This window comes from Streptomyces sp. NPDC059787, from assembly GCF_042732315.1.
Classification (GTDB): Bacteria; Actinomycetota; Actinomycetes; order Streptomycetales; family Streptomycetaceae; genus Streptomyces; species Streptomyces atrovirens.
On sequence record NZ_JBHWHX010000022.1, the window covers coordinates 57,672 to 113,010 of the forward strand.

Below are 55,339 nucleotides of genomic sequence, written 5' to 3' on the forward strand. Positions count from 1 at the left end.
TCCACGCCGCGCGCCTGCGCACCGGAACCCATCTGGGGGACGTCCGGGTGCACGGCCCGGAACGCATCGCGCTGACCGGGGGCAACGGGGCCGGCAAGACGACCCTCCTGCGGACGCTCGCCGGGGAGATACCGCCGCAGGACGGGCGTATCGAGGTGCACGTGCCGTCGCGCCACCTTCCGCAGCGGCTCGGCCTGCTCGATGAGGGCTCGTCGATCATCGAGAACGTGGCGCGATTCGCCCCGCACTCGTCGGACAACGAGATACGCGCCCGGCTGGCCCGGCTGCTCTTCAAGGGCCGTACCGCGGACCGTCTGGTGGCGGACCTGTCCGGCGGGGAACGCTTCCGGGCGACCCTGGCGGCGCTCCTGCTCGCCGAACCGGCGCCCCAGCTCCTGATGCTGGACGAACCCACCAACAACCTGGACCTGGCCAGCATCGACGAACTCGTCCGGGCGCTGGCCGGCTACCAGGGGGCGCTCGTCGTCGTGAGCCACGACCGTGCCTTTCTGCGCGGCATCGGCCTCACCCGTTGGTGGCAGCTCGAAGCCGACGGCTTTCGGACCGGTGACCCTGAGCTGCTGTGAACCGCGGGCAGGGGAGCGCCGACCTGAAGATCGTGGGTGAGTCCTTCGACACCTCGGTCGATCAGCCGAGGATCATGGAGGAACACCTGACCGTGGGGCGCGTGGCCGAGCCGGCCGACGTGAGCGTCCGCACGCTGCGTCACTACGACGGGACCGGCCTCGTGGAGCCGTCCGCCGACCGCGGCCGGGTACCGGGCCTGCTCGCCGGCGACGCGGGAGCGGCTGCGGGAGGTGCTCGGCTGCCGGTGCCTCGGCTTCGGACTGCGCGAGACCGCCGCTCCACGACCCTGAGAGCTTCGGCACCCCTCGGAAACAAGCCCCGGGCCGCCACCTTCTGCCGCGTGTCCATGGATCCCGTCCATGTGCGGGCGACCCCATGACCGTCGGTGTGATGCGCGTCACCGTCCGGGTGCTTCGGACCGGGCATGCGTGATCATGACCGGATGGACGCTCGCTTTCTTGGCATCTCCCAGCTGGCCGAAGCCCCGTCCGTGGCGGTCGTGGTCGACGTCATGCGTGCCTACACGGTGGCCGCCTGGGCCTTCGGCCAGGGGGCGGAGAAGATCGTTCTCGCCGGGTCACTGGACGAGGCCCTGGCGCTCAAGGCTCGCCACCCGGACTGGGTGGCGCTCAAGGACGGTGCGCCGGCGGACGGGTTCGACATGGTCAACTCGCCGGGCCTGCTGCGGTCCGTCGACCTCGGCGGACGGACCGTCGTACAGAAGACCACGGCGGGGACGGTCGGCGCCCTCGCGGTCAAGGACGCCTCGCTGGTGCTGTGTGCCGGCTTCGTGGTCGCGGAGGCGACGGCCCGGCTCCTGCGGGCACGTGAGTGCGACGGTGTCACGTTCGTGGTCACCGGCGAGGACGGGCGGGCCGATGAGGACCTGGCGTGCGCTCAGTACATCGCCCGGAGGGCCACCGAGGCCGGGAGGACGGACGCGGCCGAGTTCCTCCGCCGCGCCGGCGAGTCACGGGCCGCCACCGAACTGACGGAGGGCGTACGCCAAGGAGCCCACCCCGATGACGTCGCACTCTGCCTTGAACTCGACCGGTTCCCCTTCGCCATGGTGGCGACCCCGGAGGACTCGCTGACGGTCCTGCGTCCGTGCGCCGTGCCCCAGCCCGCCGGCGAGGCTTCGGCCTGACCCCTGGCGAGGTCCGGTTCCCGCCACGCGCGAGCCGGCCTCCGGTACGCGACGGACCACGTCACAGAAGCCGACGAGGCCGGCCGGCGCCCGAGATCCTCGGCGAGGGGCACGGGGAGATCCACGGGTCGGTGAGCGGGGTTCCGGAGGGAGGCGTGCGGAGTACTGGTGGCGGCCTCGGCAGCCTTTGTCCCCTGTTCGTCGCCGTGTGCGGAGACTATGATCACCGGCAGGGCGGGGTCGTAGCACAGAGGTAGTGCGCCGCGACAGCATCTCGGAGGACGTCGGTTCGAATCCGACCGCCCCGCCCCTTCCCGAACGCCGCCCGCCTGCCCGGATCCGTGGTCGGCGACAACCGTCGGCCTCCGGCTCCTTCCGCGTCCCGGCCTTGCGGAACACGGTCGGTGACACCACTCCTGTCGCGTGCGCCCCGTAGGAATCCGGCGGATCACAGAACACACGCCGGGATACGCTCACAGCCCTGACAAAGGTCAACCGCGTTGATACTGGGGGGAATTGTGGGGAATTCATCGTGTGGTTCCGTACCGCGCGGAGTGATGGGAGCGGCGTTCGCCGTCGTGCTGGTCGCCGGAGGAGCGGGGGCCTGCGGAGGTGAGGGCGGGAGTGGTTCCGGGAAGGGGGAGCCGTCCGGGGTGACGCCCGCGACGGCCGTGGCCGAGGCGGCGGCGAACTCCGCGGACATCGCGTCGCTCCACTACCGGATCACCGGGACCGTGCCGGAGACGGGCCGGCTGGAGGCCGACGCGTTCATGAGGACGGATCCACCGGCGATGAGCATGGAGATGAGCACGGCCGGTCAGGACGGGGACGGCCCGCTGCCGGTCCGGTTCGTCGACGAGGTGATGTACGTCGGCAAGGCGGTGGAGGGCAAGCGTTGGTTCAGGGCGGACCCGGCCGGGTGGGGAGGCCTCACCGTGGACAACGACTCCTACGGCGTGCTGCCCCGTCAGCTGGAGAGCAGCCCGGTCGTGCAGTCCACCCTCCTGACCGGGTCCAAGGACGTGCGGGTGGTCGGGACCGAGACGGTCGACGGCACCAGGACCACGCACTACAGGGGAACGGTCACCTCCGGAAGTCTGCGCGCCGCCCGTGACGCCGCCCCGGACGAGGCGACCCGGGAACGTCTGGTCGAAGGCCTCGACCAGTTCGTGGGGCTGCGCACCCCCGACACCCTCACCATGGACCTGTGGGTCGACGGCGACAACCGCGCCAAACGGTTCCGGTGGCAGACCCGGATCGACGGTGTGCGGACCGGCGCCGGCACCGGTACCGGCGGCGGGCCGCTCGACCTGACCGTCACCTTCCTCGACATCGACCGGCCCGTGACCATCGAGGCCCCGCCGGCCGAGGACACCGCCACGCTCCCGGACGACGCCCGGGAGGGCGGAGCCTGAGCCCGCGAGGGCCCGCCACCCCGTCAGGGCCGGGGCCCCGTGTACGCGGTGACCGGAGTCAGGGACGCCCAGGCACCCAGAGGGCCGGGCAGGGGCGGCAGGCCGGCGGCGGAGAAAAGCACCGCGACACCGGAGAGCACGGGCGGGCACGGGCCGGGTGTACTAGCGTTCGGGGAAGCGGAGGATCTTGCTGGGGGAGAATCGGTGAGCGCTCGGATTCTGGTGGCCGAGGACGACGAGAAACAGGCCCGGCTGGTCCGGATCTACCTGGAGCGGGAAGGCAACGCGGTACAGGTCGTGGGTGACGGCCGGGCGGCGTTGGAGAAGGCCCGCTCGTCGAAACCCGATCTCATCGTGCTCGATGTGATGCTGCCGCTGGTCGACGGGCTCGACGTGTGCCGCATCCTGCGGGCCGAATCCGATGTGCCCATTCTTCTCCTCACCGCCCGCACCACCGAGGAGGACATGCTCCTCGGCCTCGACCTGGGCGCCGACGACTACCTCACCAAGCCCTACAGCCCCCGTGAGCTGACCGCACGGGTACGGGCGCTGCTGCGCAGGTCGCGGAAGGCCGCCGGCGCGGCGGAGCCCGCGGTGCTGCGGGTCGGCGCGGTGGTGCTGGACACCGCGCGCTTCGAGGTCCGGGTGGCGGGTCAGCCCGTGGTGCTGACCGCCAAGGAGTTCGCCGTCCTGGAGGCGCTGGCGCGGGAGCCGGGCAGGGTCTTCACCCGGGCGCAGATCATCGAGCGGGTCTTCGGCTTCGACCACGACGTGCAGGAGCGGACCGTCGACGCGCATGTGATGAACCTGCGCCGGAAGCTGGAGGCGGACCCCGGGCGCCCCCGCCATCTGGAGACGGTGTACGGCCGGGGCTACCGCCTCAACGACGGCCCGGACCCGGCGTCCCCCTGACCGGCGTCCGCACGTCCGCCGCCCGGAGCCATGGGCAGGACCACGGTGAACGTCGTGCCCGCCCCGACGGTGCTGCGCACCTCGATCGTGCCCCGGTGGTCGGTGACGATCTGGCGGGCGATGGACAGGCCCAGGCCGCTTCCGCCGGTCGCCCGGCCCCGGGAGGCGTCCGCCCGCCAGAAGCGGTCGAAGAGGTGCGGCAGGTCCTCGGCCGCTATCCCCTTGCCGGTGTCGCGCACTTCCACGACGGCCAGTTCGCGCCGGGGTGTCACGGCCAGGGTCACGCTGCCGCCCGCCGCGGTCGCCCGTATCGCGTTGCCGACCAGGTTGCCGACGACCTGACGCAGCCGGTCGGGGTCGGCGGTCACGAACACCGGGCCGGGCGCCTCCAGTCCGAGCGTGACGCCCGCCGCGTCGGCCTGGGCGCGGTGGGCCGTGCGGCCGGTCTCCAGCAGCTCCCTCAGGTCGACCTCGGTGGGGTGGTAGGTGAGCGCGCCGGCCTCCGCCAGTGCGAGGTCCTGGAGGTCGTCCACGATCCGCTGCTGCAGCAGCGCCTCCTCGTGCAGGGAGGCGAGCAGTTCGGGGGTCGGTTCGACGACGTCGTCCCGCAGCGCCTCCAGATAGCCGCGCAGATTGGCCAGCGGGGTGCGCAGTTCGTGCGCGATGTCACCGATGAGGCGGCGCTGGCGCTCCTCGCCCGCCTGGAGGGAGTCGGCCATGCGGTTGAAGGCGCCGCCGAGTTGGGCGATCTCGTCCCGGCCGGAGACGGGGACCCTGCGTTCCAGGTCGCCCTCGCCGAGGCCCTTCGCGGCCAGTGTCATGGCCCGGACGGGGCGCAGTACGGCCCTGCTCAGGAGCAGGGCGCCGAGGACGGCGGCGAGGGCGACCCCCATCGCGACGGCCACGGTGGGGGCGGCGGCCAGGGTGGGCGGTGACTCGTCGCGTACGCCCAGGCGGATCTCCAGGCGGGGCGGGGCGACGGAGGCGGTCCGTTCGCCGAACGCCCGTTGCAGACAGGCGGTGGGCCGCCGCTCGGTCCCGCACGGCTGGACCGCCTCGACGTCCCGTGTGGTCGGCGGGTTCGCCCCCGGCTTCGGCTCGGGGCACTGCGCGGGCCGCCGGCCGGTGCTGATCCGGGGGACGCCGATGTCGTCCGCGGCGGCCGTCGGCTCCGCTCCGGCCCCGGTCAGACAGGTCGCGTACGCCACCGTCGCGCGGTAGTCGGCGATCGCCGTGGCGGTGAGTTTCACCGAGGTCCGCGGTGCCTGGCCCTCCGGGAACCGCAGGGCGGGGCGCGGGTCGACCAGGACCGCGGGCCGGCTGCTCGGCGGGCGGGGGTCGCGGCCGGCGAGGGCGTCGGAGTCGGCGAGCAGGACGCCCGTCTCCGTGACGACCCGGATGCGCTGGCCGGTGTCCCGGGCGAGCCCGGCCACCGTGGGCGACAGCCCCTCCCAGGTGCCGTGCGCGAACCCGTACGCCCGCAGTGCGCCGGTGATCCGGGAGACCTCCTGCTCCCCGGCCGTGACGGTCTCCTGGACCTGGCGGTTGGCCTGACGCAGCGTCAGCCATGCGGTCGCGGCGGTGGCGGCCAGCGCCACCAGCATGAGCATGCCGAGAACGCGAAGCCGAAAGCTCACCGTGTCTCCCTCGATCGTTTCCGGAATTCAAGAGGGCGTTGTCGGCCAACACCCATCAGGAATGGCTTATTCCTATCAATTTGACGCTTTTGGGCCCCGCATAAGCGAAAAGCGGCCACTCCATGACGGAATCATTTCTTCACCTTAATTCGGGTGTGATCGTACATACGGCCGCTCGCGTCCCTGCCGATGCGGAGGCCACCGCCTTCGCTCCGGCCTCGTCCGGCGGCGAACGCGGCAGTGACAACACGACACACAGGGGGTACATCATGAAACGACTCGCGGCATTCGTGCCCGTGCTCGCGGCCGTCGCCGTGGCGGTTCCGCTGTCCCTGGCGACGCCGGCCGCCGCGCACGCCTCGTGCGGCACGACCGTCTCCGACAAGGACGGCAGCTCGTGGGGCAAGACGGCCAACGGGGCCAACGAGCGCAGCGGTTCCAGCACCAGCTGCACCATCAAGGGCGTCGCCTACAACACGCAGTCGCTGGACTACCACTGCTACACCGTCGGCAACGACGGCTACACCTGGACGTACGTCAGGAACGACGCCACCGGTGTCACCGGCTGGATCCGTGACGACCTGCTGAGCGACGGCGGCAGCTTCGTCCACTGCGGCTTCTGACGGTCCCTTCGTCACACCGGGCACCACGCAGTGATGAACACCGCCGGGCGTCCCCGACCGGGGACGCCCGGCGGTGTTCATGTGCCGGACAGCGCCTCCGTCGGGGACAGCCTGCTCGCGCGGACCGCCGGGTACAGTCCGGCGATCATGCCGATGGCCAGGGTCGAGGCGATGCCCGCCAGGCTCGCCCACGCCGGGACCACCGTCGGCCAGTCGCGGCTGAGGGCGTATCCCGCCGTGATCAGTGTCCCCAGGACCGTTCCGCCGAGGCCCCCGATGAGGGACAGCAGCAGTGACTCCGTCACGAACTGCGTGCGGATCTGGCCCTTGGTCGCCCCGAGCGCGCGCCGCAGACCGATCTCGGGACGCCGTTCCAGTACCGAGATGACCATGGTGTTGCCCACGCCCACACCGCCGACGAGCAGGGCGACCCCGCCCAGACCGAGCAGCAGCCCGGTCAGTGCCGACTCGGTGGCCTCGCGGGCCGCGAGCGCGTCGGAGGGCCGTGAGATGCGCACCTCGCCCGGCTTCTGCGGGTACGCCGTGGCCGGGAGCACCGCCCGTACCGCCGCGACCCGGCTGTCCTCCGCGCGGACGTACACCGTCGACGGATGGCCGTCGAAGCGCAGATAGGTCCGGGCCGCCGACCATCCGACCAGGGCGGCGCCGTCGAGTTCCGGTGCCAGCGGTACCGGATCGAGGACGCCGATCAGCGAGAACCAGCGGTCGCCGAGCCAGACCCGGGTGCCAGGCGTGTACACGTCGAGCCGTTGGGCGGCGGTGGCACCGAGCACCACAGCCGGGTACTCGTCGGTCGCGGAGTCCAGCCAGCGTCCCCTGCGGACCTGCCCGCCGACGGCCGGCAGGAGATCGGTGCCGGCCGCGAGCACGGTCAGGGAGCCGGTCCGGCCGATGGCGATGTGGTCGTTGCGGTAGACGTGCGCGTCGGTCGCGCCGGTGGCGGCCACCTGCCGCACCGGCGGGATACGACGGACCATCGAGACGGCCTCGTAGGGCAGTTCGGCCTTCTCGCCCGTCAGGGACTCGCCCGGGGCCACCCGCAGCAGATTCGTGCCGAGGGCGTCGAGCCGCCGGTCCACCTCCGCCTGTCCGGAGCCGGAGATGCCGACCACCGCGATCATCGCGGCGACGCCGATGGCGATGCCGAGCGCCGAGAGGAAGACCCTCAGCGGACGCGTCCGCAGCCCCGTACCGCCGAGCCGTACGACGTCCGCGGGCCCGAGCCGGGCGGCCCGCAGCCGGTCGCCCGGGTCCCGCCGGGAGGAGCCGGGGGTGCTGTCCGTCATCGGGTCGCCCCGATCGACGGGCCGGCCGACGTGTCGGCCGACGTGTCGGTGACCACGCGTCCGTCGCGCATCTCGATGCGTCGCGGGAGCTGCGCGGCTATCTCTCGGTCGTGCGTGATGACCACGACGGTGGTGCCGGCCGCGTGCAGTTCGCGCAGCAGGGCGAGCACGGCCGCGCCCGACGCGGAGTCGAGGTTGCCGGTCGGCTCGTCCGCGAGCAGGACCGAGGGTTCACCGACCACGGCACGGGCCACGGCGACCCGCTGCCGCTCACCGCCGGAGAGCTGGTGGGGCAGGTGCCGGACACGGTGGCTGAGCCCGACCCGGGCCAGCGCCGCCGCGGCCCTGGCCCGGCGCCGCCGCATCGGGACGCCCGCGTAGAGCAGTCCGTCCGCCACCGAGTCCAGGACCGGTACCCCGACCGCGAGGTGGAACTGCTGGAAGACGAAGCCGATCCGGGTGGCCCGCAGCGCGGAGACCTCGCGGTCGGACAGTTCCGCCACGTCGTGGCCGTCGACCAGGACCCGGCCCGAAGTGGGCCGGTCCAGGCTGCCCATGAGGTTGAGCATGCTGGACTTGCCGGAGCCGGACGGGCCGACCACCCCGACCAGTTCCCCGCGTCCGATCCGCAGACTCACGTCCCGGACCGCGGCCACCGGGCCCGGGTACGTCTTCGAGACGGCGTCGAACTCGACGACGGCCCGCTCTCCGCCGCTCATTCGGGAATCCTCACCTTCAGTCCCGCGCGCACCGCGGAACCGCTCACTTCCACCTTGCCGTCGGCGAACAGTCCGGTCCTCACGGCGATGAAGCCGCCGTCCGCCGTCTCCAGCCCGTGCCCGCCCTCCGCGAGCGCCACCAGCGCGGCGACCGGAACGGTCAGCACGTCCTTGGCCTCGCGGCCGACGTACTCGACGGTGACGGGGCCGCTCTCCAGCCGTCCCACGGACTTCTGGTCCTCGATGGTGACGGTCACCGGCAGGGTCGCCCCGCCCTGCCCCGAACCGTCCTCGCCGGAACCGCCCTCGGGCGCACTGGCCTGTCTGCCCACCGACGCCACCTCGCCCCGTACGGTCCTGCCGTCGGGCAGCCCGACCCGGACGGCCGCGCCGCGTACGGCCCAGGAGGCGTCGGCGGCCGAGGCGTTGACGACGACCTTGCGTGCCGTCCCGGTGTACGTGAGGGCGTTCTCGGCGACGGCCTCGCCCAGCCGGACGCCCGGCCGGCCGATCCGCACCTTGCCGGCGGAGTAGATGACGTCCCCGATGCCGACCCTGCCGGTCTCGGGTACCCCGAGCGACTTCTGCCACCGCTCGACGGCGTCCGCCGTCCTGTCGGTGAACCTCTCGTCCACCGTGAAGCCGGTGTAGCCGAGCGCGGCCAGGTTCGTCTCGAACTGCAGGACGTCCATGCCCTTGAGCTCCGTCACCGTGGTGGACCCGGTGCCCGTCGGCGCCGGCTGCGCGGAAGGGCTCGCGGCGGTGCCGCCACCGGTCCCGCCGTCCGTCTTGCCCTCGCCGGAAGCCGTGGTGCCGGCCCCGGGCGCGGCCTCGCCGCCGGACGCGGTGTCGGCCTCGGGCGCGGTGGTGGTCAGCCCCAGGTCCCGGTACATGGGCAGCGACCCGTACAACAGCACCACCGGGCGGTCGTCGACACGCAGCAGTGTGTCGCCGCGCTTCACCGTGGTCCCCGCCTCGGGCAGTCCGGTCACGGTCCCGGTCGCCTTGACCGGCAGGGGTATCTCCGTTCCGTACCCCAACTGGCCGTCCACCTGGGTGCGTTCGGTCAGCGTGGCCCGGGCCACCTCGACCAGCGAACCGGTCCGGGGCGGTGCGCCCGCGCTCTCGTCCTCACCACCGCCGAGGCCCAGGGCGCCCACCACGGCGACCGCCGCCACGACGACCACGGCCAGGGCGATCAGCGCCGTACGCCGTCCCCGTACGCCGCGTGGCGGTTCGGACACCGCCTCGGACTCGTCATCGATCCGTGTCACCGTATCCGCCACGGTCAGCCCTTGCCGGGGCCCGGGTTCTCCGGAACGCCCACGATCGGCCCGCAGATCCGGATGGCCCGCTTCGCACCGGCGGAGCTCTGGTCCCAGTCGCCCTGTCCGAGGCCGTCGGGCCCCGGGTCGGGGAAGTCGGCGGCGCCGTTCTCCTGCATGCACTTCGCGTACTGCTGCTTCACCTTGATCTGCTCGGCGGTGAGCTTGGACTGGTTGCCCTTCTCGATGCTCTCGGGCACGGCCGCCAGGTGTTCGGCGCACTTCTCCGTGGCCGCCCGGAACTTCGCGTCCTTCTTCAGGTCCAGGCTGTCGCCGAAGTCGATGTTCCCCTTCTCGTCCGGGTCCGGGGCGTCGACCCCGTTCTCCCGCAGGCACTTCACGTACCCGCGCTGTGCCTGCACATAGGCTGCCACGTCGTCCCCGCCGCCCTGCGCGTCCGAGCCGGCGGACGGCGTGGCCGCGCCGCCGCTCGCGGCCGTCGGGATCTCCGAGTCGCCCTCGTCGCCCCCGCAGCCGGTCAACGCCAGCGCCACGACCGAGGCCGCCACGGCCAGCAGTACCCGATTCGCCCTCACCGGTTCTCCCGCTCTCCTGCCGAGCCCGTCCGCGGACGCGGCGGGCAGACCGACCGTAGGACGGCACCGATGAAGAACTTTTGAAGAACCTGTCAGCCGTTCGTGCGACCGCGGGTGGGCACCGCGGCCGGTCCGCTCAGCGCGCCCCGCGTTCCTCCAGGACCGTTCTGAGGCTGCGCAGGGCGTAGTGGACGCGGGACTTCACCGTGCCCTGGGGGACGCCGAGGGTGGTGGCCGCCTGCTGGGTGCTGCGGTCGGCGAAGAAGGTGGCCTCCAGGGCCTCGCGGTGGACGGGGGTCAGGGCGTCCAGGGCGTCGCGCAGGACGATGGACGACAGCACACGGTCGACGTCGTCCGCCTCGGCGCCCAGTTCGGCGAGCCAGGTGACGCCGCCGATCTCCGCCGGCCGGGCCGTGCGCATACGGTGCGCGTCGATCACGATGTTGCGGGCGACGCGGAACATCCAGGGGCGTACGGCCATGCCCTCGCCGTCGGCCAGGTTCCGCTTGGTCCAGCAGCGCAGCAACGTCTCCTGGATGACGTCCTCCGTGCGGTGCGTGTCGCCGCCCAGCATGCGCAGAACGTACGCGTGGAGCGCCGGGCCGTGTTCCACGTAGAGGTCACGCATCGCCCGCTCCTCGGGTGAGGGCGCGTTCGCCGACCCGATGACCGTCACGTTCATGGTGTGCTCCCGCTCCTTGGGGTGTCCGGGCCCGGTCATGGGGGACCGCGGGCCGGAGCCGCCGTGGGACGGAGTCTTACCGGGAACGTTCCACATTCGTTTGACGTGCGGTTGACGACCCCGTACATCGGGACGTCAGTTTCTCCAGCCGTCTGCGGACCCGGCGGGCCAGGTCGGCGTGGTCGGGAGGCAGCAGGCCTGCGCCGTGCAGGCTGTCGCACAGGCGCAGGAGTTCGCGTCCGTGGGTGACAGCGGTCCGGTCGTCGTCCAGCCGTCGCCAGGCGGCGGCCGCCCGCGCCACCGCCGCGGGGGCCTGCGCGTCACCGGTCCGGCACATGGTCCGGGCCACGTCCAGGGCCAGCACCGTGGCCTCGCGGTGGTCACCTCGCAGATGGGCCAGGTACGCCTCCATCGCCCGCGCCTCCAGGGTGTCCGGGTGCTCGGCGCCCAGGGAGGCCGTCAGGTTCTCGCGGAGCGCGGTCGCGGCGGCGGACGCCTCGTCGAGCCGGCCGTCGGACGTCAACGCGTTGATACGGGTGACGGTTTCGGCCAGGGCGGCCGGCAGTGGAGCGGAGCGCGGCGCTCCGGCGGTGGGTCGGGCCGAGGCGGGGACGGGGCCCGGGTCGGGGGCCGGTTCCGATTCCGGTGCTGGTGCCGAGGCCGGGTCCGTGGGGATGACGACTCGGCTGGAGCCGTCGGGGGCGACCTGGAGGACGAAGTGGGTGGTGCCGGGTCCGTCGTTCACCGTCGCCTCGACCGGGGCGCCCCGCTGCTCCGCGTACTGCCGCAGCCGGTCCAGCACGGCCTCGTGCACGGACCGGCCCTCGTCGAGGGCCAGGGGCTCCCCGTCGATGCCGGCGAACCCCTCGTCGGAGATGTGCACTTCGAAGCGGACCATGGCTGCTGCCCTCCTCACACGGGCGGAGCGGAATCGACGGGAGACGGATCGCCCCACGCCCGGAACAGCGGGAGCGGCGGGACACCGGGTCCGCCGACGACGCCTCCCGTACCCGTGCGCATGGGTGCCCGCCTCCTTCCTCCCGCCTTGAACCGAAGTGACCGAACAGCCCGTTGTGGTGTCCGACGGGCTCGGCGGAATCCGAAGGATCCAACGAGTCCGGGAGCGCATTGGTTCACGCCGACGGGAAAAATGCGCCTACACCGACACTAATCAGAAAATACCGGGGTGGTCGAGACCGCACCGGACGGCCCCCCGTGAGGCTCCGGCCCGGGAGTTGAACCTTCCTCACCCGCCTCCCGTTGTACGGGTGCCCGGCCGCTGCTTTCCCCCCTGCCGCGGCCGGGTCCTGATCGAAGGAGACGTGTGTCGGACGGTGCGGACTCAGTCCAGTCGGGCGAGTCGCTCGCGGACCTTCTCGGCGTCCGCGTGGTCGCACTCCGAGAGGATCGCCAGCGCCTCCAGCCAACTGCCGCGCGCCGCCTCGGACTCCCCGGCACCGAGCTGGGCGTCCCCGAGGTTGCCCAGGGTGTGGCCCTCCCCCCACCGGTTGCCGATGTCCCGGTGGGTCTTGAGCGCCTGGTGGTAGTGCTCGACCGCCTCGTCGTAGCGGTGGAGCCGGCGGTGCACCGTGCCGAGGATGTCCAGGGTGATGCCTTCGACCCAGCGGTTGTCGTGGGCCCGCAGGATGGCGAGCGCCTGCTCCAGGCAGTCGACGGCCTCGTCGAACCGGCCGAGCCGCTGGTAGGCGTCGCCCAGGTTGGACAGGGCGATGCCCTGGCTCCATACGTTGCCGGTGGCCCGGGCGATGGCCAGTCCCCGGCGCGTGTACTCGACGGCCTTGCGGAGGTGGCCGGCCTGCAGGTACGCGTCGCCCAGGTTGGCCACGGTGGCCGTCCTGCCCGCCGCGTTCCCGAGGTCCCGGAAGATGGCCATGGCCTCGCGCAGCGGACCGATGGCCTCCTCCAGCCTGCCGGAGTCGCGCAGCGCCGCCGACCTGTCCGCGAGCGCCTGGGCCTCGCCCTTGCGGTCGTGGGCGGCGCGGGCGGCGGCCAGTCCCGTGGTGGCGGTGTCGAGCCATTCGTGCGTATGGCTGCGCAGGTAGAAGAACCCCCACAGGACGGCGGGCAGCCGCCATGCGATGCCCGGCTGCCCGGACCCGGCGGCCTGGTGCACCGCGCCCACCAGGTTGGGCCGCTCGGTCTCGCACCACTCCAGGGCCTCCTCGCGCGTGGTGAACACCAGCGGCCGGCACCCGTCCGGCAGCGGTTCCAGCGGGATCCGGCGGCGGTTGGGGGTGATGTGCGGGTAGGTGGCGTCGGCGGTGTGCAGGTACCAGGTCAGCAGCCGCTCGACGGCCGCGTCCCGCTCCCGTGCCGTCTCCTCGGCGCGGGCCCGTTCGGCGGCGTAGACGCGCAGCAGGTCGTGCAGGGTGCAGCGGCCCGGGAAGTGTTCCGTGAGCAGGTGGGCGCGGGTGAGTTCGCCGAGCAGGCCGCGGGTTTCGCGCGGCGGGAGCCCGGCGAGCGCGGCGACGGCGGGTACGGAGACGTCGGGGCCGCAGTGCAGGCCCAGCAGGCGGAACAGCCGGGCGGCCGGGGCGGACAGCGCCTTGTACGACCAGGAGAAGACGGCCCGTACGTCGGTGGTGATGTCGTCGCCCCCGGCGAAGGCGTCGAGGCTGCCGTGGCTTTCCCGTACCTCCTCGGCGATGGCACTGAGCGGGAAGCCGGGGCGGACCCCGGCGTGGGCGGCGACGATGGCCAGCGCCAGCGGCAGCCGGCCGCACCGCGCGATGATCTCGCCGGCCGCCCGCGGCTCCTCCGCCAGCCGGTCGGTGCCGAGGCGGGCGGCGAGGAGGTCGAACGCCTCGGTGGGAGTCATCTGGTCCAGCGTCAGCGGGTGCGCCCCTTCCCCGGCGATCAGTCCGGACAGCCGGCTGCGGCTGGTGACGATGACCAGGGAGCCCGGGGAGCCGGGCAGCAGCGGGCGGACCTGCTCGGTGTCGCGGGCGTTGTCGAGCAGGACCAGTACCCGCCGCCGCGCGAGGACGCTGCGGTACAGCGCCACCTGGGCGTCGAAGTCGCCGGGGATCCGCTGCGGGGGGACACCGAGCGCGTCGAGGAAGACCCGGACGGCTTCGTCGGGTGTCATGACCGAGCCGGTCGGGTCGAAGCCGCGCAGGTTGATGTAGAGCTGCCCGTCGGGGAAGCGGTCGGCGACCTCGTGGGCCCAGTGCACGGCCAGGGCGGACTTGCCGATGCCGCCCATGCCGCCGATCGCACTGATCACCAGGGTCGCCGGCGGGCTGCCGTCCTCGGGCAACAGGGCCCGTATCCGCTGGAGTTCCGCGTGCCGGCCGACGAAGGCCGGCAGATCGGCGGGCAGTTGCGCCGGACGGGCGGCCGGGTACTCGACCGGGTCCGGGAAAACGCGCTCGGCCGGGGGGTCCGGGCGGGGGGACGGGGACGGGCCGAGGGCCGGGGACGGGCCGGTGACCAGGGTCGGGCCCGCTGCCGGGAACGAGGCCGAGGACGGGCCGGAGGCCGGGAACGAGGCCGGGGCCGGGAACGGGCCGGCGGCCGAGGACGGGCCGGAGGCCGGGAACGAGGCCGGGGCCGGGAACGGGCCGGCGGCCGAGGATGGGCCGGAAGCCGGGGCCGGGAACGGGCCGGCGGCCGGGAACGGGCCGGAAGCCGGGAACGGGCCGGCGGCCGGGGTCGGGAACGGGCCGGCGGCCGGGAACGGGCCGGGGAGAAGGGACGGGTCGGCCGTCAGGATGCGGTGGTGCAGGTCCTTGAGCGGTGCGCCCGGCTCGATGCCCAGCTCGGTCACCAGGGCGTCCCGTGTCCTGCCGTAGGCCTCCAGTGCGCCGGCCTGCCGGCCGGACCGGTACAGCGCCAGCATGAGCAGCCGGCACAGCTGCTCGCGCAGCGGGTGTCTGGCGGCCAGCGAGAGCAGCTCGGGAACGACCGTGTCATGGCGTCCGAGCGTGATGTCGATGTCCAGCCGGGTCTCCAGCACGGTGAGCCGTTGCTCGTCCAGCCATGAGCACTCCGACTCCGCCAGCGGGCCGGGGAGGCCCGCCAGTGCCGGTCCCTGCCATGCGTCGAGCGCCGTGTGCAGCAGTTCACCGGCGGCGGACAGTTCGCCGGCGGCGTGCCGTCTCTTCGCCTCCGCGACCCGCTGTTCGAACACGGCGAGGTCCAGGGAGTCCTCCGGGACCCGGATCACGTAGCCGTCGCCGACCGAGACGAGCAGTGCGGGCGGCCGGCCCGGATCCCGTCCGGGTTCCAGAACCTTGCGCAGGCGCGACACATAGGTCCGCAGGACGGACACGGCGGCCGCCGGAGGCTCCTCGCCCCAGACGGCACGGATGAGTTCGGCGAGGACGACCGGGCGCCCCCGGCCCAGCAGCAGCGTCGCGAGCACCACGCGCTGCTGCGGCGATCCGAGGTCCAGCTCCTGTTCACCGCGCCACGCCCGAACCGGACCCAGCACGGAAAAACGAACGGAAGTTTCATAAGCAGGCACACTCGGACTCTATTGACCGGCCACTCCGTCATAACCGCTTTGGCGGAATGCGCCATTCCATCACGAATGCCACTTTCGTAAAGATTTCCGCCACAGGATTCGGTTTCCTCCGGACGTCGGACCCCGGCCCTCAGGGAACGGTGAGTACGGCCTTGCCGCGGGCGTGCCCCCCTTCCACATGCCGCACCCCCTCGGCCGCCTCGGCCAGCGGGTACGTCCGGTCGACCACCGGCGCGAGGCGGCCGGACCCGATGAGCGCGGTGACGGCGAGCAGGTCCTCGTGGGCCGGGCCGGCCGGAACCGCCGGGAGGATCACCCGGAGCCGCTGCCGGACGACCGTGTCGACCGCGAGGAGTTTCAGCATGGCCCCCATCGCGCCGAACACATGGCCGGGTGAGCCGCCGCCGTTGCCCACCAGGGTCCCCGTCGGGGTGAGCGCCCGGCGCAGCCGGCCCAGCGGGCGGTTGCCCACGTTGTCCAGGATGACGTCGTAGCGTGCGCGGCCGTCGGTGAAGTCCTCGCGCGCGTAGTCGATGACGTGCCCGGCACCCAGTGAGCGCACCAGGTCGGTGTTGCGGGCGCCGCACACGCCGGTGACCTCGGCGCCGAGGGACGCGGCGATCTGTACGGCGAACGTGCCCACGCCGCCGCCGGCCCCGTTGACCAGCACCCGCTGCCCCGCCCGCACCTGCCCCACGGTCCGGACGCCGCGCAGGGCCGTCACCGCCGCCATCGGGACGGCCGCGGCCTGCTCGAAGGTCAGGTCCGCGGGCTTGGGGACCAGGAGGCCCTCGGTGGTGCACGCGTACTCGGCGAAGGCGCCCGGGCAGAAGCCCAGCACCTCGTCGCCGGGACTCAGCCCCCGCACGCCGGCGCCGACCGCCTCGACACGTCCGGCCGCGTCGATCCCGGCCACGCGCGACTTCGGACGGGTCAGCCCCATGTCCCGGGTCAGCCGGGCCGCGTACGGGTCGCCGCGCAGCATGTGCCAGTCGTACGGGTTGAGCGCGGCGGCGCGCACCCGCACCAGCACCTGGCCGGCCCCCGGCTCGGGGCGGTCGACGTCTGCCACTTTCAGGACGTCCGGCGGGCCGAAGCGGTCCTGGACGATCGCCTTCATCCGGATCCCCCCTCACGGGTGTACGGCGTACACCCACCATCATGGGTGTACGCCGTACACCTGGCAAGGGCCGGGAAGGACGTCAGGGCAGCAGCCGGGCCAGACCGTCCAGCGTCAGATCCAGGGCGAACTCGAACTCGTACTGGTCGTCGCAGCCCGAGCCGACGACGGACTCCTCGTCGTGGGTGACCGCCATGGCCAGTTCGGTGATGTGGGGATAGCGCGCGGCCATCTCCTCGGGCGGCAGCGCGTCCGGGTCCGGCTCACGGCCGGCGCCGTCCTCGAACAGCTCCTGGGAGAAGCCCAGCAGCCGGCTGCCCATGACGTGCATCGCGTGATGGACCAGGTCGAGCGAGAAGCCCCCGGCCCGGAAGATCCCGATCATCGAGTCCAGGTACGCCATCACCGCGGGGGTCGGCGCGGCCCGCGCCTTCATCCGCGCCTCGATGACCCCGGGCGCCCACGGGTGACGCAGCAGCATGCGGCGGGCGGAGAGCACCCGCAGCCGGACGGCGGTCTTCCAGTCGGCGTCCGTGACCGGTGGGTCGATCTCACCGACGAGGACGTCGATCATGCCGTCCAGCAGCTCGTTCTTGTTGGCCACGTGCTTGTACAGCGCCATGGGTACGACACCGAGCACCTGCGCCAGCTTCCGCATGCTGAGCGCGTCGACCCCGCCCCCGTCGGCCAGGGCGACGGCGGCGGACAGCACCCGCGCCCTGCTCAGGGGGGTGCGGATGCGGTGGACGGCATCGGTCTGCCCGGTGATCTCCACCATCCCCTCTCGTGCCGACCGGTACGGACCGGTGCGGACGAGTACGGACCGGCCCCGGTGTACGGCGTCCACCCTAGGCGCCCGCGCCCTCCCCCACCTCGTCGGGGGCCGCCCACTCCACGAACCGGACGACGATCCCGTTGGGGTCGGTGACCTGGAAGAGCCGCTCGCCCCACGGCTCCTTGCGCAGCGGCATGGTGATGGTCACCCCGCGCTCCCGCAGCCGCCGTTCCTCGCCCTCGATGCCGGTGACCGTGAAGGCCAGGACGATCCCGGCGGCGTGCCGGTCGCGCCGGTCGGCGGGCAGGACCTCGGTGCCCCGGCGCAGCAGGACGATGTCGACGGCCGCGTCGCCCCGGGTCAGTGAGGCGAATCCGTCGGCGGCGGCGATCTCCTTGTAGCCGAGGTGGGCGGTGAAGAACCGCCGCGAGGCACTCACGTCGTCGACGGTGAGCGACACGGTGGAGACGGTGATCCGCACGGCTGGGGTTTCGGTCATGGGTGCAGCGTGCCGGTGCCGAGGACTGGTGCGCTTGTGCAGGGTGCGGCAGTGTTGTGGCCGGTCACGTTGCCGACCGTGGTCACCGTCTGGTGGGGTGGTTCGGGGGGCCGAGCCCCGGGAAGGATCGACGACATGATCATTTTTGGCACCAAGGGGTACCTGTACCAGCTGGCGATACTGACGCTGGTGTGCGCCCAGTGCGGGAACCCCGCCGCGCACACGCTCAGGAAGCGGGTCACCAAGTTCACCCTGTTCTTCGTCCCGCTGTTCCCGGTCTCCACGAAGTACGCGACGCAGTGCACCTTCTGCGGCGCGGAGCAGAAGGTGACCAAGGAGCAGGCCGAGCAGCTCCAGGCGCAGGCGATCGGCGGTGGACAGGGCTACGGGCAGCAGTCGCAGCAGCAGCCGTACCAGTCCTAGCCGACTGCCGTCCCAGCCGCTCCACGCCTCGTCGTACGGGTCCTGCGGGACCGGGACCGGGACCGGTTCGGCGCGGGTGACCTCGAAGTACGGGACGGGGCCGTCGTTGACGGGATCCTTGGTGACCTGGAACCACCCGTCACGATGAGGCAGTCTCTTCCCCTGTGGTGAGCCTCCTTCCCAACCCGGCCCTGCCCGGCGACCCGTCGGCGCACATGGTGGTGTGCGGCGACGACGGTCTGGCGCACCGGCTCGCCGCCGAACTGCGCGGTGTGTACCGCGAGCAGGTGACCCTCGTCGTACCGCCGTCCGGGCGCAGCGGCCGGCAGCCGATGGCGGGACGGGCCCGCGCGGCCTCCGCCGCCCTGCTCGACCGGGTCGTGACCGCCGTCAACCGGGGCAACGGCGGATCCGACGACACCTTGGCGCCCGGCGAACGGGTCGTGGAGGCCGCCGAGCCGACCGAGGCCGTGCTCGCCGAGGCCGGGGTGGAACGCGCCGCCGCGCTGGCGCTGGTGTACGACGACGACGAGACCAACATCCGTGCCGCCCTGACCGCCCGCCGGCTCAACCCCCGGCTGCGGCTCGTCCTGCGGCTCTACAACCGGCGGCTGGGACAGCACATCGAGGAACTCCTCGACCAGGCCGCCGAGTTGGCGGGAGGTGGCGGCGCGGCAGGACATGGTGGGGACGGTGGGGCCGACATCGCCACGACCGTGCTGTCCGACGCCGACACGGCCGCGCCCGCGCTGGTCGCCACCGCGCTCGTCGGCACCAGCAAGGTCGTCGACGCGGAGGGGCTGCTGCTGCGGGCGGTGGAGCGCCGGCCTCCGGGGCCGGGCGAGGTGGCCGATCCGGGACTGTGCACCCTCGCGCTGCTCTCCGCGACCAGCAACGACCCCGCCGGGGACGAGGGTTCGGAGGACAGCGGCGAGCATGGACCGCAACTGCTGCCCGACGCGGCGGCGGTGGCGGCGGCGACCGGGCGCGGAACGGTGGTGCTGGAGCAACTGTCCTACTCCGGGCCGCCGTTGTCCGCCGGGCGGGGCGGGCCGCCGTTCGCCTCGCTGTTCTCGCGGCGGCTGCGGTGGTCGCTGGCGGGGCTGGTGGCGGCGGTGGTCGCGCTCGCCGTCGCACTGACGGTGGTGACACAGGACAATCCGCTGCACGCCACGTACGTCACCCTGCTCGACCTCTTCGCGATCAACGAGCCCGCGCACCACCAGTCCACCGGGCGACAGGTGCTGCAACTGCTGTCCATGGTCGTGGGGTTGCTGCTGCTGCCGGTACTGCTGGCGGCTGTGCTGGAGGCGCTGGGGACGTTCCGCACGGCGTCGACGCTGCGGAAGCCGCCGCGCGGGCTGGGCGGACACGTGGTGCTGCTCGGGCTGGGCAAGATCGGGACGCGGGTGCTGACGCGGCTGCGGGAGCTGCACATTCCGGTGGTGTGCGTCGAGGCCGATCCGGAGGCGCGGGGGATGGCCGTGGCGCGGCGGCTACGGGTGCCGGTGGTGCTGGGGGACGTCACGCAGGAGGGGGTGCTGGAGGCCGCGAAGATCCATCGTGCGGATGCGTTGCTGGCACTGACCAGTGCGGACACGACGAATCTGGAGGCGGTGCTGTACGCGCGGTCCGTACGGCCCGATCTGCGGGCGGTGCTGCGGCTGTACGACGACGACTTCGCGAAGGCGGTGTACCGGACGTTGCGGACCGCGCATCCGTCGGCGCTGACGCGGAGCCGGAGCGTGTCGCATCTGGCGGCGCCGGCTTTCGCCGGGGCGATGATGGGGCGGCAGATTCTCGGGGCGATACCGGTGGAGCGGCGGGTGCTGCTGTTCGCGGCGGTGGTCGTGGGCGGGTATGCGCAGTTGGAGGGGCGGACGGTGGGGGAGGCGTTTCGGGCGGGGGCCTGGCGGGTGCTGGCGTTGGACACGGCGGGGTCGGGGGACGGTGCGGGGGTGCCGCCGGGGGCGGGGCTGGTGTGGGACCTCCCTGACACGTATGTGCTGCGTGCCGAGGACCGGGTGGTGCTGGCCGCCACCCGGCGGGGGCTGGCGGAGTTGCTGGGGCGGCGGGCGCGGCCGCGAAGCACGCCGTGACGCTTGCCGCGTGCTGCTGGGCGGGGGTGGGCCGCGCCTGCGGGGTGCGCGGCGTTGCCACTGGGCGGGGGTGCGTTTCACTTGCCCGCGTTCGCGAGGTGCCGCTGCGCCCACCCGTGCCGCCCCAGCGGCACGACTGCCCGCAGCTACGACGACTCGGCACGCCCAGCAGCCACTGAAGGGTGGACCCCCGCCCCAGCGGCACGACTGCCCGCAGCTACGACGACTCGGCACGCCCAGCAGCCGCTGAAGGGTGGGCCCCCGCCCCAGCGGCATGATCGGCCGCAGCTACGACGACTCGGCACGGCCGGCCGCAGCTGCGGCGGTTCGGCGTGCTCAGCAGCCGCTGGAGGGTGGGCCCCCGCCCCAGCGGCATGATCGGCCGCAATCAAGTGCGGCTCGGCCGGCCGCAGTTATGCGGGCAGGTGGTTGGCTGCGAAGGTGAGTTCCAAGCGGACCTGTTTGATGCGTTCGTCGACCACCAGGGAGCCGTGGCCCGCGTCGTAGCGGTAGACCTCGTGGACGGCGTCGCGGGATTCCAGGCGTTTGACGTAGTTCTCGATCTGCTGGATGGGGCAGCGGGGGTCGTTGACGCCCGCCGAGATGTAGACCGGGGCCTTGACCCGGTCGACGTACGTGATGGGCGACGACGCCTCGAAGCGGTCGGGGACCTCCTCCGGGGTGCCGCCGAGCAGCGTGCGGTCCATCGCCTTCAGCGCTTCCATCTCGTCGTGGTACGCCGTGACGTAGTCGGCGACCGGTACCGCCGCGATGCCCAGCGCCCACGCGTCCGGCTGCGTACCGAGGCCGAGCAGGGTGAGGTAGCCGCCCCAGGAGCCGCCGGTGAGGATCAGCCGGGCCGGGTCGGCGAGACCGGAGGTGACCGCCCACTCCCGCACCGCCGCGATGTCCTCCAGCTCGATCAGGCCCACCCGGTGCTTCAGCGCGTCGGTCCAGGCGCGGCCGTAGCCCGTGGAGCCCCGGTAGTTGACGCGGACCACCGCGTAGCCGTGGTCGACCCAGGCGGCCGGGCCGGCCGCGAAGGAGTCGCTGTCGTGCCAGGTGGGGCCGCCGTGGATGTCGAAGACGGTCGGGAGCGGACCGCTCGCGCCGGCCGGCTTCTGGACGAGCGCGTGGATACGGCCGCCGGGCCCCTCCACCCACACGTCCTCCACCGGGACCGACCCCGGCGACTTCATCCCGGGCGGGTCGAGGACCACTCCGCCCGTCGTGGACCGCACCGCCGGCGGCCGGGCCGCCGACGACCACAGGTACTCCACGCTGCCGTCGGGCCGGGCCGTCGCACCCGAGACCGCGCCGCGCGGGGTGGGGATCTCCACCAGCCGGCGCCCGGCCAGGTCGTAGCGGAACAGCTCGCCACGGGCCTCGAAGCCGTGCACGACGAGCAGCCCCGTGCCGTCCGGACACCACTCGGCGCTCACGTCACCGGGCAGCTCCAGCGCGAGGTCGGTCTCCTCCCCCGTCGCCACGTCCCACACCAGCGGCTCCCAGCGTCCGCGCCGCTGGTGCCCGACGAGCAGCCGGGTGTCGCCCGCCACCGGCGCGAAGCCCAGCACCTCCAGGCCCAGCTCCCGGGTGCCGCCCTCGGTGTCGTCGAGCTCGGCGACCGTCGTGCCGTCGGGCCGCAGCACCCGCAGCGCGGAGTGCATCGCGTCACCGTGCTCGGTGTGCTCCACGGCGATCAGCGAACCGTCGTGGGAGAGGTCCCCGACGCCCGCCGACTCACGGTGCCGGTAGATCTCCACGGGCCCCTCTCCCGTGCGGGCCAGGTGGATCGTCGTACCGTCCTCGTCCGTGGAACGGCCCACGACCGCCGTACGGCCGTCCCGGCCCAGCGCGAGACCGGCGGGGTACGAAGGGTCCAGGCCCGGTGCCGCGAGCTCGTCCTCGCCGCCCGCGAACCGCTGCCGGCGCCACACGCCGAACTCGTCGCCGTCCTTGTCGTCGAACCACCAGATCCACTCGCCGTCCGGCGAGAGCACGCCGTCCGTCGTGCCGTTGGGCCGGTCCGTCACCTGCCGCTGCTCGCCCGTCGCCCGGTCCCAGGCGTACAGCTCGTACGTCCCCGTCGCGTTCGACACGAACAGGGAGCGGTCGGGGGCGTCCTCCGCCCAGTCGGGCAGGGACACCCGGGGCGCCCGGAAGCGCTTCTCCCAGTCGGGCATGTCCGCGCCCTGTTCCACTCGCTCGGTCTGGTGGTCCGCCCGGCCCGGCGCGTCGGACGCGTTGCTCTCAGTCATGACCCCATACTGCCCGTCCGGGAGGACATCGCGCCGCCGAGGTCCCCAGCCTGTGGACAACTTCTTCCCGATCCTTCACCGGCCCCTCGTGGAGACCGCCCGCCGCACGGCGACCCCGCGGGTCGGGAACCACCCGCGGACCCGTACCGTTGAAGGCGTGTACCGGTTTCTGCTGACGCCCCGCTGGTGGGGGATCAACGTCTTCCTGCTGCTCTCCATCCCCTTCTGCGTCTTCATGGGGTCCTGGCAGCTGGGCCGGTTCGAGGACAGGGTGGACAACCACCGCGACGCCGAGGCGCGCATCGTCACGGACAAGCGGGAGGCGGCCAGGCCGCTGGACGACCTGCTGCCCGTGACCAAGGCCACCTCCGGCAAGCAGGCCACGGTGAGCGGCCGGTACGACACCCAGCTGCTCGTGCCCGACCGCAAGCTGGACGACAAGGACGGCTACTACGTCCTGACCCTGCTGCGCACCGACACCGGCCGGGCGCTGCCCGTCGTCCGGGGCTGGCTGCCCGGCACCCCCGACCCGGCGAGGACGCCCGCGGCGCCCACCGGTGAGGTCACCGTCACCGGCGCGCTCCAGGCGTCCGAGACACCGGGCAGCAACGGCGTCAGCGCCCGCGGCGGCCTGCCCGAGGGGCAGACGGCGGCGATCAGCTCGGCGTCGCTGGTGAACCTCGTGGAGTACGACGTGCACGACGCCTGGCTCACGCTCAACCGCGGCGACTCCGGTATGAAGGCGGTGCCGGCGACCGCGCCGAGCGGCACCGGGCTGGACCTGAAGGCGTTCCAGAACCTCGGCTACACCGCCGAGTGGTTCGCCTTCGTGGGCTTCGTCGTCTTCATGTGGTTCCGCCTGTTCCGCCGCGAGCTGGAGTTCGTCCGCGACGCGGAACTGGGCCTGGTCCCGGACGGGGACCAGGGGAACGAGGACGGGAAGCGGGAACCGGAGCGGCCGAGTCCGTCAGCGGTCTGACACCAGGCCGACAGCCGACAACGGACCGGGGGCCGGAGGCCCGCCCCCGCCGCAGGGTCACACCGCCGACAGCAGCCCCGTGAAGTACACCGTGCCCGCGCACGCGTTGCTCACCGTCGTGGTGGCCGAGCCGGAGCCCGTGGGCGACGTGTACGTCACCGCCACGCTGCCGTCTCCCGTGCCGTCCTCCCTGACCAGCTGGGTGGCCGTGCCGCCGTCGGTGCCCGTGGACGCGCCGGTCGTCGTGGTCGGGGCGCCGGTCGGTGTCGGGTCGGGCGAGGGGCCGCCGGTGCCGCCGCCCGTGCTGTCGCCCGGAGCCGCGCAGGTCTCGGAGGGCACCCAGGCGAACTTCACCTCGTACGCCGCCCCCGGCTTGAGCACCAGCTCCGCGACCTCCAGGGAGGGGTCGGGCAGTCCGGCCGCCGCGTCCCCCGCCACGTGCCGCGCCGAGCCCACCTTGGTGGCGTCGGCCGCGCCCTGCGGGGTCGGGGTCACGCTCCCGACGCCCTCGACGGTACAGCTCGCGGTGGAGACGTTGACGACCCGGAAGGAGCCGTAGACCGCGCCCGTGGACTCGGGGGCGGTGCTGGACGCGGTCGCCGGGCCGAGCTGGGCGGCGGTGCAGGCGGGCACCCCGGCGGTGACGTCGGCCGAGGGGTCGGCGCCCTCCGTCGCCCCCGTACCGGAGCTGCTGCTCGTACTGCCCTCGTCCTGTTCCTTCTTGTCGCCCTTGTCGGTCCCCTCGACCTGGTTCGAGGCGCCGCCCGTGGTGCTCTCCCCGCCCTCCGGGTCCTTGCCCTGACCGGTGCCGCCCTGCGCCTGCGCGGCATGACCGACGGCGGAGGGGTCGGCGTCGGAGCCGGTGACGCCGGAGACGTGGACGAGGGCGGGGACGGCGGTGCCGAGGAAGAGGGCGGCGGCGGCCACGCCGACGAGGGCCTGGCGCTTGCGGGCCCGGCGGGCGGGGACGGCCCGGCGCAGATAGTCCAGGGTGCCGTCGCCCGGCTCCACCTCCCGCACCGCCCGGTGCAGCAGGGTGCGCAGTGCCAGCTCGTCCGCGTCGAGCCCCTCGGAGCCCTGTTCGTCCAGGCCGTCGTTCACAGTTCCGTTCCCAGCGTGCGTGTGCTCCGGCTCGTTCCCGTCGCCGGTTTCCCGTACGTCCTCGGGCGCGGGCACGCCCTCGGACTCCCGCGCGGCCCCGGACGGACGCGAGCCCTCCGGCCCGCGTTCCTCGTGCCGCGCGTCCTTGCCCTCGCTCATGCCGGCGCCTCCATGGCCAGCCGCAGCGCCGCGATACCGCGTGAGCCGTACGCCTTCACCGAGCCCAGCGAGATGCCGAGGGCCTCGGCGACCTGCGCCTCCGTCATGTCCGCGAAGTAGCGCAGCACCAGCACCTCGCGCTGGCGGCGCTGGAGCCCCTTCATCGCCTTGATCAGCGAGTCGCGCTCCAGCTGGTCGTAGGCGCCCTCCTCCGCGCTCGCCATGTCGGGCATGGGCTTGGAGAGCAGCTTGAGGCCGAGGATGCGGCGGCGCAGCGCGGAACGGGAGAGGTTGACGACCGTCTGGCGCAGATAGGCCAGGGTCTTCTCCGGGTCCCGGACGCGTTTGCGGGCGGAGTGGACGCGGATGAACGCCTCCTGCACGACGTCCTCGCAGGAGGCGGTGTCGTCGAGGAGGAGTGCCGCGAGACCCAGCAGCGAGCGGTAGTGCGCGCGGTAGGTCTCGGTGAGATGGTCGACGGTGGTGCCGGCCGCCACGACGTCGTCGGTGCCGTCACGCTGTCCTGGTATGCGGGCGGGGCGCGCTGCGGGCATGGGCGCGATCACCGGCATGCCGCCGCCGGACGCACCGGGCATGCGGGGTCGGCGAGCCTGACGGGGCGGCCGTAGGGCCGTGCCGCGCGGCGCTGTGAAGTCGAGTACCTCAGCCACGCCAGTTGGACACGCTTCCCCTCGTAAGGGTTGTACGTGCCGGGCGTCACTTTTGCGGCGGCCGGTGTGGCCGGCCGCCCGCCCGCGTCAGGCAGCACCACCGACAGCACATCAAATGCCCTCATGCGTCCCGCTCTTCCCCTGTATTCCATATGAACGGACGTCCCCACGCCCGGTTCCGGACGTCCCCACGTCCGGAGAGCAGCGCCCCCACGTCCCCCGGTAAGGGTGACCGCAAAGACGCTCCCCGCCCTCCGCGCGGTTGCGGAGGACGGGGAGGTGAATCCTCGTACAAGCCCCGTACAGGCCCTGCTCAATCCTCCGCCGCCGAAACGGCCTGATCAAGAGGCATCCGACCGGGAATCCGGCTCACAGGACTTACACAGATCCTACAAACGAATGCTGTGCGATCCAGAACTTTTCACCGTTCAACCGCCACGAGTTCGGCGATCTGAGCGGTGTTCAGCGCCGCTCCCTTGCGCAGGTTGTCCCCGCACACGAAGAGCTCCAGCGCGGTGGGGTCGTCCAGGGCCCGCCGTACCCGCCCGACCCAGGTCGGATCGGTGCCGACGACGTCGGCGGGGGTGGGGAACTCCCCCGCGGCCGGGTTGTCGAACAGGACCACGCCGGGCGCCGTGGCGAGGATCTCGCGCGCCTTGTCGACGGTGACCTCGCCCTCGAAGCGGGCGTGCACGGTGAGGGAGTGCGTGGTGACCACCGGGACGCGTACGCAGGTGACCGCCACGGGCAGGGAGGGCAGGCCGAGGATCTTGCGGGACTCGTCCCGGACCTTCATCTCCTCCGAGGACCAGCCGTCCTCGCGCAGCGACCCGGCCCACGGTACGACGTTCAGCGCGACCGGCTCGGGGAACGGCCCGGTGTTGTCCCCCACGGCCCGCCGTACGTCACCGGGGTGGGTCCCCAGCTCCGTGCCGGCCACCAGGGAGAGCTGCTCGCGCAGGGTGCGCACGCCCGCGTGCCCGGCGCCGCTGACCGCCTGGTACGAGGAGACCACCAGTTCGCGCAGCCCGAACTCGGCGTGCAGCGCGCCCAGCGCGACGATCATCGACAGGGTGGTGCAGTTCGGGTTGGCGACGATCCCGCGCGGGCGCCTCCGCACGGCGTGCGGGTTGACCTCGGGGACGACGAGGGGCACGTCCGGGTCCATCCGGAACGCGCCCGAGTTGTCGACCACCACCGCGCCCCGCGCGGCGGCGAGGGGCGCCCACCGCTCGGCGACCTCGTCGGGTACGTCGAACATCGCGACGTCGACCCCGTCGAAGGCCTCCTCGGTGAGCGCCATGACCTCGACCTCCTCACCGCGCACGGCCAGCTTGCGGCCGGCCGAGCGCGGGGAGGCGATGAGCCTGATCTCGCCCCAGACGTCCGCCCGCTGGGACAGGATCTGGAGCATGACCGTGCCGACGGCCCCGGTCGCTCCCACGACCGCGAGCGTCGGCCGCCCGGAACGTCCGGGTCCCTCGGTACCGGCCATCAGCGGCCGGTGCCTCCGTAGACCACGGCCTCGTCGCTGTCGGAGTCGAGACCGAACGCCGAGTGCACGGCGCGGACGGCCTCCGGCACGTCGTCCTTGCGGGTGACGACCGAGATGCGGATCTCGGAGGTCGAGATCAGCTCGATGTTCACGCCGGCGTCGCTGAGCGCCGTGAAGAAATCGGCGGTGACGCCCGGGTTGGTCTTCATACCGGCGCCGACCAGGGAGATCTTGCCGATCTGGTCGTCGTAGCGCAGGGAGTCGAAGCCGATGGCGCCCTTGTTCTTCTCCAGCGCGTCGATGGCCTTGCGGCCCTCGGTCTTCGGCAGGGTGAAGGAGATGTCCGTCAGGCCCGTGGACGCGGCGGACACGTTCTGCACGACCATGTCGATGTTGATCTCGGCATCGGCGATCGTGCGGAAGATCGAGGCGGCCTCGCCGGGCTTGTCCGGCACACCGACGACCGTGACCTTGGCCTCGGAGGTGTCGTGCGCGACACCGGAGATGAGAGCCTGCTCCACCTGCTTGTCCCCTTGCTTCATCGGCTCACTGCTGACCCACGTGCCCTGCAGTCCGCTGAAGGACGAGCGGACGTGGATCGGGATGTTGTACCGGCGGGCGTACTCCACACAGCGGTGGAGCAGCACCTTGGACCCGGAGGCCGCGAGTTCGAGCATGTCCTCGAACGCGATCCAGTCGATCTTCCGGGCCTTCGTCACCACGCGCGGGTCGGCGGTGAACACACCGTCCACGTCCGTGTAGATCTCGCACACCTCGGCGTCGAGCGCGGCGGCGAGGGCGACGGCGGTGGTGTCGGAGCCGCCGCGGCCGAGCGTGGTGATGTCCTTGGTGTCCTGGCTGACGCCCTGGAAACCGGCGACGATGGCGATGTTGCCCTCGTCCACCGAGGCCTTGATCCGGCCCGGCGTGACATCGATGATGCGGGCTTTGTTGTGGACCGAGTCGGTGATGACACCTGCCTGGCTGCCGGTGAAGCTCTGGGCGTTGTGGCCCAGGTTTTTGATCGCCATGGCCAGCAGGGCCATGGAGATCCGCTCTCCGGCGGTCAGCAGCATGTCGAGCTCGCGCCCGGCAGGGATCGGGGAAACCTGCTCGGCGAGATCGATCAGCTCGTCCGTCGTGTCGCCCATCGCGGAAACCACGGCGACCACCTGGTGGCCGTTCTTCTTGGCTTCCACGATCCTCTTGGCGACGCGCTTGATGCCTTCGGCATCGGCTACGGAGGAGCCTCCGTACTTCTGCACGACAAGGCCCACGTGCGCTCCTCGCTCAGTCCGTCGTTTTCCACAGTCCGCACACATATGTGTGCGCTGCGGTCGGCTCAGTCTATCGAGCGCCCGAAAAACCCCTCCGCGATATCGCATGGTGAGACTCCCCGGCGCCCGTGCAGGGGGCTCATGCCCATCCCGACGCCCCCCACTCGGGAAAGTGCCCCGCGTCACACGCGGACTCAGTCGACGAGGTCCTTGAGGGGTTCGGTGTCGAGGGCGATGTTCACGGGGTCGGGGAGCTTCACGGTGGCACCGAAGGGGAGTTTCTCCTGGTGACGGTAGCGGCCGTCCTCCGGCTGGTTGAACACGACGACCGAGCGGTCGTCCCGGTCGATGAGGAGGTAGACGGGGATGCCTGCGGCGGCGTAGCCGTCGGGCTTCTCGACTCGGTCGCGCTGGTGGGTGTCGGAATCGTGCGACGTGACCTCCACGGCCATGAGCACGCCCTCCGTCTCCGACCAGTCCCCGTGCCCCTTCGCGAACCCGAAGGGAGCCAGAACCCCGTCGGGGCGAGCCCTGCCCTTACGGTAGGTCTCGACCTTCATGCCACGATCCCCGTAAAGCCACAGCTCCGGGCGGTGCTGCATGCACAGCCTCTGCAACCAGGCCACGATCTGGTCGTGGTTACCATCCGTCACCGCCTTGACCTGGACCTTCCCGTTGATGAACTCCAGCCGCACGGTCTCCGGGGCATGGCGTTCCAGCTCCTCGAACTCCTCGACGGACATCTGCGGCCGGTGTTCGGTCATGGGGGTCATGGCGTCGCCTCCTCGACACCATGGTGCCCCGACCGGTACCTCCTGCACGCTCATTCGTCCCTCCTCTCCGGCCGGCCGTCCGTGCGAGGACCTTCGTGCTCGTCGTCCGCGGGACGGAAGAGCCGGTCGATCCGCGCGTCGGCCTCCGCGGTCTCCTCTTCGGTGAAGAGCCTGTGCTCCACCTCGTACTCCCGTATAGCCGTGAGCCCGGCGGCACGCGGCTGCTGGTGATCCGGACGCGCGTCGAGGTATTCCTCCACCGCGTCCGCGTCCGCGTCCGCGACCACGGCTTCGACCGGCCGCCGACAGGACTCGGCGTACGCCTTCAGGCGCTCGGTCAGGTCCCCGCCACCGGGTACGGTCACCTGTTCCGCCCCTTCGGCGAGGTCAGTCCCGCCGCGCGGCGGAGGGCGTCGACGCGTTCGGTGACGTCGATGACCTCGTCGGCACCTTCGAGCCCGCCGCCCTTCCGAGGGCCTGGGAGGAACGTGTCCGGGACAGCCCCGTAGAAGACCACCGGCCCCTCCGCCTCGATCTCGGCCATGCATTCCCGGCACAGGCCGTGCGTGATCTCCGTCGTCCGCTCGTCCGCGTCACACAGCCCGCAGGCCATGAGCACGCGGGTCACCTGCGCCGGACGGCCGGCCTTCTGCCGGATCTTCGCCTTCTTCGGGGGCATTTTCCTCTCCAATCGGTTGCGGGCGAGTCCGCCCGGGTTGTCGACGGCGGGCGGCAGCCCGTCGGTCAGTGCCTTCGTGATGTCCTGCGGGCTCGCGCCCTGGGCCAGCCACTGGGCGGCGAGGGGTTCGAGAGAACGGCAGTCGCCGGCGGACAACGGCATGCGGGCATCGACCGCACCGGCCTCGGCGAGGGCCTGGTACGCGGCGCTGGGCTGCTCGGCGACGGGTTCTTCCCGCTCGATCTCCGCAGCCGCTTCCGCCGCCACCTGCTCGGCCTCCGCCACGACTTCCGCGTCGGCCTCTTCCTCGATCCGCGTCAGCCCGGGGAAGTAGTGCTCGGTCATGTCCTTGCCGTGGCGCTCCCGTGCGAAGTTCTCCCACCACTCGGCCGACCTGCGGGTACGCGACCAGTACGTGCGGGTCACCCACCGCATCGAGTTGTCCTCGACGGTGATGTGCTCCCTGATCCAGCGCAGGTGCCCGGCGACCGTGATGCGGCCCAGCGAGACACGGACGGCCTGCTGGCCGTAGCGGGGGTGCGCGGCGGCGATGGCCTTGTGGCCCATCGCGTGTCCCTCTTCGAGGTGGTCGACGAAGACGGCGATCTCGGCGTCACGCGGGAGCAGATGTGCGAAGTCCGGGTCCGCGTGCGGGTCTTCGTCACCTGCGTGACGCTTTCCGTACCCCGTATTGGCCATGGGGTGGGACGGGGAGGGGAGGGCAGGACTAAGGTTGGCGTAGGCCACCATCGAAGGGTCTCGATTCGATGTGTCGGTCAGGCTCCGGATTGGTGTTGGCGCACCGCCGGAGCCGACTCATTTGCTGGTCGTTTGCCGCGAACCTAGAGCCGCCTCACTCATCGAAGCAAGCCGATCACGGAACGTCACTCTTACGAGGTACGCCGACTCAACTCACGTTCAGACTTGATTGGTTGGATATTTCAACCAAACCAGGAAACCCAGGGGAAGAGCTCGGAGCCCGAAGCTCAAGCTCCGGGCTGAACTGCGGAAACGAACGCCGACCAGGCAGGGGGGGTGACGTGGAGTTCGGGGCCCGTGGGGTTCTTGGAATCGCGGATGTGAATGGAGCCGTCCATGGCGACCTCGACGCAGTTGCCGCCCTCCGAGTCGCTGTAGCTCGACTTGAACCACGTCAGCTGGTCATCCATGGCGATCCACCATCCGCTCAATGAAACGGGCCGACTCGGCAGGACTGAGCGCCTGCGTGCGGATCATGCTAAGCCGCTCCGTCGCGAGGCTGACAACCCCTGGATCGGCCGAGAGTTCGCTCACCAACGGGCCTTCGGCGAAAGCGAACCGTTCGTGGTCACGAGTCTCCAGCAGGACCATCGGCCCCATCAACGCAACGGGAACGGCCCTATCGAACGGGAGCACTTGAAGCACGACGTTCCGCAGCCGAGACACTTCGAGTAGATGACGCAGCTGCTCCACGTCCACCTGTGGACTGTGCAGCGCTGCCTCGTAGACAACGAAGCTGAAGCCCACCGGCGGCTTCCGCTCGGTGAGGATGGCCTGTCGAGCCACGCGAGCGGTGACACGCTCTTCCGCCGTCCCGTCATCCAAGGGCGGGACGTGGTTCTCGATCAGGGCTCGTGCGTATCTCTCCGTTTGCAACAACCCAGGAATATACGTGGCTTCGTAGGACCAGTGACTGCTTGCCTCCCTCTCCCGCTCCATGAAGTCCTGCGCCCGCGCCGGGAACTTCTCCCGCTGCAAGTAGTCCTTCGCCGCGCTCAACAACCCTTCCGCACGGCACAGTTCGTCGGCGACGTCGAGCACGCGCGGGGTCGGCATCCGTACGCCCTGCTCCATGGACTTGATGGTGTCCGGCGAGTAGTTCGCGGCCTCGGCGAGCTGCTCGCGGCTGATGTTCGCCTTGGTGCGCCAGCGCTTCATCTGGTTGCCGCTGTAGCGCCAGGCGACGGGCGGCTGGGAGTTGTTCCGGCCAAACACGGCAACCACCTCCGACTGATACGCCCCGGCGTGTATCCCCAGGGTCACTACCGAGCGTAGAGATGCGAACGCCACTGTGTGACCATGACGAGTGCAATTCACCGCCCCGTATGGGTCCCTCTCCTCGGCCACCGACTGCACGTCGTCGGCGTCCACTTCGACGCCGTACGCATCGAGGGCCTGCGCGGGGAACTGGTCGCCGACCACCTGATCGAGGCGACGGACGAGGACGCGGGCCCGATCGTGTGCGAGGCGGCACGGGGCCGCTGGGTGTACTTCCTGCTCCCGCCCGGAACCGTACGGCGGTACGACTGGCCGCCCGGGGTGCAGCAGCTCGCCGGCCGGGGCGACCGCACGGTCACCTACATCGGCATCCCCGCCCTGGACGGCAACACCTGGCCCCTCCGCTGGTACAGCGAACCGACGCCCACCGCACCCCACGTCGACGCGACGGCGCTGCACATGGCCGTGGCCCGGCCGCACCGGTGACTCCGTCCGGCTCAGGCGCCCGTGGACGCCGAGCCGATGTCGCCGCCCGCCGCGATGGAGCCCTTGCCCGAGGCGGTCACCCCGCCGCTCGGCGGAGCGGGCAAAGACGAGGGAGAGGGAAGGGTCGACGGCACCGACGGAGGCGTGTGACCGCCTGTCGACGCCGTGCCGATGTTGCCGCCCGTCGCGATCGCCCCCTCGCCGGACGCCTCGACGTTCCGGCTCCCGGCGGCAGGAACAGGAGGGGCCGACGGAGGAGTGGCGGGCGTGGTCGCAGGACCGAACTGTGCGATGGCGGCGAGTGCCAGGCCGGCGAAGCCCACGCACCCTCCGGCCACGCTGGCGATCTGGTCGGCCTTCCCCAGGTCGACGAAGGCGAACCCGGTCAAGGCGACGACGCCTGCCCCGCAGATGGCGAGTCCGGCCCAAGCCCATGGCCTCAGTGTCATGCGGTCATTGTGACGTCAAGTAGGGACGCCGGGGGCGCGTTACGCCGGAACCGTGGTGCGGGGCTTCGGCGGACTCAGTCGGGGTCCTTGGTCCGTACGAGACCGATCCCCTTCGGCATCTCTTCAGCGAGCGTGAGCAGCGCTTGGAAGATGCCGAGCACCATGCCGGTCATCGGATGGTCCTCCCCCAGCGCCGTGAAGGTTTCGGCAAAGAGACGGACCGCCCGCTCGGTATAGCGCTCGTCCCCTGTGGCCGCGTACGTCTGGAGGAGCGCCATTCGCGCGGCCAGAGTGTCGGCGTGGCCGTCGTCCAGGACGCGCAGGCAGGTCTCGAGGTGTCGCTCCGCCGCGGCCACCTCCTCCTCGGTGGCGCGGGCCATCTCCACCGGTTCCATCCTTCTGACCTGTTCGACCACCTCGCGCAGCGCGGTGACGAGGTCTGTGCCGTTCTCCGCGGCGGCAACGACCTTGCTCATGGCGTCCATCGGGCCCGTCGGGATGAAAGAGTGGCGAACGAAGGCGGTGACCACACTCCTTACGGAGAGAGTCTCTGGATGCTCCTCACCCAGCACCCGAACGCAGTCGGCGAGCAACGTGTCGAACATGTCCTTGGCTCTCGCCAGGTCCCCCGTCTCGGCCACCGCCATGGCGACGGCGGTGCGGGCCTCGAAGGTCCGGGGGGCATCGTCACCCAGCACCCGCACACAGCCGGCGAGTGCCTCCTCGGCCAGTTGGAGGGCCTTCCCCCCGTCACCCGACAGGTTCGCCATCTTGAGCGCGTTCATCTGGGCCAAAATCGTCACTTCATGGTCGGTTCCCAGAATGCGCAAGCAGTCGGCCAGGACCTGTTCGGCGACCGGGCGAGCCTTTTCGATATGGAACAACATCCTTGTGGCGGAGGCCAGTTGGACGCGCACGTAGATGGTTTCCGGTGACTCGTGCCCGTACATGCGTACGCAGTCGGCCTCCGCACGCTGCAGCAGGGCCAGTGCGCGGGGCGCGAGCTTGAGGTTGGTGCCGAGCATGTAATCCCCGGTCCGGGTGAGCAGCCACGCCATCTCGGGGGTGTCCGTCTCCGGCGGAGCGTATCCGGCGAGAGCCTCGACGTGCGGCAGGAGGGCCCGCATGACGGGCCACTCGGACGGACTCTTGCCGTCGGCCGGTAGCGCTTGGGCCAGTGCGCTCATCGCCGTCGTACGCGCAGCGGCGATCGCCTCCGGTTTGCGGTGCCGGTCGCCGTTGTCCTCCACACGAGAGACGGCTTGCACGAGCCGGTGCACGGTCACTGTGTCACCGGACAGCGTGATCATGCTGTGCGCGGCAAGCCGACGCAGTGCCCGGCGCACGGTCGGCGGATCGCCGAGGGGTGCGAGAAGGGCGCGCGGGATTCCTTCGGACGCGTACCAGGCGAGTATCAGCAGGACCCGGACGGTCAGCGGTTCCTGTGCGAGACGGTCCAACGTGACGTGCCAGATACGGGCGATGGTGCGTTCGTGGTCGCCGCCCTCCTCCGTCTCCGCGTACATGGAGACCGGGTGGGCGGCGAGATCCCTCAGGTACTCGCGCGCGGGGCAGTCCGCCTCGTGGCAGTACGCGGCTGCCTGGGCCACGGCCAGTGGGAGGTGGCCGAGTTCCTCGCAGAGTTCACCGGCGTCCGGGTCCTCACCCCGGATCCTGGTGAAGAGGTCCACCGCCTCCTCACGCGACAGCACGTCCAGGGGCACCGGTTCGGCGATGCCCTGCCACCCGGTGGACAGTCGGCTGGTGATCAGGAACCGACCGGTGTTCGCCCGGGACAGCAGTGGTTCCACATCGGCGGGGTTCAGAACGTTGTCGAGGACCAGGAGCCAGCCGGTGTGGGTGGCGAGCCACTGCCGGCCCCACTCGCCCAACTGCTCCGGAAGCAACAGCTTCCTCAGAGACGGCTGCAGAGCGGTCGCCAGGTCGGCCAGGCCGTCCTCGATCGCGGCGCGACTGTTGGCGGTGATCCACCACACTGGCGCGTGGGACTTGCTGTGTTCGGCCGCCCAGCGGGCCGCCAGAGTGGACTTCCCGATGCCGCCGAGGCCATGCAGTACATGCACCGACGCCTGCCCCGGGGTGACTGACGCTCCGTTCAGCACGTCGAGTTCATCGTTGCGCCCTACGAAAAGCGCGGCGCGGGTGGGGAGACTGGTCAGCACCGACGGACAGTCGACGGACTCGGCCGACGGACACGCTTCGGGAAAGACCAAGTCTGCTTTCTCGATGTTCAGCGCGAACGAGCCGGCCCCTGACTGGGCCTGCGTGATGTCCCTGCCCGCGGCGATGGCGGAACTGCCGGAGGCCGTGACGGGGGCCTGGGTGCCCAGCCGGTTGTCGAACGGAGCGCTCATGGATCACATGATGGCCGCCTGCGCACCACGCGTCAGGCATGCGGAACAAAATGACTCGTCAACCCTTCCACCACGTGGCGGGGCACGGTGTCGACGCGACGAGGGCGACGATGCCTGGTCCGCTGCCGGATGCCGGTGCCGCATGATCACCCCATGAAAGAACCCGTGGAGAGGTCGGACGAACTGCTGCGGGCGGCGAGGGACGGTGAGACGGCGCTGGTGGCACGGCTGCTGGACGCGGGCCTCGGCGTGGACGCGATCGGCCGGGAGGGGCGGACCGCGCTGGACCTGGCGGTGCAGGAGGGACACGCGGAGGTGGTCCGGCTGCTGCTCGCCGCGGGGGCCGACGCCGAGGGGAACGCGGGGCCGTACCACGAGCTGACGCCGATGACCGAGGCGGCGATGTTCGGCCGCGCAGCGGTCGCGGAGGTGCTGATCGACGCCGGGGTGTCCATGGGGGCTCAGACAGACCGGATCCCCCATGTACCCCTGGTGCTCGCGGCGACCCTCGGGCACACGGACGTCGTGGAACTGCTGCTGGACCGCGGGGCGGACGTCGAGGACCGGGATTTCAAGGGCAGGTCACCCCTGGAGTGGACGGCCTCGTTCGGTCAGGTGGCGGCGGTGCGCCTGCTGCTCGACCGCGGCGCCGAACCCACGGCGAGGGCCTTGGCCGACGCGAGCGCGAACGCGGAGAGGCACCCGGAGCGGGCCGAGGACTACGCACGCGTCCTCGACGCCCTGCGTGCCGCCGGGGCCGTCGACTCCGAAGGGCGGTGAACCGCCGGTCCCGTCACTCCGCCACCGCGTATCCGGGTACGGACGGCCAGCGGACGGTCAGTACCACCGACTCCTCCTCCGCGAACCAGGAGTGGTCGGTTCCGCGTCCCCACACGACGTAGTCGCCCTGCTCCTCCAGAAGGACGCTGCGGCCGGGGAGTTCGACCCGGAAACGGCCGCTGACGAGGACCAGAAGGGCTGTGCGTTCCTCGCCCCTCACCCACTGCGTTCGCTCGTCGCCACGCGGGTGGACACCCCACTTGATCTCCACCGCCTCGCTGTGGCGAGGATCCCCGGCGTCCTTGAAGTGCCCGAGGAGCCAGCCCCGGTCCAGCGCCGCGTCCTTGCCCGCGTTGCCCACGTACACGCTGTCGGTCATGTGACCGGGCGGACGCCCAGCGGGGTGCCGATCTCCTCGGCCATGACCTGGCCCGCCTCGAACTCCAGGGTGTCGTCGCCCATGCCCTGGTCGGTGTCGAGGCCGTCGAGTTCCGCGAGGGGCTGGTTCAGGCGGACGTGGGCGACGACCGACTGCAACGCGCGCAGGGTCGCGGACGCCGTGGTGCCCCAGTTTGAGAAGTAGGAGAACTGCCACCACCACAGGGCCTCCGTGGTGCGGCCGGCCCTGTAGTGGGCCATGCCGTGGCGGAGGTCGGTGATGACGTCGGTGAGGTCGTCGGAGATGCGGGCCGGAACCGGGGCCTTGCGGGGCTCGTAGGGGTCGAAGACCTCCGAGTAGACATCGATCGGGTCGAGCATGCGGGCGAGGTTCTCGCGGAGTGTGTCCACGTCGGCCTCGGGGCCCAGGTCGGGCTCGTAGCGCTCCTCGGGGACGATGTCCTCGTGCGCGCCCAGGCGGCCGCCGGCCAGGAGGAGCTGGGAGACCTCCAGGAGGAGGAAGGGGACCGCCGAGTCCGGCTCGTCGCCCTTCGCGACCTCCGTGACGGCGACCAGGAAGCTCTCGATCTGATCCGCGATCTGGACCGCGAAGTCGTCCGGGTTCTGGTCGGTCGCGTGCAGCGTGGCATCAGACATCTAGGAGTCGTCTCCCCTCGAAGGCGCGGCCGAGGGTGACCTCGTCCGCGTATTCCAGGTCGCCGCCCACCGGGAGGCCGCTGGCCAGGCGGGTGACCTTCAGGCCCATGGGCTTGATCATGCGGGCGAGGTACGTCGCCGTCGCCTCGCCTTCCAGATTCGGGTCCGTGGCCAGGATCAGCTCCGTGACCGTACCGTCGGCCAACCGCGCGAGAAGTTCTCGTATACGCAGGTCGTCCGGGCCGACCCCGTCGATCGGGCTGATCGCGCCGCCGAGGACGTGGTAGCGGCCCCGGAACTCACGGGTGCGCTCGATCGCCACGACGTCCTTCGGCTCCTCCACGACGCAGATGACGGCCGGGTCGCGACGGGTGTCGCGGCAGATGTTGCACTGCTCCTCCTGCGCGACGTTCCCACAGGTCGCGCAGAAGCGGACCTTCGCCTTGACCTCCATCAGCGCGTGCGCCAGACGCCGTACGTCCGTCGGTTCCGCCTGGAGGATGTGGAAGGCGATCCGCTGCGCGCTCTTGGGACCGACGCCGGGCAGCCGCCCCAGTTCGTCGATGAGGTCCTGGACCACGCCTTCGTACAACGGACTGCCGTCCCTTCCTGGTGTTCCTTCAGTACGTACGGTAAAGGCCCGCGGGCCGTCTTCGAAAGGTTCGAGGGTTCGAGAGGTCAGAAGGGGAGGCCGGGGAGACCGCCGCCGCCCAGCCCCTGGGCCAGCGGGCCGAGCTTCTGCTGCTGAAGAGCCTGCGCGTTCTCGTTGGCCGCCTGGACCGCCGCGACGATCAGGTCGGCGAGGGTCTCGGTGTCCTCCGGGTCCACCGCCTTCGGGTCGATCACGAGGCCGCGCAGCTCGCCGGAGCCGGTGACGGTGGCCTTCACCAGGCCGCCTCCCGACTGCCCGTCGACCTCGGTCCTCGCCAGCTCCTCCTGGGCCCTGGCCAGGTCCTGCTGCATCTTCTGGGCCTGCTGGAGCAGCTGCTGCATGTTCGGCTGGCCACCACCGGGGATCACGATTCGGCTCCTTGGTCGGTCCGTCGGTAAGGGTTTTACCGTTCGGCACGAGCCTACGTGGTCGCGGGGGCCGCTGCCCCGACACTCTTTCGAGTGAGTCACGGTGGGGCCCTATACCTGATCACGGCCATCTTCCGGACGAAAAAGAGCCCGAACCCCCGGCGCCGCCACCCATTGGGCGGTAGGAAGGGTCAGGCGCGTGAACACCTGGCGTCACACTTCATGGACGGACAGTACGCGGAATCAGCAGGGGTCAGTAGGGAGATACCGGGTGGGTCAGCCGGAGATGCAGCCCGAGGGTCGGCCTCAGGACGGGCGGGGCGAAGGGGCGGCCGGGCCCTGGCCGGACGACCTGGAGGGGCGGGAGTTCCCGCTCGGGGACTGGGGCGAGCCGGCGGCCCGGCTGGACGAGCTGTACCGGTGGGTGGAGCGCGGCGCGCTGGACACGGCCGCCTGGTATCTCGCGGACCGGATGTGGAAGCGGCGGTGCGCGTGGGCGCTGCGGGCCGGGACGGCCGGGGGCGCGCTGACCGGGGCGGCGCTGCCGCTGCTCGATCTGACCGGGGTGGCCGACGGGGCCGCGCCCTGGGGTTATCTGGCGCTGCTGCTCGGGGTGGCCTGTGTGGCCGGGGACCGGTTCTTCGGGATGACGTCCGGCTGGATGCGGGACGTGGCGACCGCGCAGGCCGTGCAGCGGCGGTTGCAGGCGTTCCGGTTCGACTGGGCGTCGGAGTGCGTGCGCGAGGTGCTCGGCCCGGCGGACGGCACGGCGAGCGAGGCGGCCGAGCGGTGCCTGTCGGTGCTGCGGCGGTTCTCGGAGGACGTCACCGAGCTGGTGCGGGTCGAGACGGCCGACTGGATGGTGGAGTTCCGCACGGGGGGCGCGCCGCTGGGCATCCAGACGGCGGTGGCGGGCGCGGGACGCCCGGAGGGTTCCCTCCCGTACGGCCGCTTCCCGTCCCCACAGGGGCCGGCCCGCCCCAACATGCCGCGGCAGCGTCCGCCCGAGCCGCGCTGAGCCTGCTCGTCACGGCACGTCCCGTGCGCACGGCTCCGTCCTCTCCGGGGTCCGGCACGGCGGATGGCCGTGCGAAGCGGTCGGCGGTGTTCGTTCTCGGGCGTTCGCCGAACGTTCAATCCCGCGTGTAGGTGAGCTGTTCGCCGTTGCCGGTGGTCACGCGCTGGAGGGAGCCGTCGGGGAGCAGGGTGACCTCGCTGGCGGAGCCCGGAGTGCAGGCGCTGCGCGGCTGCCCGACCGTCACGGAGGACGGGCCGAGCTCCAGCCGGTCGCCGGAGCCGGCGGTGAGCCGGGCCTCGAAGACGCAGTGGTAGGTGCCGTCGCCGGTGGGCCCGTCGGCGACGAGGGACATGACCGTGTCACCGGCCTCGCCCTGCTGGATGGTCAGCCGGCGGGTGTGCTCACCGCTCGCGTTGTCGATGGTGGTGGACCAACTGCCCAGGTAGTCGGCGGGAATGGTGCCGTCCGCGGGGGCGGAGGTGCTGGGCGGCCGGGTGTCGTCGGGGGTGGTGGGGGCGGAACTCCGCGATGCGCCGCCGGGCGACGGGGGCGCGGTGGGGTCGCCACCGGCACGGTTGTCGGCGGTGCCGCCGCTCATCAGCGCGTACACGGTGCCACCGGCGGCGAGCGCGACGACCAGCGCGATCACCACGAGCAGCACGGTGGAACGGTTGTCCCGGCGCGGCTCGGACACCGGCCCGTACGGCGGCGGCCCGTAGGGCGGGGTGTGGCCGACGGCGGGCCCGTTGTAGGGGTAGCCGTACGCGGACTGCTGGGGGTGCCCGTACGGGCCCGGGGGCGAGGGCCGGGCGGGGGTGCCCTGACCGGCCACGAGGGTGGGCAGACGGTCCGCCCCCGGCTGCCCGGGCGGGGGCGGGGAGGCCGCACGCGGCCCGACGGAGTCGTCGGCGGCACGGGCGTGCTCGGGAGGACCGGCGTGGTGGCCCGCCCCGGGCGGCACGGGTCGCCCGACGGCGGGCACACCGGGGTACGCCCCGGGGGACACCGGTCCCCCGGCGGACGCGCCGGGATGCGCCGACCCGGGCGGCACCTGCTGCCCGGCAACGGGTGCACCGGGGTACGCCCCAGGAGACGCCGGCTGCCCGGCGGCGGGAGCGGCCGTTCCGGCGGGATCGCCGGGCCGCCCTGCGGGGCCGGCCGCACCGGCGGAGCCGCCCTGTCCGGCGGCGGGCACGCCCGGATACCCCGGGCCGGGAGCACCCGGCTGCCCGGCGGGACCTCCTGGCGCGGGTGCGTCGGATCCGGCCGGTCCGGGTGGTGTGGAGGGCCACGCCGCCGGCGCCGAAGCGGCGGCGGGGCCGCCCGGATGCCCGGCGGACGGCGTACCGGGGGTGGCCGCCCCGGGCGGTACCGGTGGCCGGGCAGCGGGAGGCGCACCCGCCGGTGCGGGAGGCGTCGGGGTTTCCGGGTCCTCCGCGTCGAGCAACCGCACCGCGTGGCGGCCGAGCTGGGCCACCAGGGCGCCCGGTAGCCAGGGGTCGCGGGAGCGGCCGCCGGTCACGGTGTCCTGCGCGCCGATGCGTTCCAGCACCCGGTCGAGGGTGGGCCGTGCCGCCGGGTCCTTCTTCAGGCAGTCGCGTACGAGGTCGGCGATCCCCTCGGGCACACCGGCCAGGTCGGGTTCCTCCTGGGCGATGCGGAACATCAGCGCGTGCACACCGCTGTTGGCGGTGCCGAACGGGAGTGTGCCGGTGGCGGCGTAGGCGAGCACCGAGCCGAGGCAGAACACGTCGCAGGCGGGCGTGATGCGGTCGCCGCGCACCTGCTCGGGTGCCATGAAGCCGGGCGAGCCGACGAGCGCGCCGGTGCGGGTGAGCCCGCCGTCGGTCACCGTCTCCAGCGCCCGCGCGATCCCGAAGTCGATGACGCGCGGACCGTCGATGGTGACGAGCACGTTGGACGGCTTGAGGTCCCGGTGGATGATCCCCGCGGCGTGGATGTCCTTCAGCGCGTGCGCGAGACCGGCGGCGAGGATGCGCACCGAACGCTCGGGCAGCGCCCCGTGGTCGTGCCCGACCACCTGCTGGAGGCTGGGCCCGGCCACGTACCCGGTGGCCACCCACGGCACGGGCGCCTCGGTGTCCGCGTCGAGGACCGGGGCCGTCCAGTCGCCGCCGACCTGCCGCGCGGCGTGCACCTCCTGGCGGAAGCGCGCCCGGAACTCCTCCTGCTGGGCCAGTTCCCGGCGGATCAGCTTGACGGCGACGGTGCGTCCCCGGTCGGAGCGGGCGAGGTAGACCTGCCCCATGCCGCCGGCCCCGAGCCGGGCCAGCAGCCGGTACGCCCCGATTCCCGGTGGATCCCCGGGCCCGAGCTTGTCCATCGCCACGCCGCCTCCCCCCGATGAGCAACATCCCGAGGATAGTGCGGGGCCGGTACCCGGTGAGCTGGGCGATGTCTACGGTTCCGTAACAGGCGGCCCGAGTGTGTCCAGCACCGTGGACAGGCGTTCCAGCGCCTCCACCGCACGGGCGAGTTCCGCCTCCCCGTACGCCGCTCCGTACGCCTGTGCCAGCCGCTCCGCGAAGGCCGCGTGGCCGGGGTCGATACGGCTGACCGCCGTGTGGCCCCGCTCCGTGGGGGCGAGGAGTTTGGCGCGGCGGTGGGCCGGGTTGGGCCGGTACTCGGCGAGTCCGCGCTCCACCAGCAGGTCGGCGACGCGCTGCACGCTCTGCCGGGTGATGCCCATGGCCCTGGCGATCCCGGAGACCGGCAGCGGCTCGCCGAGGACCGCGCCGAGCACCTGCCACCAGGCGGCGGTGAGCCCGGCGGGCCGGGCCAGCTCCTCGGCGACCGCGAGGAACTGGCCGTTCAGCCGGAAGGTGCCGAGCGCGCCCCGGCTGAGCAGGTCCTGACGTTCCTCGCTCACCGCGCCGTGGCCTTCATATACGTGGCGTACGCCTCGGGGTCCGAGTCGTGGAACAGCCGGTACCAGGCGTCGGTCACCGTGTCGTCGTGGACGCCGAGCAGCCGGAGGATCTCGCGGGCGAAGGCGACGGGCTCGGTCGGCCCGGCGGTGACGAGACCGCCGTCGGTGACCGCGTCGGCCTCGACGTACCGGTCGCCGCCCGCGTAGCCGGTCGCGGCGAGGTAGAAGGAGACGGCGCTGGTGTGCGCGCGCTCGTCGAGCAGCCCTTCGCGGGCGAGGCCGGCGGTGGCGCCGCAGATCGCGGCGACGGGCACGCCCGCGTCGAGGAAGGCGCGGGCGGCGCGGGCGAAGGGGGCGAGGTCGTCGCCCTCGTCCCAGCGGTCGGCGCCGGGGAGGATCAGCAGCGCGCTGTCCTCGGGCCGCAGCTCGTCGAGCGCGAGGTCGGACAGGACGCGGAGTCCGCCGATGCCGGTGACGGGCTCCCCGGCCGGGGTGACCGTACGCACCTCGTAGCCGGCGCGCGCGAGGTGCGCGGTGGCGTGACCGGTCTCCCAGTCGGCGAAGGTGTCGTAGAGGGCGAGATGCACGGGCTTGCGGGTCATGACCGCTCCCTTGTGGGTACGCCAGCAGATGACAGCATCTTGTCATTGTGACAGCTTCCTGTCAATCACTCCTGTCGACACCCTGTCGCGGAAAGTCCCCCACCGCAGACAGGCCGCCGATGTCGCGGCCCCACGGCCCCGGCCTACCCTCGGCCGTATGACCCCTCAGCCGAACCCCGAGGTCGGGGCCGCCGTCAAGGCCGCCGACCGTGCGCACGTGTTCCACTCCTGGTCCGCGCAGGAGCTCATCGACCCGCTCGCCGTCGCCGGGGCGGAGGGGTCGCACTTCTGGGACTACGACGGCCGGCGCTACCTCGACTTCACCAGCGGCCTCGTCTACACCAACATCGGCTACCAGCACCCGAAGGTCGTCGCCGCGATCCAGGAGCAGGCGGCGCGGATGACGACGTTCGCGCCCGCGTTCGCCGTCGAGGCACGCTCGGAGGCGGCGCGGCTGATCGCCGAGCGGACCCCGGGCGACCTGGACAAAATCTTCTTCACCAACGGCGGCGCCGACGCCGTGGAGCACGCCCTGCGCATGGCGCGGCTGCACACCGGCCGCCCCAAGGTGCTCTCCGCGTACCGCTCGTACCACGGCGGCACCCAGCAGGCGGTCAACGTCACCGGTGACCCGCGCCGCTGGGCCTCGGACAGCGGCACGGCCGGCGTGGTGCACTTCTGGGCGCCGTTCCTGTACCGCTCCCGCTTCTACGCGGAGACCGAGGAACAGGAGTGCGCGCGGGCGCTGGAGCACCTGGAGACGACGATCGCCTTCGAGGGGCCGTCGACCGTCGCCGCGATCATCCTGGAGACGATCCCGGGGACGGCGGGCATCATGCCGCCGCCCGCCGGCTATCTCGCCGGGGTGCGCGAGCTGTGCGACAAGTACGGGATCGTCTTCGTCCTCGACGAGGTCATGGCCGGGTTCGGGCGGACCGGGAAGTGGTTCGCGGCGGACCTGTACGACGTCGTCCCGGACCTGATGACCTTCGCGAAGGGCGTGAACTCCGGGTACGTGCCGCTGGGCGGTGTCGCGATCTCCGGGGCGATCGCGGAGACGTTCGGGAAGCGGCCGTACCCGGGCGGCCTGACGTACTCGGGACACCCGCTGGCCTGCGCCGCCGCCGTCGCGACGATCGACGTGATGACGCAGGAGGGCGTCGTCGAGAACGCGGCGGCCCTCGGCGCGTCCGTCGTCGGGCCGGGGCTGCGGGAGCTGGCGGAGCGGCACCCGAGCGTGGGCGAGGTGCGCGGGACCGGCATGTTCTGGGCGCTGGAGCTGGTGCGCGACCGGGAGACCCGCGAGCCGCTGGTGCCGTACAACGCGGCCGGTGAGGCGAACGCCCCGATGGCGGCCTTCGCCGCCGCCGCGAAGGAGGCCGGGATCTGGCCCTTCGTGAACATGAACCGCACGCATGTGGTGCCCCCGTGCAACGCGAGCGAGGCGGAGCTGAAGGAGGGTCTCGCGGCGCTGGACGCGGCCCTGTCGGTGGCGGACGGCTACGTGGAGTGACCACTCCGGGAGGCCGGTGAGAGCGGGCGCGGGAGGGTCCTCCCCTCGCGCCCTTTCGAACACCCCGGGGCCCGTCCGAACGCGTAAGGTGACGTGCTCGCGGACATCCGCGTGCACGCCACTCGAACGCGACGAGGGAGACGCCCCGACCATGCCCGGCTTCAGCGGCGGCGGCGCCGTGACCCGCAGCACCCTGCGGCAGCAGATCGCGGACGCGCTCCGTGACGAGGTGCTGGCCGGGCGGCTCCAGCCGGGGCAGGAGTTCACCGTCAAGGAGATCGCCGATCAGTACGGCGTGTCCGCGACCCCCGTCCGGGAGGCGCTGGTCGACCTGTCGGCGCAGGGGCTGCTCGACGCCGACCAGCACCGGGGTTTCCGGGTGCACGAGTACTCCGCCGACGACTTCCGGGGCATGATCGAGGCCCGCACCCTGGTGACCGACGGGATGTTCCGCGCGCTGACCGACGGCCACCTGGTCCACCTCCGGCCGGACGAGCCCCGGGTCGCCGCGGCCCTCGCCGGGGTGCGCAGACGCGGCGAGGAGGCGCAGCGCGCGGCCCTCGTCGGCGAGGTCACCGTCCTCATCGGCTACGACCTGCGCTTCTGGCGCGAACTCGGGTCCGTGTTCGGCAACCCGTACCTCACCGACTTCCTGCACCGGCTGCGCGTGCGGACCTGGGTGTGTGTGGTGCAGCGTCTGCGGCGGCTGCCCGATCTGCGCGGACACCTGTGGGCCGCGCACACCGATCTGGTCGACGCGCTGTCGCGCCGTGACATCGATGAGGCCCGCGCGGTCGTCGAGTCGTACGACACGCACGCACTCTCCCTCGTGGAGGGGCTGACGGGCGGTGGGATGGGTAAGGGACCTGCACAAGGGGCGGCACGGAGGGAACAGCCCGCGCCGGACGCCGATACGCTTCCCTGACCACGACGACCATCCCGACGACCGTGCTGTGTGAGGAGCCCTCTTTGGCCTGTGACCTGTGGCTGGTACCGCTCGTCGACGTGTTGTGCCACACGCCCGACAACCCGTTCGCCGAGGAACTCGCGCAGTACAACGCGGTGCTCGCCGAGGCCGGCCTGCCGCCGGTGCCGGTGTACCAGTACATGCCGGGACTGACCGGCGAGGTGGCCCCGGTCGCGGGTTTCGACTACGACGCGCTGCACTTCCTGCGGCGGGCGCACCTGCTCCAGGTGTGCGGGCTGCCGGTCACCCCGGTGGACGAACTGGGCGGTGACTACGAGCAGTTGCTGGAGATGTTCGAGGCGACGGCCCAGCAGTCCCACCTGGTCTGGCACTACGACCACGCGGGCGCGTACGTCCCCGTCGACTTCCCGCATCCCCTCGCCAACGACGAACTCCTCGCGGGCGGCGGCCCCTTGGGCTCCTCCCACGCGCTGCTGCGGGAGCTGGAGCTGGTCGCCCCGTCCATCGGCATCGACCCGGCGAACCCGCCGGCCGCACCCGAACCCCCGCGCGGCCCGACCGAGTTGGAGGAGCCGGCCGTCCCCGCCCCGTACGACCCCAGCCCCTTCGCCCGCGAACGCCACGTCTGGCTGGGCCTGCACGCGGCGGCGACCCGGAGCCTGGCGCAGGGGTCGATGATCGTGTTCAGCTGAGGCTCATCCCATTGCGGAGAGCCCCTTCCGCATGTCCTCCGCGTTCATGATCGGGGTCATTTCGACGCGGGCGTTCATCTCGGTGAAGAACGGTTCGTTGAGCGGGGGCATTTCGGAGCTGTCCGCCAGGTCGAAGACCAGCAGGGCCGTACGCTGCCCGCCCACCGGCCCGAAGTACGCCGCTTCCGGCTGGAGCCGGTCGAGCGCTTCCTTCATCACCTCGGTCATCTTCCCGCTGCGGATGAGCTCGTTCGTCTTCTCCGTGTCCATGGTCGCCTTGAGCAGCACGCGCATCGCACTCACCTTCTTCTGGTCGACGCACGCGGCGTACACAGTTTCAGGCTATGCCCCCTCACCGGCGCCCGCGCGGGCGCCGGTGAGGGGCGGTCCGGCTACAGGAACGAGTTGATCTCGATCGTCTCGGTGCGGCCCGGGCCCACGCCGATCGCGGAGATCGGGGCGCCGGACATCTCCTCCAGGGCCTTGACGTACGCCTGGGCGTTCTTCGGCAGGTCGGAGAACGACTTGGCGCCGGTGATGTCCTCGGACCAGCCCGGCAGCATCTCGTAGACCGGCTTCGCGTGGTGGAAGTCCGTCTGCGAGTACGGCAGCTCCTCGACGCGCTTGCCGTCGATCTCGTACGCCACGCAGACCGGGATCTGCTCCCAGCCGGTGAGGACGTCGAGCTTGGTGAGGAAGAAGTCGGTGAGGCCGTTGACGCGGGTGGCGTAGCGGGCGATCACCGCGTCGAACCAGCCGCAGCGGCGGTCACGGCCGGTGGTGACACCGCGCTCGCCGCCGATGCGGCGCAGCGCCTCGCCGTCCTCGTCGAACAGCTCCGTCGGGAACGGCCCCGCGCCGACGCGGGTCGTGTACGCCTTCAGGATGCCGATGACCCGGCTGATCTTCGTCGGGCCCACGCCGGCGCCCGTGCAGGCGCCGCCCGCGGTCGGGTTGGACGAGGTGACGAAGGGGTACGTGCCGTGGTCGATGTCGAGCAGCGTGCCCTGGCCGCCCTCGAAGAGGACCACCTTGTCCTGCTCCAGCGCCTGGTTCAGCACCAGCACCGTGTCGGCGACGTACGGGGCGAGCTTGTCCGCGTAGCCCAGCAGTTCCTCGACCACCTGGTCGACGGCGATCGCGCGCCGGTTGTAGAACTTGGTGAGCATCTGGTTCTTGACGTCGAGGGCCGCTTCGACCTTCTGGGTGAGGATCGACTCGTCGTACAGGTCCTGGACGCGGATGCCGACGCGGTTGATCTTGTCGGCGTAGGTCGGGCCGATGCCCCGGCCCGTGGTGCCGATCTTGCGCTTGCCGAGGAAGCGCTCGGTCACCTTGTCCACCGTCACGTTGTACGGCGTGATGATGTGAGCGTTTCCGCTGATCAGGAGCTTCGACGTGTCGACGCCTCGCTCGTTCAGCCCGCTCAGCTCGGAGAACAGGACCGACGGGTCGACGACGACGCCGTTGCCGATGACCGGCGTGCAGCCGGGGGACAGGATTCCGGAAGGGAGGAGGTGGAGGGCGTACTTCTGGTCACCCACGACTACCGTGTGGCCGGCGTTGTTGCCGCCCTGGTAGCGCACCACATAGTCGACGGAACCACCGAGCAGGTCCGTCGCCTTTCCCTTGCCTTCGTCACCCCACTGAGCACCGAGCAGCACAAGTGCGGGCACGCGCGTACACCCCTTCCGGGCGGGGCATGTCCATGGTCGAGGGCGTACGCGGTGGGTTTCCGCCACGTACACCGCGACCGTCGTTGGCCGCCAACCGTCGGACCGGATGCCCCGGAATAGACGAAGCCCCTGGCGCAACAGCGCAAGGGGCTCTTGCACAAAGATGCTACCCGAGGAAGCGAGGCATGGCCGAGGTGGCGACTTCCAGGACCTTTTCCGCGACGTCCGATCAGCTCCTGGTGGTCATCGATCCGGTCGCCCGACGGGCGGACGGCGAGTCCGTCCGGATCGCGAAGGACGTGCTCAGCGCGGGTGCGGCGGGCACGAAGGTGTGTCTGCCGGACGGTCCGGAGGAGTTCGCGCGGGCACTGGCGCGGCGCGGGTCGCGGCGGCCGGTGGTGGTGGGCGACGACCGGGCCCTGGTGCGGGCGGTGACGCTGCTGCACCGGCAGCGGGAGCTGGCCGACTGCGCTCTGTCGCTGGTGCCGGTGGGGGGCGCGGTCTCCCTCGCCCGGTCGCTGGGGGTGCCGGCGGGTGCGGTGGCGGCGGCGCGGGCGGTGCTGGACGGGGCGGAGCGGCGGATGGACCTGCTGGTGGACGACAGCGACGGGGTGGTGCTCGGCGCGCTGCGGATCCCGCCGCTCGGCGTCACGGCACGGGTGCGGGAGGCGGACGGCGGGGCGGGGCGCCCGTGGCTGCGGACGTGCCGGTCGCTGGTACGGACCCTGGTGCCGGCGCGGCCGTCCGGAACCGTCTCCGCGCCGGAGGCGGGACCGACGCGGCTGCGGGTGGAGGTGGACGGGGAGACACTCGTCGATCTGGGGCAGCCGGTGGAGGGCGTCTCGGTCGCGCCCGGTGTCTCCGGGGCGGCGCGGGTGGAGGTGCGTCCGGCGTCGGTGGGGGCGGAGGCGTCCCCGCTGTCCGCCGAGGGCCGCACGGTGACCGTGTCGGGCGCGCACTTCCGCTATCGCGCGGACGCGGCGGTGTCGGGGCCGGTGCGGACACGGACGTGGGTGGTGCGGGAGGCGGCTTGGGGGCTGACGGTGCCCGTATGAGTCAGGGCGCCTTGAAGCCGGTCGTGTCCAGTACGCAGTCGAACGGGGCGGGGACGGACAGCTTCTCACCGAAAGGCTTGGTTTCGCAGGCCTCGTAACCCTTGGCGGAGGGCATCGAGAAGACCGTGGTCTGCTCCTCCTGCATGTCGAGGAGCAGGTAGACGGGAACACCCGCCCTGCCGTACGTCTCGACCTTGCCCGTCAGGTCGTCGTCGCGGGTGGAGGAGGAGGTCAGCTCGGCGACGAAGGACAGGGCTTCGCCGTCCAGGTGATTGCTGGTGGTCTCGAAGACGTGTTCAGGCACGGCATGGATGTCCGGTCCGTACGCGCGTTCGTCCCCCGGGAAGACATACAGGAACGGACCGTAGCTGATGGAGTGCTCTGCGGGGAGATGCGGTTCGAGTTGCTCGCACACCAGGCGCATCACTCGGTGGTAATACCCCTTCGACCACGGCGACACGACGATGTTCCCCCTGATGATCTCGGCCTTGTAGCCGTCGGGCACGTCCAGCTCGTCGAGGGTCCTCAGCAGATCCTCGAAGCTGTTGGGTTCGCTGCCGTTTATCGTCGGTCGCTCAGCCATGACTGTCATGATGCGCTCTCCCCTGGAAGCGGACCAGCCGCCACTCAGAGTATCCGATCGGTCACGCTCCCGCGGTCGCTTCCCGATCACCTCTCACCCCCGCCCGAACCGCTCCTCCCGGTGCACCCGCCAGCGCTCCGTCATCGCCTCGACCTCCTTCTCCACGAACTCGAAGAAGGCCGGCGTCTCCGTCAGCCGGCGCCCCGCCGGGGACGTCGACCTGCCGAGCCGTCCGGGACCGGCCGCCGGGCGGCTGGGCAGCGCGGGCGCGCTGGCCCGGCGGTTGCAGCGGGGCGGTGTGCTCGGCTGGAGCATCGGGTTCCTGCTCGCGGGGCTGGTGTACGGCGGGATGGCCGAGGGGGCGGCCGAGCCGGTCGGCGACAACGAGGGCGCCCGCGAGATCTTCCAGCGGATGGGCGGTCAGTCGAAACTGACGGACGCGTTTCTCGCCACGATGGCCGGGGTGCTGGGGCTGGTGGCCGCGCTGTTCATCGTGGCGTCGGTGCTGCGGCTGCACGGCGAGGAGACCTCGGGGCGGGCCGAACCGGTCCTCGCGGGGGCCGTCGGACGGCTGCGCTGGGCGGCCGGGCACCTGACGGTGGCGTTCGGCGGGGCGGCACTGCTGATGCTGCTCGCGGGGGCGGGCCTCGCGCTCGGCCACGGTGAGCAGGCGGGCGCGGTCCTGGGCGCGTGTCTGGTGCAGGTCCCGGCGGTGTGGGTGATCGGCGGGGTCGCGGTCCTGCTGTACGGGCTGGCGCCCCGGGCGGCGACGGCGGCGTGGGGCGTGGCCGGGGCGGTGCTGCTGATCGGCTGGGTCGGCCCGGCGCTGGACGTGCCGCGGGCGGTGCTGGACCTGTCCCCCTTCGGTCATCTGCCGAAGCTGCCGGGCGGGGGGATGGCGTGGGCGCCGGTACTGGTCCTCACGGCGCTCGCGGTGGCACTTGTGGCGGCGGGGCTGACGGGGCTGCGGCGGAGGGACATGACGACGTGACGTCGTGTCAATCCACGTACCGCTTGAGTTCCTCGGTGTCGAGCTCGATACCGAGGGGTTCCGGCAGGGAGAGCTTGTGGCCGAAGGACTTCTTGACAGCGATCTGGTAGCCGTCGGTCGGGGACGGGTCGCTGAAGAGTGTGACGGAGCAGTCGTCGCGGTCGATCAGCAGGTAGTGCGGGATTCCGGCGTCGGCGTATCCGGCGGGCTTCTCCTCACGGTCCCGACGGTGGGTGTCCGAGTCGTAGGACGTGACCTCGACCGTCATGATCACGCCCTCCGTTTCGGCCCAGTCCCCCTTCCCGGCGAATGTCCCGCGAGGCGCGAGCACCGCGTCCGGGAGGGCCCGGCCCTTGCGGTACTTCTCGACCTTCAGCCCCAGCTCCCCGCCTCCGTAGAGCCACAGGCCGCTGCCCGCCAGAAGGAAGCACTCCTGCAGCCACCGGATGACCTCGCTGTGGTTGCCGTCCGTCATGCCCTTGATCCCGACCCGTCCGTTGATGAACTCCAACCTGACGGCGTCGAACCTCTTGGCCACGTGGGCGGCGAGCTCCTCGAACTCCTCCACGGACATCTGAGCCATGTGCTGCGTCATGACCGTCATGGTGCCCTCCTTCGCAGGCGCTCACCAGCCTGCCGGACCGCGGACGAGCGCCCGGGCGGATCGGCGACATGATCAGCCGAACGGGTGGTCACCCCACCTCCACGGCCAGCCCCTCCAGCCCTCTGATCACGAAGTTCGGCTTGCGCCTCGGCTCCGCCGCGAGCCGCAGCGTCGGCGCTCGCTCCAGCAGCGCCGTCATCGACGCCGCCAGCTCGATACGGGCCAGTGGTGCGCCGATGCAGTAGTGGATGCCGGCGCTGAAGGAGATGTGCGGGTTGTCGCGGCGGGTGAGGTCCAGGCGGGACGGGTCGGTGAAGACCGCCGGGTCGTGGTTGGCGGAGCCGAAGAGCATCGCGATCTCCGCGCCCCTCGGGATCACCCGGCCGTCGATCTCGATCTCGTCGAGGACCCAGCGTTCGAAGAGCTGGAGCGGGGTGTCGTAGCGCATCAGCTCCTCGACCGCCGTGGGGACCAGGGAGTGGTCCGCGCGCAGGGCGGCGAGCTGGTCCGGGTGGCGGAACAGGGCCCACCAGCCGTTGACCGTGGAGTTCACGGTGGCCTCGTGGCCCGCGTTCAGCAGCAGGACGCAGGTGGAGATCATCTCCTGCTCGGTGAGCCGGTCGTCGTCCTCGTCGTGGGCGGCGATCAGGCCCGAGATCAGGTCGTCGCCCGGGTTCTTGCGGCGCTCGGCGATCAGCCCGCGGAGGTAGTCGGAGAACTCGACCGACGCCCGGACGGCCTTGGTCGCCGTCTCCTCCGGCGGGTTCAGCTCGTACATGCCGCAGATCTCCGCCGACCAGGGGCGCAGCGGGGCCCGGTCGGACTCCGGGATGCCGAGCATCTCGGCGATCACCGCGACCGGCAGCGGCTCGGCGACGTCCTTGAGCAGGTCACCGCCGCCCGCCTCGACCAGCGCGGACACCAGGTCGTCCGCGAGATCACGGACGTACGGCCTGAGGCGCTCCACCGTGCGCGGGGTGAACGCCTTCGACACCAGGCGGCGGATGCGGGTGTGGTCCGGCGGTTCGAGGTCGAGCATGCCGTGGTCGTTGAGGGTGTGGAACGGCTCGTGCTCCGGCGGCGGGGCGGTGCGGCCGAACTCCTCGTGGGTGAAGCGGTGCTGGTACGTCCGTCCCAGGCGCCGGTCGCGCAGCAGCGCCGAGACGTCCGCGTGGTGCGCGACCAGCCACTGGCCCGTCGGCTCGAAGTACCGCACCCGGCCCCGCTCCCGCAGCTCGGCGTAGGCGGGGTACGGGTCGGCGACGAACGCGGGGTCCCACGGGTCGAACGCGAGGTCGTCAAGGGCTGCCATGAACGGACGTTAGCCCGGCAACCCGCCCCCTGGCCAGGGTCAGCCGGGGGTGACCAGCCGTGCCTCGTAGGCGAACACCGCCGCCTGGGTGCGGTCGCGCAGGCCCAGTTTCACCAGGATGCGGCTGACGTGCGTCTTGATCGTCGACTCGGCGACCACCAGCCGCCCGGCGATCTCCGCGTTCGACAGGCCCTGCGCGATCAGCACCAGCACCTCCGTCTCCCGCTCGGTGAGGTCGCCGTACGCCGCCTGCGCGGACGGCATCAGGCGCGGGCCCTCGGACAGCTTGGAGAACTCGGTGATCAGGCGCCGGGTGACCGTCGGGGCGAGCAGCGCCTCACCGGCGGCGACGATCCGGACCCCGTCGGCGAGCTGGCGGGCGGAGGCGTCCTTGAGGAGGAAGCCGGAGGCGCCCGCGCGCAGCGCCTGGTAGACGTACTCGTCGAGGTCGAAGGTGGTCAGCACCAGGACCTTCGCCGTGCCGTCGGCGGCGACGATCTCCCGCGTCGCCTCGATGCCGTTCAGCTCGGGCATGCGGATGTCCATGAGGACGACGTCGGGGGTGAGCTCACGGACCCGCTCCACCGCCTCCCGGCCGTTGACGGCCTCGCCGACGACCTCGATGTCGGGCATCGCGTTCAGCAGGACCGAGAAGCCCTCGCGCACCATCATCTGGTCGTCCACGATCAGGACACGGATCGTCATGCGTCACCTTCGTTCACCGTGGCGACCGGCAGGAACACGGCGACCTCGTAGCCGCCGTCGTCCGTCGGGCCGGCCGTCATCTCGCCGTTCAGCATGGTGACCCGCTCGCGCATGCCGGTGATGCCGTGGCCCGCGCCGGGCGAGGGCTTGATCAGGTTCGGTTCGGGAGCCGGGTCGTTGACCACACGCACGCCGAGCCCGCCCAGGACGTACCCGATCTCCACGCGGGCGCTCGCGCCGGGCGCGTGCCGCAGGCTGTTGCTCAGCGCCTCCTGCACGATCCGGTACGCCGACAGCTCCACCCCCTGCGGCAGCTCCCGCACCGCGCCGGTCACCACCTTCTCCACCCGCAACCCCGCGTCGCGCACGTTGACGAGCAGGGCGTCCAGGTCGGCGAGGGTGGGCTGCGGGGCGTCCGGGGCCTCGTAGTCCTCGGCGCGGACCACGCCCAGGATGCGGCGCAGCTCGGTGAGGGCGGCCACCGCGTTCTCCCGGATGGTGACGAAGGCGCGCTCCAGCTCCGGCGGCGGGTTCTCCACCCGGTACGGGGCCGCCTCGGCCTGGATGGCGACCACCGACATGTGGTGGGCGACCACGTCGTGCAGCTCGCGGGCGATGGTGGTGCGCTCCTCGAGGAGGGTGCGCCGGGAGCGTTCGTGCGCGGTGACGGTCTGCTGGGCGGTCACCTCCTGCTCGGCGGTGCGGCGGACGTGCCAGAGGGAGACCACGAGCAGGGCGAACGCGGACGTCACCATCATGGGCCCGCTGTTGGTGTAGTAGTACGACCCGCCGAACAGGACGTCCGAGAGGAAGGCGTACACGGCGGTCAGGACCCACATCCAGGCGGCCGTGCGGGGCCGGGTGCGCAGCGCCACGACGACCAGCACCGCCAGGTGGCAGACGAACGCGCCGGGCATCCACGGCCAGTCGGCGTCGCCGCTCTTGATCAGCGCGACCACCGGGGTCACCGCGAGGGACAGCCAGAACGCGCCGGCCGGCCGGACCAGCGTGGCGAGCACCGGGAGCGCGCACAGCAGGCCGATCAGCAGGGCCGCCACGTCCCCGCCGGGCAGGCCGCTCGACAGCGCACCGGCCATCAGGGCGATCAGCGCCATCGCCCCCACGACCGCGTGCGGGAGGTGCTGCGCGGCCGACCGCAGCCGGCCGGGCAGCCGGCGGACGAACGGTCCGTCCGTGCGCCGGGGCGGCAGCGGGCGGTAGGCGAAGGGGTCGTGGAACAGGTCCTGGCGCAGTCCCCGCAGGGAGTTCCGGGCCAGCCGGTACTCGGGGCTGCGGGTCCCGTTCCCGTGCTGCTGGTGAGTCGTCTCGGTCACGCTCACACGGTAGGCCGACCGGGTGAGGGCGGTCGTCCCCGCTGAGACGGGTTCCCGGGCGTCCGTCTCAGGTACTACGCGGGCCGCACGCCGGGCCACCCGTCAGTACCCGGAGGGACGCACCAGCCCCGACTCGTACGCGAACACCGCCGCCTGGGTGCGGTCCCGCAGGCCCAGCTTCACCAGGATGCGGCCGACGTGCGTCTTCACGGTCTGCTCGGCCACCACGAGACGTACCGCTATCTCCGCGTTGGACAGGCCCTGCGCGATCAGCGCGAGCACCTCCGTCTCGCGTTCGGTGAGGTCCCCCACGCGCTGCTTGAGGGGGCTGCGGGGGCGGGCGTCCAGCCGGGAGAACTCGGCGATCAGCCGGCGGGTGACGCCGGGCGCGAGGAGGGCGTCCCCGGCCGCCACCACCCGTACCGCCTCGGCGAGCTGGTCGGCGGAGGCGTCCTTCAGCAGGAACCCGGACGCCCCGGCGCGCAGCGCCTCGTACACGTACTCGTCGAGGTCGAAGGTGGTCAGTACGAGCACCCTGACGTCCGGGGTGGCGGTGGTGATGAGGGCGGTGGCCTCGATGCCGCCGAGTTCGGGCATGCGGATGTCCATCAGGACGACGTCCGGGGCGAGTTCGGCGACCCGCGCGACCGCGTCCACCCCGTTCACCGCCTGGCCGACGACCTCGATGTCGGGCTGCGTGTTCAGCAGCACGGTGAAGCCCTGCCGGACCATCTGCTGGTCGTCGGCGATCAGTACGCGGATCATGCGGTGCCGTCCTGGGGAAGGGGTTCGGTGGCGGGCGGGGCGGAGGCCGGGAGGTAGGCGTCGACCTTGTAGCCCTTCCCGGCCCAGGGGCCGGCCGTCAGTCTGCCGCCCAGCATGACGGCCCGTTCCCGCATGCCGAGCAGCCCGTGCCCGGCGCCGGCGGACGGCGGTGCCTCCCGGGTCGGGCCGGTGTTGACGACCGTCACCCGCAGCCCCCGCGGATCGTAGGCCAGGGTGACGTGGGCGGTCGCGCCGGGCGCGTGCCGCAGCACGTTGCTCAGCGCCTCCTGCACGATCCTGTACGCCGACAGCTCCACGCCGGGCGGCAGCGGGCGGTGTTCCCCGCTGGTCCCGGTGGTCACGGTCAGTCCGGTGGCGCGGGTGTTCTCCACCAGCGATTCCAGACGGTCGAGGGTGGGCTGCGGGGCGTCCGAGCGCTCGCCGGGGGCGGGGTGTTCGGACCGGAGCACGTCGAGGACGCGGCGCAGCTCGGTCAGCGCCTCGACGGCGTTCTGGCGGATGCCGGCGAGGTTCTCCCTCAGCTCGTCGGGCGGGCCCTGGACCAGGTGCGGGGCCACCTGCGCCTGAATGGAGATCACCGACATGTGGTGGGCCACCACGTCGTGCAACTCCCTTGCGATCCGGCTGCGTTCCTCCAGGAGGGTGCGGCGGGCGCGTTCCTCGGCGGTGAGGGTGGTCTGCCGCCCCAGTTCGGCGCGGGCCTCACGGCGGCCGCGCAGGGCGGCGCCGAGGACGACGGCGACGGCGGACAGGACGACGGCGGTCTGGCCGGTGGACGAGTAGTTCCACGCGCCCCAGAGGCCCTGGAGGACGTAGGTGAGCAGCCCCGTCAGCGCC

The 55,339-nt window shown here is 72.0% G+C and carries 55 protein-coding genes, 1 tRNA gene and 1 pseudogene (2 of these 57 only partly in view); 17 read left to right on the forward strand and 40 right to left on the reverse strand.

The window, feature by feature from the left end:
- From ACFV5H_RS21575 to ACFV5H_RS21595, 5 genes are all read left to right on the forward strand, one after another.
- On the forward strand, positions 1–587 hold the 3' end of the coding sequence (locus ACFV5H_RS21575; protein WP_385046239.1) for an ATP-binding cassette domain-containing protein. 1,036 nt of this gene lie to the left of the window's left edge; the window shows 587 of its 1,623 coding nt (coding positions 1,037–1,623); its start codon lies off the left edge, out of view; its stop codon occupies positions 585–587.
- 443 nt (positions 588–1,030) lie between these two features.
- Positions 1,031–1,735: a 2-phosphosulfolactate phosphatase gene (locus ACFV5H_RS21580; protein WP_385196721.1), complete on the forward strand. Its 705-nt coding sequence runs from the start codon at positions 1,031–1,033 to the stop codon at positions 1,733–1,735.
- Positions 1,736–1,969: 234 nt separating this feature from the next.
- Positions 1,970–2,044: transfer RNA gene (locus ACFV5H_RS21585), tRNA-Leu, on the forward strand.
- A 344-nt stretch (positions 2,045–2,388) separates the two neighbouring features.
- Entirely contained in the window at positions 2,389–3,150 is a 762-nt protein-coding gene (locus tag ACFV5H_RS21590; RefSeq protein WP_385046053.1) for a hypothetical protein, read from the forward strand.
- A 204-nt stretch (positions 3,151–3,354) separates the two neighbouring features.
- Entirely contained in the window at positions 3,355–4,062 is a 708-nt protein-coding gene (locus ACFV5H_RS21595; RefSeq protein ID WP_385046056.1) for a response regulator transcription factor, read from the forward strand.
- Here the strand turns inward: ACFV5H_RS21595 and ACFV5H_RS21600 are convergent.
- Complete coding sequence (locus ACFV5H_RS21600) at positions 4,023–5,699, reverse strand: ATP-binding protein (protein ID WP_385196723.1); 1,677 nt, start codon at positions 5,697–5,699, stop codon at positions 4,023–4,025. The genes ACFV5H_RS21595 and ACFV5H_RS21600 overlap by 40 nt on opposite strands.
- Positions 5,700–5,968: 269 nt before the next feature.
- Between ACFV5H_RS21600 and ACFV5H_RS21605 the strand changes: the two genes are divergently transcribed.
- Positions 5,969–6,322, forward strand: coding sequence for an SH3 domain-containing protein (locus ACFV5H_RS21605; protein ID WP_385046061.1), 354 nt, complete (start codon positions 5,969–5,971; stop codon positions 6,320–6,322).
- A 77-nt stretch (positions 6,323–6,399) separates the two neighbouring features.
- On the opposite strand, the gene ACFV5H_RS21610 is transcribed toward ACFV5H_RS21605, so the two are convergent.
- From ACFV5H_RS21610 to ACFV5H_RS21655, 10 genes are all read right to left on the reverse strand, one after another.
- On the reverse strand, positions 6,400–7,629 hold the full coding sequence (locus ACFV5H_RS21610; protein ID WP_385046063.1) for an ABC transporter permease: 1,230 nt from the start codon (positions 7,627–7,629) through the stop codon (positions 6,400–6,402).
- Complete coding sequence (locus ACFV5H_RS21615) at positions 7,626–8,348, reverse strand: ABC transporter ATP-binding protein (RefSeq protein WP_385046066.1); 723 nt, start codon at positions 8,346–8,348, stop codon at positions 7,626–7,628. The genes ACFV5H_RS21610 and ACFV5H_RS21615 overlap by 4 nt, the downstream gene beginning before the upstream one ends.
- Entirely contained in the window at positions 8,345–9,622 is a 1,278-nt protein-coding gene (locus ACFV5H_RS21620) for a peptidoglycan-binding protein (protein WP_385046069.1), read from the reverse strand. Before ACFV5H_RS21620 ends, ACFV5H_RS21615 begins: the two co-directional genes overlap by 4 nt.
- 14 nt (positions 9,623–9,636) lie before the next feature.
- Positions 9,637–10,209, reverse strand: a complete 573-nt coding sequence (locus tag ACFV5H_RS21625) for a hypothetical protein (protein WP_385046072.1) — start codon at positions 10,207–10,209, stop codon at positions 9,637–9,639.
- 136 nt (positions 10,210–10,345) lie between these two features.
- The gene (locus ACFV5H_RS21630) at positions 10,346–10,891 is read right to left on the reverse strand and encodes a sigma-70 family RNA polymerase sigma factor (RefSeq protein ID WP_385046075.1); all 546 of its coding nucleotides are present in this window, start codon (positions 10,889–10,891) and stop codon (positions 10,346–10,348) included.
- Between the two features lie 76 nt (positions 10,892–10,967).
- A complete protein-coding gene (locus ACFV5H_RS21635; protein WP_385196726.1) occupies positions 10,968–11,789 on the reverse strand; it encodes a hypothetical protein in 822 nt (273 codons plus the stop codon).
- Between the two features lie 444 nt (positions 11,790–12,233).
- Positions 12,234–15,347, reverse strand: a complete 3,114-nt coding sequence (locus tag ACFV5H_RS21640; protein ID WP_385196729.1) for a BTAD domain-containing putative transcriptional regulator — start codon at positions 15,345–15,347, stop codon at positions 12,234–12,236.
- Positions 15,348–15,510: 163 nt separating this feature from the next.
- Complete coding sequence (locus ACFV5H_RS21645; RefSeq protein ID WP_385196732.1) at positions 15,511–16,500, reverse strand: NAD(P)-dependent alcohol dehydrogenase; 990 nt, start codon at positions 16,498–16,500, stop codon at positions 15,511–15,513.
- Between the two features lie 82 nt (positions 16,501–16,582).
- Positions 16,583–17,278, reverse strand: coding sequence for a TetR/AcrR family transcriptional regulator C-terminal domain-containing protein (locus tag ACFV5H_RS21650; protein ID WP_385046086.1), 696 nt, complete (start codon positions 17,276–17,278; stop codon positions 16,583–16,585).
- A gap of 70 nt (positions 17,279–17,348) precedes the next feature.
- Positions 17,349–17,774 (reverse strand): VOC family protein, encoded by a 426-nt coding sequence (locus ACFV5H_RS21655; protein ID WP_385196734.1) that lies wholly within the window; start codon positions 17,772–17,774, stop codon positions 17,349–17,351.
- Positions 17,775–17,909: 135 nt separating this feature from the next.
- On the opposite strand from ACFV5H_RS21655, the gene ACFV5H_RS21660 reads away from it, so the two are divergent.
- Entirely contained in the window at positions 17,910–18,197 is a 288-nt protein-coding gene (locus tag ACFV5H_RS21660) for a zinc-ribbon domain-containing protein (protein ID WP_085575845.1), read from the forward strand.
- 215 nt (positions 18,198–18,412) lie between these two features.
- Entirely contained in the window at positions 18,413–20,296 is a 1,884-nt protein-coding gene (locus tag ACFV5H_RS21665) for an NAD-binding protein (RefSeq protein WP_385196792.1), read from the forward strand.
- A gap of 413 nt (positions 20,297–20,709) precedes the next feature.
- On the opposite strand, the gene ACFV5H_RS21670 is transcribed toward ACFV5H_RS21665, so the two are convergent.
- Entirely contained in the window at positions 20,710–22,557 is a 1,848-nt protein-coding gene (locus ACFV5H_RS21670; protein WP_385196737.1) for a prolyl oligopeptidase family serine peptidase, read from the reverse strand.
- A 157-nt stretch (positions 22,558–22,714) separates the two neighbouring features.
- Here ACFV5H_RS21670 and ACFV5H_RS21675 point away from each other — a divergent pair, with 157 nt between their 5' ends.
- The gene (locus ACFV5H_RS21675; protein ID WP_385046094.1) at positions 22,715–23,536 is read left to right on the forward strand and encodes an SURF1 family protein; all 822 of its coding nucleotides are present in this window, start codon (positions 22,715–22,717) and stop codon (positions 23,534–23,536) included.
- A 57-nt stretch (positions 23,537–23,593) separates the two neighbouring features.
- Here the strand turns inward: ACFV5H_RS21675 and ACFV5H_RS21680 are convergent, their stop codons facing one another.
- The 9 genes from ACFV5H_RS21680 to ACFV5H_RS21720 all read right to left on the reverse strand — a co-directional run bounded on the left by ACFV5H_RS21680 (position 23,594) and on the right by ACFV5H_RS21720 (position 31,608).
- Positions 23,594–24,796: a hypothetical protein gene (locus ACFV5H_RS21680; protein WP_385046096.1), complete on the reverse strand. Its 1,203-nt coding sequence runs from the start codon at positions 24,794–24,796 to the stop codon at positions 23,594–23,596.
- On the reverse strand, positions 24,793–25,368 hold the full coding sequence (locus ACFV5H_RS21685) for a SigE family RNA polymerase sigma factor (protein ID WP_385196795.1): 576 nt from the start codon (positions 25,366–25,368) through the stop codon (positions 24,793–24,795). Before ACFV5H_RS21685 ends, ACFV5H_RS21680 begins: the two co-directional genes overlap by 4 nt.
- Before the next feature lie 520 nt (positions 25,369–25,888).
- Positions 25,889–26,962: an aspartate-semialdehyde dehydrogenase gene (locus ACFV5H_RS21690; protein ID WP_385046098.1), complete on the reverse strand. Its 1,074-nt coding sequence runs from the start codon at positions 26,960–26,962 to the stop codon at positions 25,889–25,891.
- Positions 26,962–28,239, reverse strand: coding sequence for an aspartate kinase (locus ACFV5H_RS21695; protein WP_344559814.1), 1,278 nt, complete (start codon positions 28,237–28,239; stop codon positions 26,962–26,964). The genes ACFV5H_RS21690 and ACFV5H_RS21695 overlap by 1 nt, the downstream gene beginning before the upstream one ends.
- A 194-nt stretch (positions 28,240–28,433) precedes the next feature.
- Positions 28,434–29,012 carry a Uma2 family endonuclease gene (locus tag ACFV5H_RS21700; RefSeq protein ID WP_385046101.1) on the reverse strand — a complete coding sequence of 193 codons (579 nt, stop codon included), beginning with the start codon at positions 29,010–29,012 and terminating at the stop codon, positions 28,434–28,436.
- 50 nt (positions 29,013–29,062) lie between these two features.
- Entirely contained in the window at positions 29,063–29,377 is a 315-nt protein-coding gene (locus ACFV5H_RS21705; protein ID WP_385196739.1) for a hypothetical protein, read from the reverse strand.
- A complete protein-coding gene (locus ACFV5H_RS21710; protein ID WP_385046106.1) occupies positions 29,374–30,390 on the reverse strand; it encodes a hypothetical protein in 1,017 nt (338 codons plus the stop codon). The genes ACFV5H_RS21705 and ACFV5H_RS21710 overlap by 4 nt, the downstream gene beginning before the upstream one ends.
- Before the next feature lie 287 nt (positions 30,391–30,677).
- Entirely contained in the window at positions 30,678–30,860 is a 183-nt protein-coding gene (locus tag ACFV5H_RS21715) for a DUF397 domain-containing protein (RefSeq protein ID WP_385196742.1), read from the reverse strand.
- Positions 30,853–31,608 carry a helix-turn-helix transcriptional regulator gene (locus tag ACFV5H_RS21720; protein ID WP_385196797.1) on the reverse strand — a complete coding sequence of 252 codons (756 nt, stop codon included), beginning with the start codon at positions 31,606–31,608 and terminating at the stop codon, positions 30,853–30,855. The genes ACFV5H_RS21715 and ACFV5H_RS21720 overlap by 8 nt, the downstream gene beginning before the upstream one ends.
- A gap of 135 nt (positions 31,609–31,743) precedes the next feature.
- Between ACFV5H_RS21720 and ACFV5H_RS21725 the strand changes: the two genes are divergently transcribed.
- Positions 31,744–32,154 carry a hypothetical protein gene (locus tag ACFV5H_RS21725; protein ID WP_385046113.1) on the forward strand — a complete coding sequence of 137 codons (411 nt, stop codon included), beginning with the start codon at positions 31,744–31,746 and terminating at the stop codon, positions 32,152–32,154.
- A gap of 11 nt (positions 32,155–32,165) precedes the next feature.
- Here the strand turns inward: ACFV5H_RS21725 and ACFV5H_RS21730 are convergent, their stop codons facing one another.
- The gene (locus ACFV5H_RS21730) at positions 32,166–32,603 is read right to left on the reverse strand and encodes a hypothetical protein (RefSeq protein ID WP_385196744.1); all 438 of its coding nucleotides are present in this window, start codon (positions 32,601–32,603) and stop codon (positions 32,166–32,168) included.
- A 74-nt stretch (positions 32,604–32,677) separates the two neighbouring features.
- The gene (gene fxsT, locus ACFV5H_RS21735; protein ID WP_385196747.1) at positions 32,678–34,978 is read right to left on the reverse strand and encodes an FxSxx-COOH system tetratricopeptide repeat protein; all 2,301 of its coding nucleotides are present in this window, start codon (positions 34,976–34,978) and stop codon (positions 32,678–32,680) included.
- Between the two features lie 153 nt (positions 34,979–35,131).
- Here fxsT and ACFV5H_RS21740 point away from each other — a divergent pair, with 153 nt between their 5' ends.
- The gene (locus ACFV5H_RS21740) at positions 35,132–35,758 is read left to right on the forward strand and encodes an ankyrin repeat domain-containing protein (protein WP_385046119.1); all 627 of its coding nucleotides are present in this window, start codon (positions 35,132–35,134) and stop codon (positions 35,756–35,758) included.
- Between the two features lie 13 nt (positions 35,759–35,771).
- On the opposite strand, the gene ACFV5H_RS21745 is transcribed toward ACFV5H_RS21740, so the two are convergent.
- The 4 genes from ACFV5H_RS21745 to ACFV5H_RS21760 form a co-directional block, all read right to left on the reverse strand.
- Positions 35,772–36,137 carry a signal peptidase I gene (locus tag ACFV5H_RS21745; RefSeq protein ID WP_385046120.1) on the reverse strand — a complete coding sequence of 122 codons (366 nt, stop codon included), beginning with the start codon at positions 36,135–36,137 and terminating at the stop codon, positions 35,772–35,774.
- Positions 36,134–36,793 carry a DUF5063 domain-containing protein gene (locus tag ACFV5H_RS21750; protein WP_385196749.1) on the reverse strand — a complete coding sequence of 220 codons (660 nt, stop codon included), beginning with the start codon at positions 36,791–36,793 and terminating at the stop codon, positions 36,134–36,136. The genes ACFV5H_RS21745 and ACFV5H_RS21750 overlap by 4 nt, the downstream gene beginning before the upstream one ends.
- A complete protein-coding gene (gene recR, locus ACFV5H_RS21755; RefSeq protein WP_030863096.1) occupies positions 36,786–37,385 on the reverse strand; it encodes a recombination mediator RecR in 600 nt (199 codons plus the stop codon). The genes ACFV5H_RS21750 and recR overlap by 8 nt, the downstream gene beginning before the upstream one ends.
- A gap of 86 nt (positions 37,386–37,471) precedes the next feature.
- Positions 37,472–37,813, reverse strand: a complete 342-nt coding sequence (locus ACFV5H_RS21760) for a YbaB/EbfC family nucleoid-associated protein (RefSeq protein ID WP_030863093.1) — start codon at positions 37,811–37,813, stop codon at positions 37,472–37,474.
- Positions 37,814–38,084: 271 nt separating this feature from the next.
- Between ACFV5H_RS21760 and ACFV5H_RS21765 the strand changes: the two genes are divergently transcribed.
- Positions 38,085–38,831, forward strand: coding sequence for an SLATT domain-containing protein (locus ACFV5H_RS21765; protein WP_385046126.1), 747 nt, complete (start codon positions 38,085–38,087; stop codon positions 38,829–38,831).
- Positions 38,832–38,946: 115 nt separating this feature from the next.
- Here the strand turns inward: ACFV5H_RS21765 and ACFV5H_RS21770 are convergent, their stop codons facing one another.
- From ACFV5H_RS21770 to ACFV5H_RS21780, 3 genes are all read right to left on the reverse strand, one after another.
- Entirely contained in the window at positions 38,947–41,175 is a 2,229-nt protein-coding gene (locus ACFV5H_RS21770; RefSeq protein WP_385196800.1) for a protein kinase, read from the reverse strand.
- Positions 41,176–41,250: 75 nt separating this feature from the next.
- Positions 41,251–41,721, reverse strand: coding sequence for a MarR family winged helix-turn-helix transcriptional regulator (locus ACFV5H_RS21775; protein ID WP_385046128.1), 471 nt, complete (start codon positions 41,719–41,721; stop codon positions 41,251–41,253).
- Positions 41,718–42,323: a type 1 glutamine amidotransferase family protein gene (locus tag ACFV5H_RS21780; RefSeq protein WP_385196751.1), complete on the reverse strand. Its 606-nt coding sequence runs from the start codon at positions 42,321–42,323 to the stop codon at positions 41,718–41,720. The genes ACFV5H_RS21775 and ACFV5H_RS21780 overlap by 4 nt, the downstream gene beginning before the upstream one ends.
- Before the next feature lie 157 nt (positions 42,324–42,480).
- Between ACFV5H_RS21780 and ACFV5H_RS21785 the strand changes: the two genes are divergently transcribed.
- The 3 genes from ACFV5H_RS21785 (at position 42,481) to ACFV5H_RS21795 (ending at position 45,456) form a co-directional block, all read left to right on the forward strand.
- The gene (locus ACFV5H_RS21785) at positions 42,481–43,836 is read left to right on the forward strand and encodes an aspartate aminotransferase family protein (RefSeq protein ID WP_385196754.1); all 1,356 of its coding nucleotides are present in this window, start codon (positions 42,481–42,483) and stop codon (positions 43,834–43,836) included.
- Between the two features lie 151 nt (positions 43,837–43,987).
- Positions 43,988–44,761, forward strand: coding sequence for a GntR family transcriptional regulator (locus ACFV5H_RS21790; protein WP_385196757.1), 774 nt, complete (start codon positions 43,988–43,990; stop codon positions 44,759–44,761).
- A 44-nt stretch (positions 44,762–44,805) separates the two neighbouring features.
- The gene (locus ACFV5H_RS21795; protein ID WP_385046139.1) at positions 44,806–45,456 is read left to right on the forward strand and encodes a hypothetical protein; all 651 of its coding nucleotides are present in this window, start codon (positions 44,806–44,808) and stop codon (positions 45,454–45,456) included.
- A 3-nt stretch (positions 45,457–45,459) separates the two neighbouring features.
- Here ACFV5H_RS21795 and ACFV5H_RS21800 read toward each other — a convergent pair whose 3' ends face one another.
- Together ACFV5H_RS21800 and ACFV5H_RS21805 are read right to left on the reverse strand one after the other, a co-directional pair.
- On the reverse strand, positions 45,460–45,750 hold the full coding sequence (locus ACFV5H_RS21800) for a hypothetical protein (protein WP_385196803.1): 291 nt from the start codon (positions 45,748–45,750) through the stop codon (positions 45,460–45,462).
- A 98-nt stretch (positions 45,751–45,848) separates the two neighbouring features.
- A complete protein-coding gene (locus ACFV5H_RS21805) occupies positions 45,849–47,132 on the reverse strand; it encodes an adenylosuccinate synthase (RefSeq protein WP_085570978.1) in 1,284 nt (427 codons plus the stop codon).
- A gap of 185 nt (positions 47,133–47,317) precedes the next feature.
- Between ACFV5H_RS21805 and ACFV5H_RS21810 the strand changes: the two genes are divergently transcribed.
- On the forward strand, positions 47,318–48,187 hold the full coding sequence (locus ACFV5H_RS21810; protein WP_385196761.1) for a diacylglycerol kinase family protein: 870 nt from the start codon (positions 47,318–47,320) through the stop codon (positions 48,185–48,187).
- A gap of 1 nt (position 48,188) precedes the next feature.
- Here ACFV5H_RS21810 and ACFV5H_RS21815 read toward each other — a convergent pair whose 3' ends face one another.
- Positions 48,189–48,779 carry a Uma2 family endonuclease gene (locus tag ACFV5H_RS21815; RefSeq protein ID WP_385196763.1) on the reverse strand — a complete coding sequence of 197 codons (591 nt, stop codon included), beginning with the start codon at positions 48,777–48,779 and terminating at the stop codon, positions 48,189–48,191.
- Positions 48,780–48,863: 84 nt separating this feature from the next.
- On the reverse strand, positions 48,864–49,085 hold the full coding sequence (locus ACFV5H_RS21820) for a hypothetical protein (RefSeq protein WP_385196805.1): 222 nt from the start codon (positions 49,083–49,085) through the stop codon (positions 48,864–48,866).
- Between ACFV5H_RS21820 and ACFV5H_RS21825 the strand changes: the two are divergent.
- Positions 48,985–49,761: pseudogene (locus ACFV5H_RS21825) on the forward strand (ABC transporter permease); the annotation flags it as partial. The gene ACFV5H_RS21820 and the pseudogene ACFV5H_RS21825 overlap by 101 nt on opposite strands.
- A 7-nt stretch (positions 49,762–49,768) precedes the next feature.
- Here the strand turns inward: ACFV5H_RS21825 and ACFV5H_RS21830 are convergent.
- From ACFV5H_RS21830 to ACFV5H_RS21855, 6 genes are all read right to left on the reverse strand, one after another.
- Positions 49,769–50,365: a Uma2 family endonuclease gene (locus ACFV5H_RS21830; protein WP_385046191.1), complete on the reverse strand. Its 597-nt coding sequence runs from the start codon at positions 50,363–50,365 to the stop codon at positions 49,769–49,771.
- An 88-nt stretch (positions 50,366–50,453) separates the two neighbouring features.
- A complete protein-coding gene (locus ACFV5H_RS21835; protein WP_385196766.1) occupies positions 50,454–51,677 on the reverse strand; it encodes a cytochrome P450 in 1,224 nt (407 codons plus the stop codon).
- A 39-nt stretch (positions 51,678–51,716) separates the two neighbouring features.
- Positions 51,717–52,382: a response regulator gene (locus ACFV5H_RS21840; RefSeq protein WP_385196768.1), complete on the reverse strand. Its 666-nt coding sequence runs from the start codon at positions 52,380–52,382 to the stop codon at positions 51,717–51,719.
- Complete coding sequence (locus ACFV5H_RS21845; RefSeq protein WP_385196771.1) at positions 52,379–53,716, reverse strand: sensor histidine kinase; 1,338 nt, start codon at positions 53,714–53,716, stop codon at positions 52,379–52,381. Before ACFV5H_RS21845 ends, ACFV5H_RS21840 begins: the two co-directional genes overlap by 4 nt.
- A 102-nt stretch (positions 53,717–53,818) precedes the next feature.
- Positions 53,819–54,481, reverse strand: coding sequence for a response regulator (locus tag ACFV5H_RS21850; protein WP_385046203.1), 663 nt, complete (start codon positions 54,479–54,481; stop codon positions 53,819–53,821).
- A protein-coding gene (locus ACFV5H_RS21855) for a sensor histidine kinase (protein WP_385196773.1) crosses the window boundary here: on the reverse strand, positions 54,478–55,339 show its 3' portion. 461 nt of this gene lie beyond the right edge of the window; only the last 862 of its 1,323 coding nucleotides appear in the window; its start codon lies off the right edge, out of view; it ends in the stop codon at positions 54,478–54,480. The genes ACFV5H_RS21850 and ACFV5H_RS21855 overlap by 4 nt, the downstream gene beginning before the upstream one ends.

Bases quoted from the DNA above. Each gene is read 5' to 3' on its own strand.
- ACFV5H_RS21815 (WP_385196763.1), bottom strand. From the start codon at position 48,779: ATGACAGTCATGGCTGAGCGACCGACGATAAACGGCAGCGAACCCAAC.
- ACFV5H_RS21810 (WP_385196761.1), top strand. From the start codon at position 47,318: ATGGCCGAGGTGGCGACTTCCAGGACCTTTTCCGCGACGTCCGATCAG.
- ACFV5H_RS21750 (WP_385196749.1), bottom strand. From the start codon at position 36,793: ATGTCTGATGCCACGCTGCACGCGACCGACCAGAACCCGGACGACTTC.
- ACFV5H_RS21650 (WP_385046086.1), bottom strand. From the start codon at position 17,278: ATGGTGGAGATCACCGGGCAGACCGATGCCGTCCACCGCATCCGCACC.
- ACFV5H_RS21785 (WP_385196754.1), top strand. From the start codon at position 42,481: ATGACCCCTCAGCCGAACCCCGAGGTCGGGGCCGCCGTCAAGGCCGCC.
- ACFV5H_RS21655 (WP_385196734.1), bottom strand. From the start codon at position 17,774: ATGACCGAAACCCCAGCCGTGCGGATCACCGTCTCCACCGTGTCGCTC.
- ACFV5H_RS21580 (WP_385196721.1), top strand. From the start codon at position 1,031: ATGGACGCTCGCTTTCTTGGCATCTCCCAGCTGGCCGAAGCCCCGTCC.
- ACFV5H_RS21715 (WP_385196742.1), bottom strand. From the start codon at position 30,860: ATGGATGACCAGCTGACGTGGTTCAAGTCGAGCTACAGCGACTCGGAG.
- ACFV5H_RS21670 (WP_385196737.1), bottom strand. From the start codon at position 22,557: ATGACTGAGAGCAACGCGTCCGACGCGCCGGGCCGGGCGGACCACCAG.
- ACFV5H_RS21700 (WP_385046101.1), bottom strand. From the start codon at position 29,012: ATGACCCCCATGACCGAACACCGGCCGCAGATGTCCGTCGAGGAGTTC.
- ACFV5H_RS21685 (WP_385196795.1), bottom strand. From the start codon at position 25,368: ATGCCGGTGATCGCGCCCATGCCCGCAGCGCGCCCCGCCCGCATACCA.
- ACFV5H_RS21835 (WP_385196766.1), bottom strand. From the start codon at position 51,677: ATGGCAGCCCTTGACGACCTCGCGTTCGACCCGTGGGACCCCGCGTTC.
- ACFV5H_RS21830 (WP_385046191.1), bottom strand. From the start codon at position 50,365: ATGACGGTCATGACGCAGCACATGGCTCAGATGTCCGTGGAGGAGTTC.
- ACFV5H_RS21720 (WP_385196797.1), bottom strand. From the start codon at position 31,608: ATGAAGCGCTGGCGCACCAAGGCGAACATCAGCCGCGAGCAGCTCGCC.
- ACFV5H_RS21605 (WP_385046061.1), top strand. From the start codon at position 5,969: ATGAAACGACTCGCGGCATTCGTGCCCGTGCTCGCGGCCGTCGCCGTG.
- ACFV5H_RS21745 (WP_385046120.1), bottom strand. From the start codon at position 36,137: ATGACCGACAGCGTGTACGTGGGCAACGCGGGCAAGGACGCGGCGCTG.
- ACFV5H_RS21820 (WP_385196805.1), bottom strand. From the start codon at position 49,085: ATGCTCCAGCCGAGCACACCGCCCCGCTGCAACCGCCGGGCCAGCGCG.
- ACFV5H_RS21780 (WP_385196751.1), bottom strand. From the start codon at position 42,323: ATGACCCGCAAGCCCGTGCATCTCGCCCTCTACGACACCTTCGCCGAC.
- ACFV5H_RS21690 (WP_385046098.1), bottom strand. From the start codon at position 26,962: ATGGCCGGTACCGAGGGACCCGGACGTTCCGGGCGGCCGACGCTCGCG.
- ACFV5H_RS21680 (WP_385046096.1), bottom strand. From the start codon at position 24,796: ATGAGCGAGGGCAAGGACGCGCGGCACGAGGAACGCGGGCCGGAGGGC.
- ACFV5H_RS21800 (WP_385196803.1), bottom strand. From the start codon at position 45,750: ATGCGCGTGCTGCTCAAGGCGACCATGGACACGGAGAAGACGAACGAG.
- ACFV5H_RS21635 (WP_385196726.1), bottom strand. From the start codon at position 11,789: ATGGTCCGCTTCGAAGTGCACATCTCCGACGAGGGGTTCGCCGGCATC.
- ACFV5H_RS21730 (WP_385196744.1), bottom strand. From the start codon at position 32,603: ATGACACTGAGGCCATGGGCTTGGGCCGGACTCGCCATCTGCGGGGCA.
- ACFV5H_RS21630 (WP_385046075.1), bottom strand. From the start codon at position 10,891: ATGAACGTGACGGTCATCGGGTCGGCGAACGCGCCCTCACCCGAGGAG.
- ACFV5H_RS21615 (WP_385046066.1), bottom strand. From the start codon at position 8,348: ATGAGCGGCGGAGAGCGGGCCGTCGTCGAGTTCGACGCCGTCTCGAAG.
- ACFV5H_RS21770 (WP_385196800.1), bottom strand. From the start codon at position 41,175: ATGGACAAGCTCGGGCCCGGGGATCCACCGGGAATCGGGGCGTACCGG.
- ACFV5H_RS21610 (WP_385046063.1), bottom strand. From the start codon at position 7,629: ATGACGGACAGCACCCCCGGCTCCTCCCGGCGGGACCCGGGCGACCGG.
- ACFV5H_RS21660 (WP_085575845.1), top strand. From the start codon at position 17,910: ATGATCATTTTTGGCACCAAGGGGTACCTGTACCAGCTGGCGATACTG.
- ACFV5H_RS21645 (WP_385196732.1), bottom strand. From the start codon at position 16,500: ATGAAGGCGATCGTCCAGGACCGCTTCGGCCCGCCGGACGTCCTGAAA.
- fxsT (WP_385196747.1), bottom strand. From the start codon at position 34,978: ATGAGCGCTCCGTTCGACAACCGGCTGGGCACCCAGGCCCCCGTCACG.
- ACFV5H_RS21850 (WP_385046203.1), bottom strand. From the start codon at position 54,481: ATGATCCGCGTACTGATCGCCGACGACCAGCAGATGGTCCGGCAGGGC.
- ACFV5H_RS21790 (WP_385196757.1), top strand. From the start codon at position 43,988: ATGCCCGGCTTCAGCGGCGGCGGCGCCGTGACCCGCAGCACCCTGCGG.
- ACFV5H_RS21740 (WP_385046119.1), top strand. From the start codon at position 35,132: ATGAAAGAACCCGTGGAGAGGTCGGACGAACTGCTGCGGGCGGCGAGG.
- ACFV5H_RS21665 (WP_385196792.1), top strand. From the start codon at position 18,413: ATGGTGGTGTGCGGCGACGACGGTCTGGCGCACCGGCTCGCCGCCGAA.
- ACFV5H_RS21710 (WP_385046106.1), bottom strand. From the start codon at position 30,390: ATGGCCAATACGGGGTACGGAAAGCGTCACGCAGGTGACGAAGACCCG.
- ACFV5H_RS21840 (WP_385196768.1), bottom strand. From the start codon at position 52,382: ATGACGATCCGTGTCCTGATCGTGGACGACCAGATGATGGTGCGCGAG.